We start from the raw sequence: 55,433 nt of genomic DNA, 5'->3' as shown, positions 1-55,433 counted from the left end.
GCGCTCCAGGTTCATGGCCACGGCAAACGCGCCGCCCGGCAGCTCGAGCATTTCGCCCAGCATGGCTTCGCTCAGGCCGTGAACTTTGATGATGCCGTCGCCCACCGAGACGATGGTGCCGACGGTTTGCGCTTCCGCGCCGGCATCGAAGTTTTCGATGCGCTCTTTAATCAGACTGCTGATTTCAGACGGGTTGATCATGGAAGATCTCCTTAGCGACTCATTTGTACGGCAAGATGCTCGAGCTCTCCGCGCATCGATCCGTCGATGACCAGGTCACCGGCGCGGATGATCGCGCCGCCGATGAGGTCCTCGTCGACGGTAGTTTCGAGCTCTACGGTGCGATCGAGTCGCTTGCCGAGCGCTGTTTTGATTTGGTTCGACTGCTCGTCGGTCAGAGGCTTGGCCGAGACGACGGAGGCCACGATGCGGCGCTCCGCTTCGGCACGCAGCTTCTCGAAGGCCGCGGCCACTTCCGGCAGCAGATCGAGGCGGTCGCGTTCGCCGAGCAGGCGCACGAGGTTGAGCGCCTTCTCGTCGACGGCGTCCTCGACCACCTTGATGAAGCCGGCGAGCCGGTCGGCACGGGAGCGTGCCTCGTCGCCCAGAAACGCCACCATGTCGGCGTTCTGCGCAACGGCAGACAGCCCGGCAAGCGCCTCGGACCAGTGCTTGGCCTGTGCCGCATCGGCACAGAGGTCGTGCACTGCCTTCGCGTACGAGATGGCGACTGTGGTGTTCTCAGACATAGGGCCTCCGCTTGTCTTAGATCCGAGCGATCAGATCTGAGATCGCGGATTCGTGGTCCTTGTCCGTCACCTCGCGCTTGAGGATGCGCTCGGCACCGGTGGCCGCCACATCGGCAACCTGGGCACGGAGCTCTTCCTTGGCGCGATTGACCTCGCGGTCGATCTCGGCGTTGGCCTGGGCGACGATGCGCTCGGCCTCGGTCTTGGCGTTGTTGCGCGCCTCTTCCAGGATCTGGTTCGAACGGGAGTTCGCCTGGGCGATGATGTCGTTCGCCTTGTCCTTGGCCTCGCGCAGCAGCTCGGTCGAGCGCTCCTGGGCCAGTTTCAGCTCGTGCTTGCCGCGCTCGGAAGCGGACAGGCCGTCAGCAATCTTCTTGCGACGCGCTTCCATCAGTGCGGAGAGCGGCGCCCACAGATATTTGTTGACCAGCCAGATCATCAGCACGAAGGCGATCAGCTGAGCAACCAGTGTGATCGAAATACTCACAATGTCCCCTCGCGTAAATACGGATTGGGTTTCCGGTCAGCAGGACGCGGCGGATCGAACCGCCGCGTCTGCCGAATCGATGTCACGAAGGACGCGATTTAGAGGGCGCCAATCGCGGAGGTCAGGGCACCGACGAACGGGTTGGCGAACAGGAACCACATCGCGAACGCGAGGATGATGAACGGGAAGGATTCCATCAGACCAGCGAAGATGAACATGTTGGTCATCAGCTGCGGACGCATCTCCGGCTGACGCGCGATGCCCTCGAGGGTCTTGGAACAGATCAGGCCCCAGCCGATGGCCGAGCCGAGGCCGGCGGCAGCGAGGATCACACCAACGCCAACAGCGGTGTAGGCATAGATGGTAGCGAGCATATCGGGGGTCATGGCTTCTTCTCCTAATCAGAAAAACAAAGGGTCAAAGGAAACTCGGGTCGGTGATCAGTGATCGTCTTGGGTATGCGCCATACCGATGTAGACGATGGTGAGCACCATGAAGATGAATGCCTGCAGCGTGATGACCAGGATGTGGAAGGCGATCCACGCCATGTCCAGCACGACCTGCAGCGGGAACCAGATGAGCAGGCTGGCACTGATGGTCGCACCCAGGGTCAGCAGGGCGATCAGCAGGAAGACCAGCTCACCGGCAAACATGTTGCCGAACAGACGCAGCGCGAGGCTGATCGGCTTGGCAAGCTCGTCGATCGCGGTCATCACGATGTTGATCGGGATGAGGAACTTGCCGAAGGGATGGAACAGGAACATCTTGATGTAGCCGCCCAGGCCCTTCACCTTGATGCTGTAGTAGACGGTCAGGATGAACACGAACAGCGCCATGGCAAGCGTGGTGTTCAGGTCGGTGGTCGGCACCACCTTGAGGTATTCGACGCCCAGACCGGAAGCGATGGCCGGCAGCAGGTCGATCGGGATCAGGTCCATGAAGTTCATGAGCCAGACCCACAGCAGGATGGTCAGGGCCAGCGGGGCGATGATCTTCGGCGCGCGGCTGCCGAACGAGTCGCGGATCTGCTCGTCGACGAACTCGAGAATCCCCTCGGCGGCATTCTGCAGGCCGTTGGGGGTCTCCGCGCGCAGGCCGCGGCCGATGCGCATGGCCACGAACACGATCAGCGCACCCAGCAGGACGCTGAAGAAGATCGTGTCGATGTTCAGCTGCCAGAAGCCTTCGCCAACGTGGAGGTTGGTCAGGTGATGCTGGATATATTCAACCGGGCCACCGCCCGCATTCTCCGTAGCCACTGTCTCTAACTCCTCAAGCTTGAAATCAATCTGTTGTCCGGTCGGTCGGACGCCCGGAATCCTGTCCGCGGGCGGCGAGGACGCCGGCGATCATGGCGACCACGAAGGCCCCGACCATGAATCGCGCGTCCAGCTTCAGCAGCCCCAGTCCGACCGCCATCAGGGCGAGCAGCGCGACAAAGCGCACCGCCGCCCCAAGATACATCGTGTTCATGCTCTGCTGCGGCGATTCCACGGCGAGCTCGGTGGCTCGAGCCATGGAGCGTCGCAGCATCCAGGCCAGCAGCATCGCCACCGCGACGCCGCCGGCAGCCGACAGCGCCGCGTGCGGCGAATGCAGCAGGGCCAGTCCGACACCCAGCGCGAGCACGGCCAGCTGGACCGTCACCACGCGCCGCCCGCGGCGGGTGATTGCCTCCGCCATGCGACTCACGGGCGCCCCGAATCCTTGTCTTGCGGCTCGTCACGACCGGTGGCCAGCAGCGCCTTCTTCGCGTTGCGCATGCCGGCGACGAAACCCAGCGCCCCGAGGATCAACATGAAGATCGGGGCCGTATCGAGCCAAGCGTCCAGCAGGTAGCCGAGCAACAGCCCGGCGATGATGCTGGAGGCAAACATGTTCCCCGCACCGACCTGCAGCAGCCCCTTGAAGCGCGCGCTCCAGTAGCCACCCTGACCTTTCTGGCCAGCATCGGCGGGCGTCTTGTCGCGATCGTTCATGTTCGGGGCCCAAAAATTGGCGGTCAGTGTAGCGATTCGCTCATCGATCGACAAGCAAGGATGCCTTGGCAGGCTACGGAATCGGCGCGACGGGCCAGCAACGAGTTCGGCCGGCGCGCGTCGGGCAACGCTGCGCCATCGTCAGCGTCGCGTCAGCCCCCACGCTGGCCTCGGGTCAATCGACCTCGGGGCGCCCGCCCTCGTTGCGGCCGACCAGGCGCTCGATCAGGCCGTCGAGCTGATCGAGGCTGTCGAAACCGAGCACCACGCGCCCCTTGCCGCGGCGATTGGCCTGGATGGTGACGGCCGTGCCGAGCGCCTCGCCCAGCCGCCGCTCCAGCGCACGGGTATCCGGGTCGTCATCGGCCTCGGCGGCAGGCGCCGCTGACTTGAGGTAGCGACTGACCATGGACTCGACCTGGCGCACGGTCAGCGTGCGGGCCACCACCTTCTCGGCGATGCCGGCCTGCTCCTTCTTCGGCAAGGCGGCCAGGCTGCGAGCGTGGCCGGCCTCGATCCGACGCTCGCGCAGGAGCTTCTGCACCGGCGAGGCCAGGTCGAGCAGGCGCAATGCATTGCTCACCGCCGGGCGGGATACGCCCAGCACGTCGGCCACCTGCTGGTGGGTGAGCTCGAATTCCTTGACCAGCCGCTGCATGGCCTGGGCCTGCTCGATGGCATCGAGATCCTCGCGCTGCAGGTTCTCGATCAGGGCCATGGCGGCGGCCTGGTTGTCGTCGATCTCGCGCACGACTGCCGGGATGTGGTCGAGACCCGCCTTCTGCGCGGCCCGCCAGCGGCGCTCCCCGGCGATCAGTTCGTACTCGCCTGAGCGGCGGCGCACCACCACCGGCTGGATCACCCCCTGGGCACGGATCGAGTCGGCCAGCTCGGTCAGGGCGGCCTCGTCGAAGCGGGTGCGCGGCTGGAACGGGTTGGGACGGATAAGGTCGACCGCCAGCTCGCGCAGTTGCGCGCCGGCCTGCTCGGCGGGCCGTTCCGCGGTACCCAGCAGGGCATCCAGACCGCGCCCCAATCCCTTGCGTTTCGTGCTCATGGAAAGGCCTCTGTGTGTCCCGTTCGTCAGTCGCGCCCCGCCGCCCCGCCGCGGCCCTGGCGCAGGGCGGCCGGCTTGCCCAGCTTGCCGCGCTTGCGCGCCCGCTTGACCAGTTCGCGGGCCACGTCGGCATGCGCCTCGGCACCGCTGGAGCTCTTGTCGTAGAACATGGCCGGCAGGCCGTGGCTGGGCGCCTCGGCCAGGCGCACGTTGCGCGGCACCAGCGCGTCGAAGACCCGGTCGCCGAAGTGCTGGCGCAACTGTCCGCTCACGTCCTGGGCGAGTCGGTTGCGCGCATCATACAGGGTGCGCAGCACCCCGGCGATGCCGAGGTCCGGGTTGAGCGCGACCCGCACCTGCTCGATCGTATCCAGCAACGCGGACAGCCCCTCGAGCGCGAAGTATTCGCACTGCACCGGGATCAGCACGTCGTCGGCCGCGGCCAGGCTGTTGATGGTGAGGGTGTTCAATGCCGGCGGGCAGTCGATCAGGACGAAGTCGTAGTCCTCGACCAGCGGGGCCAGCGCCTGGCGCAGCTTGGTCTCGCGACCGATGCGCGTGACCAGCTGGAACTCGGCGCCGGCGAGATCGATGGTGGCGGGCAGCAGGTCGAACCCGCCGGGGTCGGTGGGCAGCAGCGCCTCGGTCACGCCGATCTCCTCGAGCAACACCTGGCCGACGTGACGCTCGACCGAGTGCTTGTCGTAGCCGGCACTGACGGTGGCGTTGCCCTGCGGGTCCATGTCGACCAGGAGCACGCGGCGGCCGAAGGCCTGCAACGCGGCGGCGAGGTTCACCGCGGTGGTGGTCTTGCCGACGCCACCCTTCTGATTGGTGATCGCGATCACCCAGCTCATGCGGTGCCCGCCCGTTCCACGACCAGCAGGTGGCGTTCGGCATCCAGATCGGGGATATCCAGCACGTGCCGGCCAGTGACGACGAACCCGTCGGGCAGGGCATCGAGCTCCTGCGGATCGAGCCGCCCCTTCATGGCGTACAACCGGCCGCCGTCGGCGAGCAGCGGGGCGCCGAGCCGAACGAAGTCGGCCAGGGCGGCAAAGGCGCGCGAGATGATGCAGTCGAACCGATCGCTTGGTTCGAGCTCTTCGACGCGCTCGCGTCGCACGGCGACGTTGTCCAGCCCCAACTCGCGCCGGGCGGCCATCGCGAAACGCGTCATCTTGAGATTGGAGTCGACCAAGGTGACCTCACTGTCGGGGCGACAAACCGCCAAGATCATACCCGGTATGCCGGGACCACTGCCAATATCGAGCAGACGCGGGCAGGCGGGCAGGTGCGGCAGCACGGCGAGCGAATCGAGCAGGTGGCGGGTGACCATCGCCGCCGGGTCGCGCACGGCGGTGAGATTGTAGGGCCGGTTCCAGCGGGCCAGCAGGGCGAGGTAGTCGATCAGTCGGGGGGCGACTTGCGGATCGAGCTCGAGACCGAGGCGCTCGACGCCGTCGGCCAGCTGCCGTTCGAGTCGTTGTCGTTGCTCGTCGGATAGCGCCGCCGACATGCGATCAGGCCGAACGGGCCAGCTGGCCGCGGCGCTTGAGATGCACCAGCAGCAGGGAGACGGCCGCCGGGGTCACGCCGGGGATGCGCGCGGCCTGACCGACCGTGGCCGGGCGCTGCTGGCCCAGCTTGTCGCGCACCTCGTTGGACAGCCCCGGGATCTCGGCGTAGTCGATATCCGCCGGGATCGACTGCTCTTCCTGCTTGACCGAGCGGGCGACCTCGTCGCGCTGCCGGTCGATGTAGCCGGCGTACTTGGCCTCGATCTCGAGCTGCTCGATCACCGCCGGGGCCGGCATGGCCTCGGGCGCCAACTCGTCGACCGCGGCGATCTTGGCGTAATCCAGCTCGGGGCGACGCAGCAGGTCCAGCGCGGTGACGTTGCGCGTGATCGACCCGTCGAGCTTGTCGGCCGCCGGGTGGCCCGGGTGGACCCAGATGTCCTTCAGTCGCCCACGCTCGGTCTCGATCGCCTCCATCTTCTCGTTGAAGGCCCGCCAGCGACGCTCGTCGACCAGGCCGAGTTCGCGACCGATTCCAGTCAGGCGCTGGTCGGCGTTGTCCTCGCGCAGCATCAGGCGGTATTCCGCCCGGCTGGTGAACATGCGATACGGCTCGAGCGTGCCCTGGGTAGTGAGATCGTCCACCAGCACGCCGAGATACGCCTGGTCGCGGCGCAGGGTGAGCGCATCGCGGTCGAGCACGCGCGCCGCGGCGTTCGCACCGGCCATCAGGCCCTGCGCGGCGGCCTCCTCGTAGCCGGTGGTGCCGTTGATCTGGCCGGCGAAGAACAGGCCCTCTATCGCGCGGGTCTCGAGCGTCGGCCTGAGACCGCGCGGATCGAAGAAGTCGTACTCGATCGCGTAGCCCGGGCGCGTGATGTGCGCGTTCTCGAAGCCGCGGATCGAGCGCACCAGCTCGAGCTGCACGTCGAACGGCAGGCTGGTGGAGATGCCGTTGGGGTAGACCTCGTGGGTGTCCAGCCCCTCGGGCTCGACGAAGATCTGGTGCGAGGCCTTGTCGGCGAAACGGTGGATCTTGTCCTCGATCGACGGACAGTAGCGTGGGCCGATGCCCTCGATATTGCCGGTGAACATCGGCGAGCGATCCAGCCCGCCGCGGATGATCTCGTGGGTGCGCTCGTTGGTGTGCGTGATGAAGCACTCGACCTGGCGCGGATGCTCCTCGGGCGAGCCGAGGAAGGAGAACACCGGCGTGGGCGTGTCGCCCGGCTGGGCCTGCATCACGGAGAAATCCAGGCTGCGGCAGTCGAGACGCGGCGGGGTGCCGGTCTTCAGGCGCGCGACCCCGAGGTCGAGCGAGCGCAGCGTGTCGGCGAGCTTCTTGGCCGGCGGGTCACCGGCGCGGCCGCCCTCGGAGCGCTCCAGCCCGACGTGGATCTGCCCGGCCAGGAAGGTGCCGGCGGTCAGCACCACCGACTCCCCGAAAAACTCGATGCCGCCCGAGGTGCGCACGCCCACGACCCGCTCGCCGTCGAGGATCAGATCGTCGACGGCCTGCTGGAACAGGGTCAGGTGCGGCTGGTTTTCCAGCATGTGGCGCACGGCGGCCTTGTAGCGCACGCGATCGGCCTGGGCGCGGGTGGCACGCACCGCCGGGCCCTTGCGGGCATTGAGGATGCGGAACTGGATGCCGCCGAGATCGGCGGCATGCGCCATCGCGCCGCCCAGCGCGTCGATCTCCTTGACCAGGTGACCCTTGCCGATCCCGCCGATCGCGGGGTTGCAGCTCATCTGGCCGAGGGTCTCGATGTTGTGGGTGACCAGCAGGGTCTCCACGCCCATGCGCGCGGACGCCAGGGCCGCCTCGGTGCCAGCATGACCACCGCCGATGACGATCACGGGGAATCGATCTGGATAACGCATGGGAACCTCCTGCCGCCAATGCGGCTAATACCCCCCGGGCATGAAAAGTATGGCAACGAGCGCCGGGGATAGCTGCGCACCCCCGTCGGGGGCGCGGCAGTATAACGGAAACCGCTTTCAGATCCAGCAGTTATCGCCGGAAATCACGCCGCGCCGACCACCGCCGGATCGCCGCGTTCGAAGGCGCGGCGCAGCCGACTCACGCCGCCACGAAACGCATGCGCCTCGTAGCCGGCGCGCTGCATGCGCTCGGCGAGCATCGGTGCGTTGGCGCCGCGCAGGCAGTAGAGCAGGTAACGACGATCGGTCGGCAACGACTCGAACCGGCGCGCCAGCACGTCGGGTGGGTAGTTGACCGCGCCGGGCAGGTGCCAGTCGCGAAACCGCCGTGGCGGCTGGCAGTCGATGATCGTCGCGTCGGCGGGAATCGCGTCGGCCAGCACATCCGGCTCGGCGAGATCCTCGTCCGTCAACGCGGCGAGGTCGATCTCGCGGGCCTCGGCGACCGCCCGGTCGAGCAGGGCGTGGTCGAGTTGCGCCTCCTCGCGGTCGATCCGCCCCCGCCGAGACGAGACCAGCGGCTTGCTGTTCGACAGGGCGCAGAATTCCGGCACGCCCTCGGAGAGCGCATAGGTACCGATCCGCCGGGCCAGCCTCATGATCTCGGTCTTGTCGAAACCGATCAGCGGGCGCAACACCGGCAACCCGCTGGCCGGATCGATGCTGTTGAGATTGGACAGGGTCTGCGAGGAGACCTGCGAGAGCGCCTCGCCGGTGACCAGCGCCTGCGCACCGATGCGTCGGGCCACGCCCTCGCCGGCCCGATACATCAGCCGCTTCAACACCACCTGCCAGACCTCGCCGGCCAATCGCTCGCGCAGGTCGGCGACCACCGGCAGGAAGTCGACCACGAACAGCCGCGGCCGGTCACCCACGGCCCAGTCGCGCGCCAGGCGGTGGGCGATGCGCGTCACCATGTTCTCGTGGGTCGCCCCTCCGAGGTTGCAGAACACGTAGTCGTTGCCCACCCCGCGGCGCATCGTGTACCAGGCGGCCACCGGTGAATCGAAGCCGCCGGACATCAGGGTCACCGCCCGATCCTGCACCCCCAGCGGCACGCCGCCCGGGCCGGGACGGCGCTCGGTGAACAGCCAGGCGCCGTCCTCGACCAGATCGATCTCCACCCGCACCTCGGGCGCGTCGAGATCGACCGTGCCGAAGGGATTGAGGGCGGCGCCGACCTGGCATTCGACCTCGCGGGTCGATAGGCGTGGACCGCCGTGGCGCTTGCAGCGCACCGCGTAACGCCGGCCGTGCACCCTGTCGGCGAAGCGGTCACGGGCGGCCTGGATCAGGGCCTCGAGCGTCGGCTCCACCACGGCCTCGACCGGCGAATACGAAGCCACGCCGAAGACGCGCTCCAGCCGCCCGGCGACCGCGTCGAGCTCGGCGGTCAGCAACAGCAGTCGCCCCTGGTCGACACGCAACTCGTGGGGGACCCCGTCGAGCGCCGCACGCAGGTTGTTCATCAGGGTATTGCGAAAACGCCGGCGCGTCGGCCACGACTTCAGCTGCATTTCCGGGGCGGGCCGGATGATGAGGCGTTCGGACCAGTCGGTTTCGGACATGACGGGCATTACGTGCAAAGGGAATGAAAACGATGCCGGCCCCGCCTGGCGGGCGGGGCAGGTCGATTGGACAGGGCAGGGACGGCGACGTGCCGCGGGCTCAGACCTCGCCGAGCGCCTCCTGCATGAACGGCGGCGTTGCCAACAGGCCGCGATGCAGGGCCGTGCTGTAGTAGCGCGTGACGACCTCGTCGGCCAGCGGGCGCAGCTCGTCGAGTGGGCCGGCCTTGCGCGCCAGCGTGCCGGTGATCGAGCCACCCGGGTAGACCGGCTGCGGGAACAGCAGCGAGCGACGCTCGGCAAAACCGGCCGCCTTCATCGCGCGGTGATAATCGAGCATCAGCGGCAGGTGGTAGAACGGCGATTCGCTCTGACCGACCATGATGCCGTCCTCGCGCAGCACGCGGTGGCAGTCGGCGAGGAAGTCCGGACCGAACAGGCCGGTGCCCGGGCCGATGGGGTCGGTGGAATCGACGATGGTCACGTCGACACTCGCGCTCGGGGCGTTCTTCATCCACGCCACGCCGTCCTCGAACCGGAGCGAGACGCGCGGGTCGTCGTTGTGGGCAGTGAGCTCCGGGAAGAAGCGTTCGGCCGCACGGGTGACCGCCTCGTCGATGTCGATCTGCACCACCGACTCGACCTCCCGGTGCTTGAGCACCTCGGTAAGCGTGCCGCAGTCGCCGCCGCCGATGATCACCACGTTGCGCGGGGCCGGGTGGGTCTGCAGCGCGGGGTGGGCCATCATCTCGTGGTAGAGATAGTTCTCCAGCGAGGAGAGCATCATCACCCCGTCGAGCAGCATCAGGTTGCCCCAGCGCTCGGTACGCCAGACCTCGAGGTGCTGGTAGGGCGTCTGCTCGTCGAGCAGCTTCTCCGTGGCACGGATGCCGAAGCGCGCGCCCATTTCCTCGACCGTCTCGTAGACCCACTCGCCGTGCTTGCCGGACATGACCTCCCTCCCGTGATTCGCCTCGCCCCGACCCGATTCGGGGCGTCAGGCATGAGGCAAATGTGACAGAATACCAGCCGCGAGCCCCCTCGTGACGGATGACATCCGGCCTATATCCCGCCGGAAAGGTTTCACGCCGGGCCGCCATCTCGAATAACGACACACAACCAACACGGAACCTATCCCACCCATGAAAACCTGGCAGGACTCTCGACTTACCGCCTTTATCGTCACCCTCGGACTCGCCGTCATCGGCGCGCTGGCCATCGGCCAGATCTACGACCACCTCGACCAGCGGCTGCTGCAGTTTCTCGCCTCCGCCGCCGTCATCCTGATCATTTCCCTGCTGGCCGGTTGGCTCACCGCCCGCCCCGCCAAGCCCGGCCTGCGACCCAAGGAGGTCGCGGTGGAACACGAGCCCGTGCGCGAGACCGGCAAGGTCAAGTGGTTCAACGTCGACAAGGGCTTCGGCTTCATCATCCGTGACAACGGCGAGGACCTGTTCGTTCACTTCCGCGCCATCAACGATGGCGGCGCCTCGCGCCTCAACGAGGGGCAGAAGGTCGAGTACCAGATCGGCCAGGGGCGCAAGGGCCCGCAGGCCGAAGAGGTCGTCATTCTCGACTGAGCGGCTCGCAGCAGGCCGGCAGGGTTTCCCGGATCGACCGGGCCAGCACCTCGATCGCCTGCGGACGGGAAAAACGCCGGCGGCTGGCCAAGGCGATGTCGCGCGTCGGCGTGTCGCTGGCGAACGGCAGGTAGCGCACCAGCGCCTGCGTGCCCTCGTCCTGCGCCCAGGTCGAGGCGCAGGGCAGCACCGTGATCCCGGCCCCGCTGGCGACCATCATCCGCATCGTCTCCAGCGACCCGCCCTCCAGCGTGCGCTGCAGGCGCCCGAAGGCCCGCCCGTCGTTGCAGCGCGGGCAGACCCCCAGCACCTGGTCACGGAAGCAGTGCCCCTGGCCGAGCAGCAACAGGTCGTGCTCGGCGAGCTGGTTGGGCTCGATCGCCTCCTGGTCGGCCAGGGGGTGACCGACCGGCACCGCCACGGTGAATGGCTCGCGGTAGACCGGCTCGACCGTGACGCCCGGCGCCTCGAACGGCAGGGACAGCACCACCACGTCGATCTCGCCGTGCTCGAGCTGCTCGGCGAGATCGGCGGTCAGCCCCTCGGTGATCTCGATCGGCATGCGTGGCGCCAGTTCGTGCAACCGGCCGATCAGTCGCGGCAGCAGGTAGGGCCCGACCGTGTGGATCAGCCCCACGCGCAGCGGGGCGGCCAGCGGATCGCGGCGGGTATGCGCCAGATCCTCCAGGCGCTCCATCTCGTCGAGCACCCGCTCGGCCTGCTCGATGATCGCGCGGCCCTCGGTGGTGACCTGCACCTCGGAGCGGCTGGCGCGTTCGAAGATCTGCACGCCGAGCGCGGACTCCAGGCGCTTGACCCCGACGCTCAGGGTGGGCTGGCTGACGAAACAGCGCGCGGCGGCGCGCCCGAAATGCCGCTCGCGGGCAACGGCGACCACGTAGCGGAGCTCGGTCAAAGAAGCCATTGGGGGCAGGTTCCTTTTGCGTGATCGAGAAGGCCGGGCCATACTCCGGGTGTTCGGCACGCCCGACCCTGTCGGGCAGCAGAATAGCACCACGAGGTGCGGTCGCTTGAAAAGCGGCGTCAAGGGATGAACAATTGCCCGACAGGCATTAACAGTCACTGATATTTAGGAGTCATGCCGTGAGCGACAACATCGTCTACGTATCCGACGCGGATTTCGAAGCCCAGGTCATCAACAGCGACACGCCCGTCCTGGTCGACTTCTGGGCCGAGTGGTGCGGCCCCTGCAAGATGATCACGCCGATCCTCGACGAGGTGGCCGACGAATACGCCGGCAAGCTCAAGATCGCCAAGGTCAACATCGACGAGAACCCGGAAACCCCGCGCCAGAACGGCATCCGCGGCATTCCGACCCTGATGCTGTTCAAGGGCGGCAAGGTCGAGGGCACCAAGGTCGGCGCCGTCTCCAAGTCGCAACTGACCGACTTCATCGACTCGGCCCTGTAACCCCGGCGCGACACGAACCGACACCACATCCCGCCAAACCACCCCGACCCGTTTGGCAAGTGGTGGGTTCTGTGCCAGAATCCCAGCCAGTCAAGGGATCGCCGAACGCCACCCGTCCCGCTGCACCGGCCCCGAGGTCGCCCCGACCCGTCGGCCGCAAGCCACCCGGACGCGCTCCGCGACTCCCTCAGACGACACACCCCTTCTGTCGTCCGGCCACACCTCGGTGGCCTTCCGATCTCAGCATTTGATTTCGCCCTTCGACATCCCGTTGATTTTCCATCTGTGGCCCGCCGCGGTCCCCACGACGAATCCATCCGAATGAATCTAACCGAACTCAAGAGCAAGCCCGTTCCGGAACTCATGGAGCTGGCCCAGTCGATGGGACTGGACAACATCGCCCGGACACGCAAGCAGGACGTGATCTTCGCCCTGCTCAAGGCGCACGCCAAGACGGGCGAATCGATCCACGGCGACGGCGTACTGGAGATCCTCTCGGACGGGTTCGGTTTTCTGCGCAGCGCCGACGGCTCCTACCTCGCCGGCCCGGCCGACATCTACGTCTCGCCCTCGCAGATACGGCGCTTCAACCTGCAGACCGGCGACACCATCAGCGGCACGATCCGCCCGCCGAAGGACAACGAGCGCTACTTCGCGCTCCTGAAGATCGAGAAGATCAACCTCGAGAAGCCCGAGGCCTCCAAGACCAAGATCCTGTTCGGTGACCTCACCCCGCTGCATGCCGAGAAGCGCATGCGCATGGAGCGCGGCAACGGCTCGACCGAGGACCTGACCGCCCGGATCATCGACATCGTCGCGCCGATCGGCAAGGGCCAGCGCGGCCTGATCGTCGCCCCGCCGAAGGCGGGCAAGACGATGCTCTTGCAGAACATCGCCCAGAGCATCACCCACAACCACCCCGAGTGCGACCTGATCGTGCTGCTGATCGACGAGCGCCCGGAAGAGGTCACCGAGATGCAGCGCACCGTGCGCGGCGAGGTGGTCGCCTCGACCTTCGACGAACCGGCCCCGCGCCACGTGCAGGTCGCCGAGATGGTGATCGAGAAGGCCAAGCGCCTGGTCGAGCACAAGCGCGACGTGGTGATCCTGCTCGACTCGATCACCCGCCTGGCGCGCGCCTACAACACCGTGGTGCCGTCCTCGGGCAAGGTCCTGACCGGTGGTGTCGATGCCAACGCCCTGCACCGGCCGAAGCGCTTCTTCGGTGCGGCGCGCAACGTCGAGGAAGGCGGCAGCCTGACCATCCTCGCCACCGCGCTGGTCGACACCGGATCGAAGATGGACGAGGTGATCTACGAGGAATTCAAGGGCACCGGCAACATGGAGCTCCACCTCGATCGGCGCATCGCGGAAAAGCGCGTCTACCCGGCGATCAACATCAACCGCTCCGGCACCCGCCGAGAGGAGCTGCTCACGGATACCGAGGAGCTGCAGAAGATGTGGATCTTGCGCAAGTTCCTCCACCCGATGGGCGAGCTCGAGGCGGTGGAGTTCCTGCTCGACAAGCTCCAGCAGACCAAGACCAACAACGAGTTCTACGACTCGATGCGTCGCGGCTAACAGACCCATCGCTCGAAACGAGAAACCCCGGCTCAGGCCGGGGTTTTTTATGGCGCGCCTCATGGCTGACCGCCTAAGATGAGGTGGATCCCGCGTCACGATGAACATGGCATGAACCCGTCCCACCACCGCCTGGCCACCGACTCGCTCATGGCACTCGCCGGACTGGCACTGCTCGCGCTACCGACACTCTCAAGCGCGGCCTCGAACCATCCCGATCCCCGCCAAAGCCTCGGCTTTACCTCCGAAGAGCAGGCGATCTTCCTCGAAGACATGCGCCAGATGCTCGGCAGCGTCCAGCAGATCCTGCGGGGCATCGCCGATGACGACCGCGAGATGATCATCGCTGCGGCCCAGCGCTCCGGCAATCGCATGGCGCGCAACACCCCGGAGTCGATCCGCGCCAAGACGCCGTCCGAATTCCGGGCCATCGGCGGACCGATGCACATGGCCTTCGAGGAAATCGCGGTGCGTGCCGAGGTCGACCCGCTCGAGGACATCACGGCAATGACCGCCGAGGCCATGAACCAGTGCATGGCCTGCCACGCGCAGTTCCGTGTGGACTAGCGCCCAGTTAGCGCCTAGTTTCCTCTCAAGGCCTTGAGGTCATCGAGCACGTCCTTCACGTGTTCGTCGGGGTCCACCTTGCGGTAGATCGTCGCGATATTGCCCTCGGGATCGATGATGAAGGTCTGGCGCTTGGCGAACTTCACCACCATGAAGTCGCTCAGCGCGCCGTACCGCTCGACCACCTCGCCGTCCGGGTCGGCGAGCAATGGGAAGGGCAACTCGTACTCGCGGGCGAAATCGGCGTGGCTCGCGACGCTGTCCATGCTCACGCCCAGCACGGCCGCGTCCTGCGCGATCAGGCGGTTGATATTGTCGCGAAAGCTGCAGGCCTCGGTGGTGCAGCCGGGCGTGTCGTCCTTGGGATAGAAGTACAGCACCAGCCACTGGCCACGGTAATCCTCGAGGCGGCGGGTCTCGCCATCCTGGTCGGGCAGGGCGAAGACCGGGGCGGGATCGCCCACGGCGAGATCCGCGGCCTGCGCGGTGCCGGCGATAACGAGGGTGGCGAGCAGGGAAAGGAAACGACGCATGGGGAAGTCACCGTGACAGGTTGGTCGGTCACGGAGTAAAGCAGCTTTTGCGCCGTTCACCAGTCGGTCGGATGCCGCCAACGGCAACCGGCTCCGCCGTGATCAGCCTCGGCCGATCGCCCGCCAGCCGATATCGCGACGGCAGAAGCCGCCCTCGAAGTGCACCTGGTCGACCCCGGCGTAGGCGGCCTGCTGCGCCGCCTCGACCGTTTCGCCCAGCGCGGTGATGCAGAGCACCCGCCCGCCGTTGGTGACGATCTGGCCGTCCGTTTCCGCCGTGCCGGCGTGGAAGGCCTTCACGCCGTCGGGCAACGCATCGAGACCGGTGATCACGTCCCCCTTCGACGAACTCTCCGGGTAGCCAGCCGAGGCCAGCACCACGCCCACGGCCGCCCTGTCGGTCCACTCGGCGGTGGCCTGGTCGAGCGTGCCGTTGACGCCGGCCTCGACCAGGTCGACGAGGTCGCTGTCCAGGCGCATCAGCACCGGCTGGGTCTCCGGGTCGCCGAAGCGGCAGTTGAACTCGAGCACCTGCGGCTCGCCATCCGCGCCGATCATCAGCCCGGCGTAGAGAAAGCCGGTGTAGGGCAGGCCGTCGAGGGCCATGCCCTTCACCGTCGGCTCGATCACCTGCGCCATCACCTGCTCGATCATCGCGTCATCGAGCACTGGCGCAGGCGAGTAGGCGCCCATGCCGCCGGTGTTGGGGCCTTTATCGCCCTCGTCGCGGGCCTTGTGGTCCTGGCTGGAGGCCATCGGCAGGACGTGTTCGCCATCGACCATGACGATGAAGCTCGCCTCCTCGCCCGCAAGGAAGGACTCGACCACCACGCGCGCGCCGGCCGCACCGAACTGACCGGCGAAGATGTCGCGGATGGCGGCCTCGGCCTCGTCGGTACTCTGGGCGACGATCACGCCCTTGCCGGCGGCCAGCCCGTCGGCCTTCACCACCACCGGGGCGCCATGCTCGTGAACGAAGTCGATCGCCGGCGCGGCGGTGTCGAACACCCGGTACTTGGCGGTGGGGATGGCGTGGCGCTCCATGAAGTCCTTGGCGAAGGCCTTGGAACCCTCAAGCTGGGCCGCCTTCTGGGTCGGGCCGAAGATCGCCAGCCCGGCGTCACGGAAGGTGTCGACCACGCCCTCCACCAGCGGCGCCTCGGGACCCACCACGGTCAGATCGATGGCGTTATCGGCCGCGAAGGCGACCAGTTCGGCGACGTTCGCCGCGGAAATCGGCACGTTGCGGCACTTGGCTTCGGCGGCCGTGCCGGGATTGCCGGGCGCGACAAAGACCGTCTCCACCCGCGACGACTGGGCGATCTTCCACGCCAGGGCGTGCTCGCGGCCGCCACCACCGATTACCAGTACCTTCATGCCTTTTCCTCCACGCCGTCACCAGGCAAGTCTGCTGGGGAAACTCTACACGAATGCCATGCCACTCTGGCCTGGCGAGTCGTTCGTGATCAAGGCGCGATGTCGCCGGCGTGCCGGCGGCCACGTCAAGACATCGCAACGCGGAGCACGGGCGACTCGCCAAAACGCGCAGAGCGGTATGGCAGTCGTGCAGAGTTTCCCTAAAGTTCGCGCGCCCGCGCCACGGGAGGTGGAGTCACGGGCGGACGAACGGGATGTGGCTCGCATTCTACATCAGCCCACGGACCCTCCGCCCGCTGGTCCTGCACGGCGAATCGCCGGGCTGGCCTACAATGCCCGGATGCCATCGATCATGCTGTTCGAACCCGAGATCCCGCCCAACACCGGCAACCTGATCCGGCTGTGCGCCAATACCGGCTCGGCGCTGCACCTGATCGAGCCGCTCGGCTTCTCCCTGTCGGAAAAGGCCGTGCGCCGGGCCGGGCTGGACTACCACGCCCTGACCCACGTCCATCGACACGCCAATCTCGAGCAGGCGCGGACGGCGGTTGCCGGGCGGATGCTGGCCTTCTCCACACGCGGCACCACGCGCTACGACCGGATCGAATACCGGCCCGATGACGTGTTGCTGTTTGGCCCCGAGACCCGCGGTCTGCCCGACGAGGTACTGGAGTCCCTGCCCGCATCGCAACGGCTCTACCTGCCGATGGTGCCGGGCTCGCGCAGCCTCAACCTGGCCAACGCCGCCGCCGTGGCCTTCTTCGAGGCCTGGCGTCAACTGAACTTCGAGGGGGCGCAATGATCGACGAGTGGCGCATGCGGCCCATCGGGCTTATCGAGAGCCCCTATCGGGAGGGCTTCGGCATCCCGCGCCAGTCGGGCATCGTGCCGGCGGCCACCGGCATCCTGGTGCCGACCGCCGAATGGCGGGACCCGACCGCGTGGCAAGGCATCGAGGCGTTCTCGCACCTGTGGCTGGTCTGGGTGTTCCACGCCAAGCGCCGCATGCAGGCGGGAGACCGCAAGGCGGTCCGCCCGCCGCGGCTGGGGGGCAACGAACGGGTGGGGGTGTTCGCCAGTCGCGCCCCGATCCGACCGAATCCGATCGGGCTGTCGGTGGTGCGACTGATCGACGTGCAACGCGACGAGGACGGGGTGCGGCTGCACCTGGGTGGACTGGACCTGCTCGACGGCACGCCGATCCTCGACGTCAAGCCGCACGTGCCCTACGCCGACTGCCCGGCCGACAGCCGGGGGGGCTGGGCCAGCGAGCCACCGGCGCGGCTGGCCGTGGTCTGGGGGGCGGCCGAGCCGTGGCTGGAGCGATTGTCCTCCGAACGGGTCGCGCTGATCGAACAGACCCTGGCACAGGACCCGCGCCCGGCCTTCCACGACGACCCGGAGCGGGTCTACGGTATGCGCATCGAGGAGATCGACGTGCGCTTCGTGGTGCGCGAGCATCGCGCGGAGATCCGGGAGATCGTGACCGCCGCCGACTGACGGCCGGGACAGGCGCGCCTCAGTCTTCGGGGCGCGGATCGCGCGACAGCAGCTCGGCGACGGCCTCCCGGGCGGGCAAGCCTTCGTAAAGCACGCGATAGACCGCCTCGGTAATCGGCATCTCCTGACCGTGCGCCTGCGCGAGGCGGTGGCCCTCACGCGCGGCGCTGATGCCCTCGACGGCCTGGCCGATGCCGGCCACCGCCGCCTCGACCGACTCGCCCTTCGCCAGCCGCAGGCCGAACTGGCGGTTGCGCGAGTGATCGTCGGTGCAGGTCAGCACCAGATCGCCCAGCCCCGCCAGTCCGGTGAAGGTCTCCATCCGCGCGCCCATCGCCTCGCCCAGGCGCATGATCTCCGCCAGCCCCCGCGTGATCAGCGCCGCGCGCGTGTTGGCGCCAAAACCGAACCCGTCGGAGACGCCGGCCGCGATCGCCAGCACGTTCTTGAGACCACCGGCGAGCTCGATGCCCACCACGTCGCTACTGGGGTAGCAGCGGATATGGTCGTTGCGCAGGGCATCGGCGACCGTCTCGGCGACGGCCCGGTCGCGGCTGCCGACGGCCAGCGCCGCCGGCCGACCGTGAGCCACCTCGATGGCGAAGGTCGGCCCGGAGACCACCGCGAACGAGACGTCGCCCAGCGCGCCGGCCACCAGCTCGTCGATACGCCGCCCCGTGCCGGGCTCGAAGCCCTTGGAGGCGGTGACGTAGATGGCCGAACGCGGGAGTGTCGCGGCGTGCTCGGCGAGGAACTCGCCCAGAATCTTGGTCGGCAGCACCAGCCAGACCTGGTCGGCGTCCTCCACGGCCCAGGCCAGGTCCGAACCCGCCCGCAATGTCTCGGGCAAGGCGATTCCCGGCAGGTAGCGCGCGTTCTGGTGGTCGCGATCGATCGCCTGCGCCTGCTCGGCATCACGCGCCCACAGGCGGACCTGGGCCCCGTTGGTCGCCAGCAGGGAGGCCAGCGCGGTGCCCCAGGAGCCGGCACCGAGCACCGCGATCCGTGTGCGTGCCGCGTCACTCATCGCGAACGATCAGTTCGGACGGGCGTCGGCTGCGCCTTCGGCCTGCGCCGCGCGCTGCTGCTCGTGCTGGGCGTACAGGGCGTCGAAGTTGATCGGCTGGAGCACCATCTGCGGGAAGCCGCCCTTCATCACCAGGTCACCGACCGTCTCGCGGATGTAGGGGAAGAGCAGCGTCGGGCAGTAGGCACCCAGCAGCTGGCGACGCGTGGCGTCGTCGAAGCCCTTGATGGTGAACACCCCGCCGTACTGCACCTCGGCGAGGTAGATGGTCTTTTCCTCGACGGTGGCCGTGACGGTGATGGTCAGCTCGGTCTCGAAGGCGGCATCGCTCAGGCGCGTGGCGTTGTTGCCTACCTGGACGCTGACCTCGGGCTTCCAGTCGTCGCGGGTGAAGATGTCCGGCGCCTGCGGCGACTCGAAGGACAGGTCCTTCAGGTAGATCTTCTGCACGAAGAACTGCTGGTCGTTGCCTTCCGTTGCCTGGCCATTGCCGGCGGCGGTGTTTTCGCCCTCTGCCATGTCGTATTTCCTGGTCGTCGGTGGATTCGTCGGGAGTCAGCGGATGCCGTGCCCGGCCAGCCACTGCGTCAGTTGCGCGGCCGGCAGGGCACCGGAAAGGCGGTCGATCTCGCGGCCGCCGGAGAAAAGGATCATCGTCGGGATGCTGCGGATGCCGAAGCGCGCCGAGACGGCCGGCGCACGCTCGGTCTCGAGCTTGGCGACCACCAGCCGGCCACGGAAGTCGCGTGCCAGCTGGTCGAAGGTCGGGGCCATCATCTTGCACGGCCCGCACCACTCGGCCCAGAAGTCGACCAGCACCGGCAGCTCGCTGCGGCTGACCTGGCGCTCGAAGCGGGAGTCGTCCAGCACCACGGGCTGGCCGGGAAACAGGGTCTCGCCGCAGCGGCCGCAGTTGCCGCTGCCAAGCCGTTCGACGGGCAGGCGGTTGATTGCCCCGCAGGCCGGGCAGACCACGTGTCTGGAATCACTCATCGCGGCGCGTCCTCTCGCTCGATGCCGACCGTCATGATAGCGCGACCGGGGCGCCGTGGTGCCAGTACGTGGCGCGGCGTCGCGTCAGGCACCCTCGACCGGCGGCTCGCCCGCCGCACGGCGGGCCTCGGCCTCCACCAGCGGCATCAGTCGATCGTTCCGGTCCAGGGCCGCCAGTTCGTCGTAACCGCCCACGTGCGTCTCGCCGATGAAGATCTGCGGGACGGTCAGGCGCTTGGCGCGCTGGATCATCTCGTCCCGTTTCGCCGAGGACAGCTGCACGTTGATCGACTCGAAGGCGAGCCCGCGCTTTTTCAGCAGCCGCTTGGCGAAATGGCAGAAGGGGCAGAGCGGGCTCTGGTAGACGACGATCGCCGGCTGGTTGCCGGGGTCAGCGGTCATGCCGAACGCCTTACTTGCCCTTGGAAACGGGGTAGTTCTGGCCTTCCCAGGCCAGGATGCCGCCGCCGAGATGGCTGACGTTCTCGAACCCGCCCTTGACCAGGATGTTGGCCGCGGTGGCCGAGCGATTGCCCGAGCGGCAGTACAGCACCACCTCGTCGGGGTTCTCGCCCTTGATCTCGCCGAGCTTCTTTTCCAGCTTGCCCAGCGGGATGTGGCGCGCGCCCTTGATGTGCCCGGCCTTCCACTCGTTGTCCTCGCGCACGTCGATCAGCGCCACGCCGTCGCGGCCGGCCTTGCGGGCGACCTCGGCCGGATCGAGCGTCTTGAACTTCTGCAGGCGGCGGGAGAGCTCGTTGCTAACCAGCAGCACGATGAGGACGGCGGCTACGGTCGAGAGCACCCAGTGGCGGGCCAGGAAATCGATAAAGGATTCCATTGCGTCTTCTCTGAAAATCGGGGGAGATAAGGTGGGCCATACAATGGCCGCGGCGCACAAAAAATTCAAGGCACCGGCGGCATGATGCCGATCCGGTGCCTTGTCGGGTCAACGAGCCGGCCGTTTCGCGACCGGCGGCTGGACTCAGGAGGCGCGCCGCACGCCCAGCTTGGCCAGAATCGAATCCAGCGGGCAAAAGCGGGTGATGCCGCTCTGGAACAGATTCAGGCCGATGAACGCGGTCAGCCACAGCCAGGACAACCGGCCGAGATCCGCCTGGCCGGTGACGTGCGCCAGGGCGAGGGTGGCCAGGATCATCAACCCGGCGATGATGCGAACGTAGCGATCGGTCGTCATGTGCATGCCTCCGCAAAAACTCGTTAGGAGGGCGCGCCAGCAAGGAAAGGCACACCCGAATAGAATTATTTTATTCTATCCTAATTAAGCGGGCAAAAAACTTCCTGCATCATGCCGATCAGGCGCAACGTTCGCGCGTCGGAGACCCGGTAGAACACCCGGTTGGCGTCCTTGCGCGAGGCGAGGATGCCCTTGTCGCGCAGGATGGCCAGGTGCTGAGAGATGTTGCTCTGGGTCGTGCCGACGGCCTCGACGATCTGCTGCACGCTGAGCTCGTTGTCGCCCAAGACGCACAGGATCTTGAGCCGCAGCGGGTGCGACATCGCCTTCAACGACCGCGAGGCACGCTCGATGTCCTCTGAGCGGCCCATCAGCCGGGTGGCGGGATATTCCTCGGTTTCCAAATTCATGGTTCGACCCAAGTGCTGGTTGCGGGTGACGGACGGCGACAGCCTCCACGGGACCCGGGACAAGCTCCGGATGCGCGGCGGCCGGGGCCATCGCCCCGCCGCTCACCCCAGATGGCCCGGTTGGCCCGCTCGGCGGCCTCCCCCCAGGGATCTACCGACACGATCGCCCGCGCGTTGTTTAGGCAGGCATTGCCGATTCGTGCAGAGATTCCCCACCTCCGTATACTACCGCTTTTCCACCGAATTGTTGCAGCCGCCGCTCGACCCCGTGGCGGGCCGGTGACCCCAGCCGACCGCCGACCCGGCAACCGTCACCCGGCGCTGCCACATCCTATCGTTCGTCCACGGTCAGGGGCCGCCTTGCCACAGTCACCGCCACAATCACCCATCGCCAGCCCGCCGGCCCGACACCGCCACCGCGCGGCCCGGCGGCCAATCCCGCTCGTCCTGGCCCTGGCCCTGATGGCGGGGGCCGCCACGCCGACGTTCGCCGAGCCGGCCATCGAGCAGCGCATCGAGGCCCAGCGCGAGGAGATCGAGTCCACCGAGCAGGAACGGGCCGCGGCGCGCGAGGCATTGGCCAAGCTGCAAAAGCGCATGGCCTTCCTGGAAGAGAAGTCGGCCGAACTCGACGCCGAGCGCCGCGAACTCGAGGCGCGGCAACGGACCCTCGACCGCCACGAGGCCGAACTGCGCGACGGGCTGGCCCAGCGACGGGCCGAACTCGAGCGTCGCCTGCAGGCCGCCTACCCGCTGACGCGCGGCAGCGTGCTGCAGGCACTGCTCGGCGATGGCGATGCCCTGCAAACCGATCGCGACCTGCACTACCTGCGCGCCCTGATTCGCCCGGTCCAGGAGGCCCGCCGGGCCCTGGAAAGGCAACGCGTCGAGCTGGCCGAGAACCGTACGGCGATCGCCGAGACCGACCGCGAGCTGCGCGACGCGGGCACGCGGCTCGATCGCCATTACGAAGAGGTGGGCAAGAACCTCACCGAACAGCAACGACTGCTCGCCTCGCTGGGCGAGACACTGGACAAGCAGCAGCGGGACCTGAAAGGCCTGCTGGACCGCAAGCGCCGACTCGATCGCGAGGTGGCCGCGGCACGCAAGGCCGCCGAGGAAGCGGCCAAGCGCGCGGACCAGGAACGCCGCGAGGCCGAGCAGCGGGCCGAACGCGAGCGGACCGAGCGGCTGGCCAGACAGGAAAGCGAACCGCCCGGCACGACGCCCCCCGCCCAGGTCCGGGATGACGGCAGCATCCCGATCACCGGGCGCATCGAGCGACGCTTTGGCGAAACCCTGCCGCAAGGCCGCCTGCGCAACGATGGCGTGATCTTCCACGCCGACGGTGCCAGCGCCGTGCGGGCGGTCGACGGCGGGCGGGTGGCCTTCGCCGGCACGCTCAAGGGATGGGGGCAACTGGTGATGCTGCGCCACGATGGCGACTTTCTCTCCCTTTACGCCCATTGCCGCTCGCTGGACGTCGCCAAGGGCGACCGGGTCGAGCGGGGCGATCGCCTCTGCACATCGGGCGTGATCGACGCCGGCCAGGAGGGGTTGTACGTGGAGGTGCGGCGGGGCAATCGGCCGGTCGATCCGGGCCGCTGGCCGGCCTGGCGCCAGGCCGTGGGCGGCTGACCGGACGGCGATGGCACCGGGTCGCCGCGTGTACTATTCAAGGTACGTTCCGATCCACCGATCGGGCTCGCCGCCGGGGGCGCGACCGTGGCATAGTTGGCGGTGCCCATGCCGACCAGGCCCGGGCCTGGTCGGGGGCGACCGGGGGGCGACGAAACGAGCGCCAGGGGCGGACGACCGCGGCCGGGCGATCGCGTTGGACGGGGCATCTTGATTGCCGCCGTCTCGCCCCCACCGTCACGTAACCACACGGCCTGCCGCCTGGGCAGACGCCTGACCGGCCCGACCGGCCGCACGACGCCGACGATACATGTCTAGAGAGAACACCATGACCACTTGGATCCGCAAAACCTCGAGCCTGGGCATCGCCGCCTTCTTCGGTTTTGCCATTGCCATCGCCATCAACGCGATGGCCGAACGCCCGGCCGACGTCAACGGCGACATCCCGCTCGAGCAGCTGCGGACCTACTCCGACGTGCTCGACCGGGTGCGCTCGGACTACGTCGACGACATCAGCGAGGGCGAGCTGATCGAGAATTCCATCCGCGGGATGATCTCGGAGCTCGATCCGCACTCGGGCTACCTCGATGACGAGGAATTCAAGAGCCTGCGCGAGTCCACCAGCGGCGAATTCGGCGGCCTGGGCATCCAGGTCGGCATGAAGGACGGCGTGCTGACGGTCATCGCGCCGATCGACGACACGCCGGCCAAGCGCGCCGGGCTCGAGGCGGGCGACAAGATCATCCGCATCGACGGCGAGCTCACCCAGGACATGGACCTGGAAGAGGCCGTCAAGCGCATGCGCGGCAAGCCGGACACCGACATCGACCTGACCATCGCCCGCGAAGGCGAGAAGAAACCGCTCGAGTTCACCATCACCCGCGCGATCATCAAGACCGAGTCGGTCAAGCACGAGCTGCTCGAGCCGGGCATGGGCTACATCCGCGTCTCGCAGTTCCAGTCGCGCACCGTCGAGCAGATGCACAAGGCCCTCGATGCGCTGGTCGAGAAGAACGAGGACGAGGCGCTCAAGGGGCTGGTGCTCGACCTGCGCAACAACCCGGGCGGCGTGCTCGACGGCTCGGTCGAGATGGTCGACGCCTTCCTAGAGGAAGGCCAGATCGTCTACACCAAGGGCCGGGTTGCCGACGCCAAGATGAGCTTCGAGGCCAGCAACGGCGATCGCCTCGACGGCGCGCCCATCGTGGTGCTGGTCAACGGCGGGTCGGCCTCGGCGTCCGAGATCGTTGCCGGCGCCCTGCAGGACAGCGGCCGGGCACTGGTCATCGGCGAGAAGACCTTCGGCAAGGGCTCGGTCCAGTCGATCATGCCGCTGTCAAACGGCGGCGCCCTGCGCCTGACCACCGCGCGCTACTACACCCCGAGCGGCCGCTCCATCCAGGCCGAGGGCATCACGCCCGACGTCACCGTCCACCAGCTCAAGGTCAGCGACATCGAGGACGTGTTCTCGATCTCCGAGGCCAGCCTGGCCGGCCACCTGACCAACGGCGACTCGGACATGATGGATGCCATCAAGCAGGCGGAGGGCGACGAGGACGACGAGGAGCGCGAACCGCTCGTCATCCGTGACTACCAGCTCTACGAGGCACTCAACATGCTCAAGGGCATGGTGATCGTCAGCAAGAACACCCACCGCTGATCCGGCGGCACACGAGGAGGAAACACGACATGGCAAGCAAGGCTCTGGTCATCCTGGCACCCGGGTTCGAGGACCTGGAGGCCATCACCACCATCGACATCCTGCGTCGTGGCGGGATCCAGGTGGAGATCACCGCCCTGCACGAGGATGAGGTGACCGGTTCGCGCGGCACCACGGTGGTCGCGGATACCAACCTCACGCTGCTCGACGACAGCCGGGTCTTCGATGCCATCGTCCTGCCTGGCGGCCAGCCGGGGGCGAACAACCTCGCCGCCGACAAGCGGGTGCTCAAGCGCCTGCAGGACCAGTCGGTTGCCGGACGCTGGATCGGCGCGATCTGTGCCGCGCCGAAGGTGCTGGCCGCCGCAAACCTGCTCAAGGGCCGGCGCATCACGCATTTCCCCGGCGCGCTCGATGCCAACGAGGCGCAGGGGGCCGAGGTGACCGACGAGGCCGTGGTGGTCGACGGCAACCTGGTCACCGGCCGGGGCCCGGGGGTGGCGATGGACTTTGCGCTCGCGCTGGTCGAACAGCTGGCCGGGCGCGAGACCCGCGACGCGGTGGAAGCCAAGCTCGCCCGTTGAGTCGCCTGATCGACAAGCGCTCCAATTACATACCGCGCCTGCCCACCCGGCAGGCGTTTTCCGTTATGACGTCATGAGCCAGCAACCCTCGTCAACCGGCTACGTCACCCCGGCCACGACGATCGAGCGCGAGCTCGAGGTCAAGAAAAGCCGCTTTATCGCCCGTGCCGGGCCGGTCGCGGACCGCCGGGCCGCCCTGGCCTTCGTCGACTCGATGAAGACTGACTACCCGGACGCCCGCCATCATTGCTGGGCCTACCTGGTCGGCAATCCCGACACCGCCGCCAGCGCGGCGATGAGCGATGACGGCGAGCCGAGCGGCACGGCCGGCAAGCCGATCCTCAACGTGATCCAGCACAAGGGCATCGGCGACGTGATCGTGGTGGTGACGCGCTACTTCGGCGGCGTGAAGCTGGGCGCGGGCGGCCTGGTGCGCGCCTATGCCGGGGCGACACAACAGGCGCTCGCCGACCTCCCCCTGGACGCGCATCGCCCGCAGCAGGGGTTCGACCTGGCGTTCGACTTCGCCGACGAGCAACCGTTGCGGCACTGGGCGGAGCAGCACGGCGCCCAACTGCAATCGATCGACTACGGCAACCGGGTCACCGCACGCCTCGACGTACCCGTGGAACAGGTCGAGGCCTTCCAGGCCTTTCTCGGTTCCCAGGGCATCGAACGGATCAAGCCGCCCGACGATTGAGCGACGCCGGCCTCCATGCCGGCCGACGCACGCAAAAAGGCCCGGGCAGTTGCCCGGGCCTCGTTTTTCCTGACACGTCCCTGTGTCGTCGAACGACTCGATGCGTCCTTACTTGTTGGTGAACTCGGGGTAGGCCTCCATGCCGCACTCGACCGAGTCAACGCCTTCCTGCTCGTCTTCCTCGCTGATGCGCAGGCCCATGACGGCCTTGAGGATCAGCCAGATCACCAGGCTGGCGACGAAGACGAAGCCACCGATCAGGGCCAGACCCGCGAGCTGCCCGCCGAGGGTCGCCTCGTCGTTCGACAGCAGGACCGCCAGCACACCCCAGATACCGGCCACGCCGTGGACCGACAGGGCACCGACCGGGTCGTCGATCTTGATCTTCTCGAAACCGAGGATCGAGAACACCACGATCACGCCGCCGATCGCACCGATCAGGGTCGCCAGCAGGGCCGACGGGGAAGCCGGGTCGGCGGTGATGGCGACGAGACCGGCCAGCGCGCCGTTGAGCACCATGGTCAGGTCGACCTTGCCGAAGGCCAGGCGCGAGGTGATCATCGCCGCGATCACGCCACCGGCGGCCGCCAGATTGGTGTTGGTGAACACCTGGGCGACGGCGTTGGCCGAACCGACGTCGGACACCTTGAGCTCCGAGCCGCCGTTGAAGCCGAACCAGCCCAGCCACAGGATGAACGTACCTAGGGTCGCCAGCGGCAGGTTCGCACCCGGCAGGGCGTTGACCTGGCCGTTCGGACCGAACTTGCCCTTACGCGGACCAAGCAGCAGCACACCCGCCAGCGCGGCGACCGCACCGGTGAAGTGGACGATGCCCGAGCCGGCGTAGTCGGAGTAGCCGAGATCGCTCAGGATGCCGCCACCCCAGCTCCAGTAGCCCTGGATCGGGTAGATCAGGCCGGTGAGGACCACGGTGAAGGCGAGGAAGGCCCACAGCTTCATGCGCTCGGCGACCACGCCGGACACAATCGACATGGCGGTGGCCACGAACACGACCTGGAAGAAGAAGTCGGCCATGTTGGAGTAGTAGATGTCGCCACCACTCGCCACGACGTCCGCCGCCGAGTTGTCGCCGCCGATGAAGAACGACAGGCCCGGGATCAGGCTGGAGATGCCGTCGCTGTACATGATGTTGTAGCCCACCACCATGTACATCACGCAGGCGATCGAGAACAGCGCGATGTTCTTGGTCAGGATCTCGACGGTGCTCTTGGAGCGCACCAGGCCCGCCTCGAGCATGGTGAAGCCCGCCGCCATCCACATGACGAAGGCACCGGCGATCAGGAAGTAGAACGTATCGAGGGCATAGCCCAGTTCGATGACTTGAGTTTCCACGGTGAAATCCTCCGCTTAAAGGGCGTCCGTACCGGTCTCGCCGGTCCGGATGCGAATGGCTTCCTCGATCGGCGAGACGAAGATCTTGCCGTCGCCGATCTTGCCGGTACTCGCCGCGTTGGTGATCACCTCGATCACCTGGTCGGCGAGCGCGTCGTCCACGACCATCTCCAGCTTGACCTTGGGCAGGAAGTCGACCACGTATTCCGCGCCGCGATACAGCTCGGTGTGGCCTTTCTGGCGACCGAAGCCCTTGACCTCGGTCATGGTGATGCCCTTCACGCCGACGCCGCCGAGCGCCTCGCGCACGTCGTCAAGCTTGAAGGGCTTGATGATTGCCGTAATCAGTTTCATGTCTCTCTCCTCGGATGCGGGCCGGCACCGGGCCGACCCATGAGTCCGTTTGGGGCGGGGGCGATCAGAACGACTTCGACCAGCTGATCCAGAGCTTCAGGTCGTCCGAGTTGTCGTCGCCGAAGCCGTGGTTCTCGTCGATGTCGGCCAGTTCGAGATTCAGGCCAAAGGAGCCGAATTCACCGGCATCCTTGGACAGGCCGGCGCTCCAGTGGCCGTAATCGAGCTCGTTGGTCGAGCTGTCGGCATCGAAGGTGTAGTAGCCGTAGTACAGGCTGCCGCTGTAGCCGGACTCGCCGAACGGCACGTCGACACCGGCGTAGTAGTACAGGTCGCCCGTGTCGAAGGCGCTTTCGCCCGTGGCCTGGGAGTTCACCGTGTAGGCCAGGCCCGCGGTGAGATAGCTGTAGGACAGCGAGCCGTAGATCTCGCCGAAGTCGAGATCGTCACCGTCCGGGTAGGCGTAGTAGATGTAGCCCACGTCGTAGCCGAGATCGCCGATGCTGCCGCCGTAACCGGCGTAGAGGTCGAGCTCGTAGCTGGTGCCGTCGCCGAAATCGACGGTGGACGCCCAGGTGCCGGCGTAGAAACCGGAGTCGTGCGCGTAGTCGAGACCACCCTGGACGGCTGCGCCGTCGTCGGTCTGGGTCACGCCACGGAAGAAGTAGTTGGAGACCACGCCGACATTGGCGGACACCTCGGCCGCAGCCACGGAGGGCAGGGTGAGGGCCGACAGGCTGACGGCGGAGGCAATGCTGGTAGCGATAAGGGTCTTTTTCATGTCTGTGCTCCATCAGGTGAACGTTCGGGTTCACCCAGGCCATTGCACCGCCCGTGCCAGTTGCGGTTTTCCTTTACTTATAGACACTTATCGACGACCTCACCGAAACCCTCTTCGGCACCGACCGCCCCGCCTCCCCAATTTGGGGACGGCAATTTTCTCGCCTGCCTCTTTATGGTGCGCACGGCACGCCCGTGATCGACCGGTGTATCGCCCGCGATACACCGATGCTTCGGGGTGCGGATCGGTGTGATCTCCCCGGCTCAGGTTGTCTTGCATCTGCCCGGGGTATCCCCAACAATCCCGAGGTCAGGTCTGCACGAACCACCCGAGGTACCGAGATGTCCATCACCCACACGATCGAAGAGATCTCCCAGCGCATCGAGCAGGCAATGCCCGACAGCCTGCGCGAGGGCAAGCAGGAGTTCGAGAAGGCCGTCCGCCAGGCCGTCAGCAACGGGTTTTCCCGCATGGATCTGGTCACGCGCGAGGAATTCGACGTCCAGACCCAGGTGCTCGCCCGCACCCGTGCCAAGCTCGAGGCGCTCGAGCAGCGCGTCGCCGAGATGGAAAAGCACCACGGCGGCCAGCCCGAGAATGAAGAAGGCGACATGGCCAACTGAACCCAGGACCCGCGAAGCGGTTTCCGGACCGGTTCGCCAGAACGACCACGGCCGACGGGCATGGATGCCCGGCCGCCAGCTGCCTCAGCTCACCCCTCCTCGGCGCCGAGTTTCCCGCAATAGGCGCCGACCGATAACCCGACAAACGAGGCATACGGACATGCCCATCGCCAAGATCCACAGCCGGGCGCTGCTCGGCATTCATGCCCCGCAAGTCACCGTGGAGGCCCACGTCGCCCCGGGACTACCGGCATTCACCCTGGTCGGGCTTCCCGAGACCGCCGTGCGCGAGTCGCGGGACCGCGTACGCGCGGCGATCCTGTCCTCGGGCTTTGAGTTCCCGCCACGACGGCTGACCGTCAATCTGGCCCCGGCCGACCTGCCCAAGGAAAGCGCGCGCTTCGATCTCGCCATCGCCCTGGCCATCCTGGCCGCCACCGGCCAGCTGCCGGCACCCGCACGCGAACGCCTGTCACAGATCGAATGCCTGGGCGAGCTGTCCCTGGACGGCGGCCTGCGCTCGGTGCGCGGCAATCTGTCGGCGGCTCGAGCGGCGCGCGATGCCGGGCGGGAGTTGCTCCTGCCGGTCGACGGGCAGGCCGAGGCGGAACTGATCCCGGGGGTGGCCGGGCGAGGACTGCATCACCTGCGCGACCTGGTCGCCTACCTCGCCGGCGAGGCCGATCCCGTGCGACTGGAACACCGCCCACCCCCGCCGGTCGACCCGGCCATCAACGGGGATCTGGCCGACGTCCGCGGTCAGCCGCGCGCCAAGCGCGCGCTCGCCATCGCGGCGGCGGGCAAACACAACCTCTTGCTGATCGGTCCACCGGGTGCCGGCAAGAGCATGCTGGCCCAGCGGCTGGCCGGCATCCTGCCCCCGATGACCGAGGAGGAGGCGCTGGCCGCCGCCGAGGTCGCCACGGTCACGCCCGGTGGGTTCGACCCGACTCGCTTCGGCGAACGCCCGTTTCGCGCCCCGCACCATTCGGCCTCGGCCGTCGCGCTGATCGGTGGCGGCTCTCACCCGGCGCCGGGGGAGATTTCGCTCGCCCACCACGGCACGCTCTTTCTCGACGAGCTGCCGGAATTCGATCGCCGCGTGCTCGAGGCCCTGCGCGAGCCGCTCGAGGCGGGTTCGGTGATGATCTCCCGGGCCGCACGCCACGCCCGCTTCCCGGCCGACTTTCAGCTGGTCGCGGCGATGAACCCCTCACCGCAGGGCACGGAGATCCACTCGCGCGCGGCCCAGCGCTACCGCGCCAAGGTTTCCGGGCCCTTGCTCGACCGGATCGACATTCACCTCGAGGTACCGCGCGTGCCGGCCACCGATCTGGATCAGGCCCAGCCGGACGGTGAGGACAGCCAAGCCGTCCGCGAGCGGGTCATTGCCGCGCGAGAGCGCATGCGGGCTCGACAAGGAGTGGTCAACGCGCGGCTGGACGCCGCCGGGGTGGCCGAACACATCGTGCTGGCCAACGCCGAGCGCGACATGCTCAACCGGGCGATCGAGCAGTTGAATCTTTCGGGGCGGGCACGCGAACGGATCCTCAAGCTCGCCCGCAGCATCGCCGACTACGAGGATCGCGAGGCGATCGATTCGGCCGCCCTGGCCGAGGCGATCGGCTACCGGAACCTCGATCGGCTTTTCGCTGGGAGCTGACGGTCAATGGCTCAGTACGCGTGGCGGGCTATGATGATTACCGGCCCTAGACAGATACTCGTACAGGGCGGGATTGATGGCGTGCAGGTGTCCAGGTCAATTTCTCCGCTACGCTCTCGATCGACCCACAGCCCATCGAGCCATTCAATCCGTATTATTCGATGCGCCATGCCCCAACCACTACGACGCCAGGACCCTCCGATCGACTGGAGTACAGAAGCCGTTGCCAACCACCCTGTGCTTAGCTCCGGTGTGGGCGCCTGTATCACCTCATTTGCAAGCTTGGAAGCAACTCTAGGGGTCATGCTTGCCATGATTCGCTGGGAAGAGGCCCCGACCGCAGTGGAAAGATGGCGAAAGATGACCTCGACAAAGAGAAAGGTTGAGGTGATTTTGACTGAAACCGCTTTGACCAATGAAGGCTTTGCGCAGTGGCTTTCGATAGAGCTTGATAAGTACGAGCAACTCGCCACGCGTCGAGCCAAGCTGGCGCATGGATTCTTCGGAATCATCACCGACAGGCATAACGAATTCGCGTGGAGGACAGGCGGTTCGGCTGCACAACGGATGGCTAAAGGTTTGAGCATGCCAACCTTTAAACCAGAACCAATACCAAAGACATGGAAGTACACGCCGCAGGACTTCCGGGACTTGGCGCAAGAATGTGCGGATGCAGCCGAACTTATCGGCGAGCTCATCAAAATGTTGCCCATGTACCACGCCTTTTCTAAGCCGCTCTGAACGGCATTTCATCCTCCCTAACTCGAGCCCGACCAGCTTCCCGCTATATCGAGGGGAGTATTGGCCGCAGCTACCGTTTACCCCAACCTTGGCCGGCTGTTCGCCGGCAACTAGTAGAGGGAGCGTGCCGGGCCTCAGCCCGGGCAGCGGGCCGTGATGATCGCGCGCCGGGGCGCAGGCAGCCCTTCGCGGGTACGGACAGGATCGTCGGGATCGAGGAAGTCGACCAGCGACTGCCGGTCGCCGAACCACTCGGTGCGGTGCTGCTCCTCGGTCGTGGTCACCGACACGTCGACCAGCTCGGGATCGACGAAACCCATGCGCTTGAGCCAGCCGATGACGGCGGCCGGGCTGGGCAGGAACCAGACGTTGCGCATGCCGGCGTAGCGATCGGCCGGCGTGAGAATGGTGGTGGCATCGCCCTCGACCACCAGGGTCTCGAGCACCAGCTCGCCGCCCGGACGCAGGCAGGCCTTGAGTTCGCCGAGGTGCGTGAACGGGTCGCGGCGGTGGTAGAGCACGCCCATCGAGAAGACGGTGTCGAAGCGCGGGCGCTGCGGAAAACCCTCCAGCGTGGTGGGCACGATGCCGGCACGCGTCTCGCCGAGCAGGTGGGCGACGGCATGAAACTGCGCCACGAACACCCAGGTGGGATCGACGCCGAGCGCGAAATCCGCCCCGGCACCGAGCATGCGCCAGAGGTGATAGCCGTTGCCGCTGCCGATATCGAGCACCCGCCGCCCGGCGAGCGGCTGGATATGGTCGACCAGTCGGTCCCACTTGAGGTCCGAGCGCCACTCGGTGTCGATCGTTACGCCGAAGAGCTCGTACGGGCCCTTGCGCCACGGGATCAGGTCGCGGAGGGCGTCCTCGAGCCCGGGCAGGGGCGCCTCGGCCCGGGCAGTGATGGCAGGGCAATCAAGGTGGTTGACGGCATCGACCGGTCGTTCAGGCAGCCGGCCGATCGCGGCGAGCCAGCGTGGCCAGTCGCCGTGGTTGACCGCCGCCCAGTCGAACGTACGCCATCCCTCCATCGGCATGCGCCGGGGGAGATGACCGAGCGCGGCACGCGTCTGCCGAGCGATGCGTTCGATGCCGAGCGCGATCGCCCCCTCGGTGGCGGCATCCCTCATCGACGAATCAGAACCGGTAACCCAGCCCGACGGCGAACAGGCCGGTTTCCTGGTCATAGAACCGGATGTCGGAATCGCGTTCGGACCACACGCCGTAGGCATTGACCGACCAGTTCGACCAGCCGAATGGCTCGGCGTAGCGCACACCGGCGACCACGCCCATTTCCCGGCCATCGCGGTACTCGTCGTAGATCGGTTGACGGGCGTCGTAGCGATCCACCCCGTAGTAGCCGGTCATCGAGAGCGACCAGCGATCGATGTCGTAGCTCGCGGTCAGCTGCGGTCGAACCAGCCAGCCGCGATTCGCGGCACCATCGGCATCCAGGCGGCGATACTGCACGCCCGGGGTGAGACTCAGGTTGTCGGTCACGGCGAGGCGATAGTTGAGGTCGAACCGATGCTCGGTGCCCTCGCGGTCTAGCAGTCGGCGATCGGCGGCCGACAGCCCCAATGCCTGGCCGGAGCGCTCCTGGTCGATGTCGCGACGATAGAGACGGTAGTCGATCGACAGGCCGGTGCCGGCGATGCCGGCGAGACCCAGACGCAGACCCCGCCGGTCGACGTCGCTGGCATCCCGGCGGGTCCCCGTGACGAATGGATCCGACCACACCTCGCTATCGTTGACCGTGACCGGGATCACCCCGGCGGTCAGCAGGCCGACCCGGTCGACCAGGTAGCGCGCGCCCAGCTCGAGGGCGAGCTCGCCGTCGGCCAGTGCCGACCGCGGGGTGCCGGCGTAGAGCGCGAGCTCGCGCGGCACCACGGTGTAGTCGATGCGGCCCAGCACGCCCCCCACGGCGCGCATCTCGCGCGAGGAGAGGCTGTAGAGGGAATCGATGCGTTTCTGGTCGCTGGAGACGGCCAGGTTGGAGCGACTCGAGATCACCCCGACCAGCGGCTGGACTTCGCCGGACAGGCCGGTCTCGTCGGCGATCGGGGCCGACTGGACGCCCGTCGCGACCAGGAGGCCGAGCGACAGCATCGTCAAGGCGAGTCCCCGGCCCAGGGTTCCGGCGAGGGTTTGACCAATGGCTCGAGCAACGGGTTGTTCGGAGGATGTCATCGGCTATGTTCCTGTTGTTCACCGGCCACGAATCGCGCGTCCGATCGGCACGGGCCGCACAGCATAAGAGTTATGTCTCCTCGCGCCATGAGCGGTTCCCTGGAGTCACCGATCCGTCGGCATCTCGCGTTGTTTTTTTGCATCGTCGCGCCAACCACAGGCAGAAACCGTAATGGCGCGAGAGCATCACCACCTCGGCAAATCCGGCGCGGCGCAGCCGCTGTTCATGCGCCGTGACCGTCTCGCTGCGCAGCACGTTTTCCAGGGCCTGACGCTTGCCGGCAATCTCGAGCTCGGAGTAGCCGTTGGCCCGCTTGAAGTCGTGGTGCAACTCGGTCATCAGGGCTTGCGCCCCGGGATCGGGTTCGTGGACCTTTTCGGCCAGCACCAGCACGCCGCCCGGCAGCAGGCCGTCGTGGATCGACTCGATCACGGCATCCCGGCTGTCCGGGTCGACGAACTGCAACGTGTAGCCGAGCACCACCATCGAGGCGCGTTCGGGCACCACCTCGGCCAGATCGGCACAGACGAGATCGGTGGGATAGGGCGAATGGAAGGCGGCGAGCTGGGCGCGGGCGCGTTCGAGCATGGCCGGCGAGTTGTCCACGCCAATCAGCTCGACTCGATCCGGCGGCGCGTCCATCCCGGCGAGGGCCGAGCGGATCGAGAGGGTCATGGCGCCCAGCGAACAGCCCAGGTCGTAGACCCTCGAATCGGACCGAACGTGCCGACGGGCAATCGCGGCCACCAGCTCGAGGTTGAAGCGATAGCCCGGCACGGAGCGCGAGATCATGTCCGGAAAGACCGCCGCCACCGAGGCGTCGAAACGGAACGCCGCCGGCGCCGTCGGGCCGGAAAAGAGATCGTCGCGACCGCTGGTGGCGGTTGGTGGCTTTGATTCGGACATGAGTTACGCGGTCTTCCCAGGGGCGGGAAAGTCTACCGCGACGGGTGGATCACGAACAGGGCGACCCTTGCGGTCGCAACCCCCGCGAAACCAGCTCCTCGGCCACCGCCTCCGGCGGGCCGCTGAAGACGATCCGGTCGCGCTTTCCGGCCAGCTGGTAGTCGTACATCGGGTCGTAGTACTCGACCAGCATGACGCGGATCAGGTCACGCAGACCCTGGACGTCGTCGCGTTCGTACCAGGCATCCAGTGCCTCGGCGGCCATGCCGCGCACCCTGGCGTGGCGCACCCCGCCCAGGCGCTTGGCCACCCGGTCGATCGCCCCGAGGATATGCGCTCGGACCCGCTCACTCGCCCCGGCGGCATCGGTGGCCAGCACCCGACGGTAACCGGCCTCGAGGTCGATGATGTAGTCCTTGAGACTCTGTTCGACGCGCTCGTCCAGGGGCCGTTCGATCACCACCAGCGGCGAGGTGCGCATGCGCTCGAACAGCGTCGGCGGCACCTGGCGCGCGCCGACCATCTTGCCCTCGTCCTCCACCAGGATCGGCTCGTCGGGCGCGCGGTGGCGCAGGCGCAGCAGGTCGATGGCGACCTGGTTCTCGAAATCGATCGGCGTGGGCTGGGGCTCGGGCTCGCGGCCGAAGGCCGAGCCCTTGTGACGAGCCCGTCCCTCGAGGTCGAGAAACCGCTCGAATCGAGTCAGGAAGGGCGTCTTGCCGACCCCGGTACGCCCGCCGAGCATGATCAGCGGCGCGTCGACGGCCTGGGTCTCGAGCGCATCGAGCAGGAAACGCCGCATCGCCTTGTAGCCGCCGGCGACGCGCGGGTAGGCGATACCGGTCGCCTCGAACAGCATCTGCTGGGTCAGCCGCGAGCGCAGCCCGCCACGAAAGCAGTACAAGAGGCCTTGCGGATGCGCCTCGACGAACGCCCGCCATTCGGCCACGCGCCGGGCCTTCTCCTCGGCATCCACCAACGCGTAACCCAGCGCGATCGCTGCGTCCTGGCCCGCTTCCTTGTAGCGAATCCCGACCTGGTGACGTTCCTCGTCGGTGAGCAGGGGACGATTCTCGGCGCCGGGAAAGGCGCCCTGCTCGAATTCCACCGGCGCGCGAACGTCCAGCATCGGCCGCTCGTCGAGGAAGATCGAGGCGATGTCGGTGACCAGCGGCAGATCGGCTCGCCCGCTCACGCTCGGTCGTCCTCGTGGAAGACCACGCGCGGGCCGTCATCCGGTTCGTGCAGGCGACCGATGGGCGTGGCGTGCAGGCCCGCCTCTTTCAGCAACGCGGCGACCGAGTCCACTGCCTCGGGGCGCACCGAGACCAGCAGCCCCCCCGAGGTCTGCGGGTCGCAGACGATGGCGCGCGCGAACTCGCTCATGGCGCCGAGCTCCTGCCCATAGCTCGCAAAATTGCGGCCGGTGCCGCCCGGCATCTGGCCGGCGGCGATGTAATCGGCGACCGCCTCGATCAGCGGCAGGGATGCCACGTCGATCTCGGCGCGCAAGCGGCTGCCCCGCACCAGCTCGAGCAGGTGGCCACCCAGCCCGAAACCGGTGACGTCGGTCATCGCGGTGACCGCCTCGATCGATGCCAGCTCCCGGCCGATGCGGTTCAGGCGCGTCATGCTGTCCGGGGCGAAATCGGCATGCGCGGCATCGAGCACGCCGTTCTTCTGCGCCGTGGTCAGCACGCCCACGCCAAGCGGCTTGGTCAGGAACAACTGGTCGCCGGCACGCGCGGTGTCGTTGCGCTTGAGGCGGTCGAGCTCGACGCGGCCGGTGACGGCCAGGCCGAAGATGGGCTCGGGCGCGTCGATCGAGTGGCCGCCGGCCAACGTGATGCCCGCATCAAGGCAGGCGCTGCGCCCACCGTCGATGACCGCCGCGGCCACCTCGGGCCCAAGCTTGTCGATCGGCCAGCCAAGGATGGCGATGGCGAGCAGGGGTTGGCCACCCATGGCGTAGACGTCGCTGATGGCATTGGTCGCCGCGATCCGGCCGAAGGTGAACGGGTCGTCGACGATCGGCATGAAGAAGTCGGTGGTCGAGATGATCGCGCTGCCATCGCCCAGGTCGAAGACCGCCGCGTCATCGCGCGAATCGTTGCCCACGAGCAGGCGGGCATCGGGCTGGATCGGGGCCAGGCTGGAGGCCAGCATGTCGTCGAGCAGCGCCGGGGCGATCTTGCAGCCGCAGCCGGCACCGTGGCTGTACTGGGTCAAACGGATGGTGGGGGCGTTTTCTCTGGGCATGGAATCGTCGGTGGCAAGTGATCGAGCACGGGTGGGGGCGAGAGGCGCGTGGTCGACGGGCGGCACAGCCGGCCGCGCAAACTGTCGTCCCGTCGGGTCCGGCAGGGGCTGCCCCTGCCGAACCGGGCCGTCTTCAACGTCTTCAGGGCATCTCGGGAATCGGCAGGGTCTCGAAACCGGGCTTGGCGAACCAGTAGCCCTGGAATCGGTTCAGTCCGAGCGACCGCAGCGTCTCGTATTCCTCGCGCGTCTCGACGCCCTCGGCGATCAACTCGATACCCATCTCCTCGCACATCATCGCCGTCGAACGGATCACGGCCTGCTTGCTTTGATGGTCATCGACGCCGCGCACCAGGTTGAGATCGATCTTGACCAGGTCCGGTTCGAGCTCGATCAGGTGGTTCAGTCCGGCAAAGCCCTCGCCGTAATCGTCGATCGCGCGCAGCAGCCCGCGCTCGCGGTACTCGTCGAAAATCGACCGCAGGTGGCCGCGATCGGTGATGCGCTCGGCCTCGGTGACCTCGAAGATCAACCGCCTCGGGTCGAAGCCGTAGATGCTCGCCGCCTCCATGGTCGCGCGGATGCAGGCCTGCGGCTTGTAGACCGCGTTGGGCATGAAATTGATGCTCAGATTGGCCTCGATGCCGAGCTCCGCGGCCAGGCGAATCGCGGTCACGCGCGCGGCCTGGTCGAAGTAGTAGCGATTCTGGTCATTGACCTGGGTGAGCACGCTGCCCGCCGATTCGCCGTTGGGGCCGCGCACCAGGGCCTCGTAGGCATAGACCTCGCCGCGATCGATATCGACGATCGGCTGGAAGGCCATGGAGAACGCGAACCCCAGTCGATCCGAGGCCTCGGCGAGGCAGTCGCGGCAGGTCACCTGGCGCACCCCGTCGGGAAACACCTGCAAATCGTTGAGTTCGGTTACTTGCGGCATCGACAACCTCCAGGGCACCTGCAATCCATGGCCCGTGAAGACACGCGGGGACCAGTGGATCAGTCTAGCAAAAGCCCGAGGATTCCCGTGCGGCTCATGAGGTAATCGTCCATCACGTAGCCGCCCCCGATGGGCTGGCAGTCGGTGCCGGTGATCACGAAGCCGGCCCGCTCGTAGGCACGGATCGCCGGCCGGTTGTGTCGATTGACCCGCAGACAGGCCCGGTCGGCCCCGTCGCGGGCCATCTCACGGCAGGTGGCATCGATCAACCATCGCCCCAATCCCGTGCCGTGAAACCCCGGATGCAGGTACAACTTGTCGAGGAAACCGCCCCCGCCCGCCGGACGCCAGGCGGAAAAGCCGATCGACCGGCCGGCCAGCCGCAACAGGGAAAACCGCGTGCCGTTTCGCTGCGAGTCACGCAGCGCCGGCAAGGCATAGCCCCGGCCGAGCATGTAGTGCACCTGGCCGCTGCCGATGATGGGCGGGTAGCAACGCCACCAGATGATCTCCGCCAGGCGGGCGACCTCGGGCAGGTCGGCGGTGGCGGCCGGATCGAGCGACAGGCCAGGGCGGGTCGTGGGAACCGGTGTCGGCAAGGCCATCGACTCAGCCTCGTGAGGAGAGCACCATCTGCTGCAGGTTGGCGTAGCCGTGGCGGCGCACGAAGCGGTTCATCACCTCGACGGCCGGGGCAAAACGGCGCTGGTCGTCGTGGCCACTGCGCTGCTCGGCGGCGCGCATGTCGGCAAACAGCCGCTCCCACTCCGGTACCACGTCCGCGCGCGGCAGGAATCGGGCGGAGGTGTATCCCTGCGTCTGGCCCTCACGCACGATCGGTGCGACGCGGGTGAGCACCCAGTAGTGATCGCCATTCTTGCAGCGATTCTTGACGATGCCGAAGAACTCGTCATCCGCCTGGATCGTCTGCCACATCAGGTAGTAAACGGTATCCGGCATGTCCGGGTGGCGCAGGATGTTATGCGGCTGGCCGATCAGCTCGTCGACCGCGAACCCGGAGATCTCGGCCAGCGACCGGCTTGCCTGGGTGATGATGCCCCGGCAGTCGGTCTTCGACTGCAGGGCACGGTGGCTACCCAAGCCCACCACGTGCCCGGTGACCTGACGGATGTCGATCGGCGGTTGGTACTCCATCGACAGCATGGCGACACTCCTCTACCCGCGGGACGCCGGCGGCAAACCGGATCCCAAGAAAATTCGATCGGGTATTAAATCGTGCGGCGCGCGGCCCTTCAACCAAGCGTGGCGCTCGGTTGGATCGGCGCGAATCCGGTGCGGATCACTTGCCGATACAGAAGCTGCCGAAGATCTCGCCGAGCAGGTCGTCGGCGGTGAAGCGACCGGTGATCGCCTCCATCGCGGTCTGCGCTCGACGCAGGGACTCGGCGGCGAGCTCGCCTGCGCCCAGGGCCAGCGAGTCACCCGCCTCGGCGAGATTGTCCCGGGCACGTTCCAGTGCCTCGAGGTGGCGACGCCGCGCGATAAAGGGGTCCTCGGTCCGGTCCGACACGCCGGCCAGGTGACGCAACTCGCGACGTAACGCGTCCACCCCCGCCCCGGTCCGGGCACTCAGACGCAGCGTGCCGTCCTCGACGGCCTGGGAGGGCGACTGGTCGGTCAGGTCCACCTTGTTGATTACGGTCAGCAGCGGCTTGTCGGGCAGGCGGGCGAGGGTTTCCTCGTCCTCGGCCGAGCGCCCGCGCGCGCCATCGATCAGGTGCAGGATCAGGTCGGCTCGCTCGACCTCTTCCCAGGCACGCCGAATGCCTTCCTGCTCGATCGGGTCATCGCTCTCGCGCAGCCCGGCGGTGTCGATCACGTGGATCGGCAGGCCGTCGAGCATGATCTCGGCGCGCAGCACGTCGCGGGTAGTGCCGGCAATCTCGGTGACGATCGCGCGCGACTCCCCGGCGAGCTGATTGAGCAGGCTGGACTTGCCGGCATTGGGCTGACCGACGATCACCAGCTGCAATCCCTCGCGCAGCCGCACGCCCTCGCCGGTGCGGCCCAGCAGGTCGGCGAGTTCGCGGCGCAGGTCGGCCAGCTGGTCGCGCAGGCGCGTGTCGGAGAGGAAGTCGATCTCTTCTTCCGGGAAATCGAGTGCCGCCTCGATGTACATGCGCAGATGGATCAGGTGCTCGACGAAGGCATCCACGCGTCGCGAGAACGCTCCGGTCAGGGACCGGCGCGCGGCGGTGGCCGCCTGCGTGGAACCGGCCTCGATCAGGTCGGCAACCGCCTCGGCCTGCGCGAGATCCATCCGGCCGTTGAGAAAGGCGCGTTCGGTGAACTCCCCCGGACGCGCCGTGCGGGCGCCGCAGCCGACCATTTCCTCGACCGCGGCGTCCAGCAGCACCGGGTTGCCGTGACCCTGCCACTCGACCACGTCCTCGCCGGTGTAGGAGTGCGGCCCCGGAAAGTAGAGGACGATACCGTCGTCGAGCACCGACTCGTCGGCTCGACGCTTCAAGGTGACGTAATGCGCGTGACGCGGCCGGGGGGAGGTGCCGGTCAACCGCGTGATGATCGCGCGGGCTTCCGGGCCCGACAGGCGCACCACGCCCACGCCGGCCCGACCGGCGGCCGTGGCCACCGCGCAGATCGTGTCGACCGGTGCCGCACTCACGACGGCAACCGACGAGCGCCGGGGCGATGTTTCACGGGAAACATCTCGGGGCAACCATCGCCGCGGATCAGCTCGATCCCTTCTGGGCCGCCATCTGCTTTTCCACCCGGCGGGTGATGATCGCCTGCTGGACGATCGAGAGCAGGTTGTTGACGAACCAGTACAGCACCAGGCCGGCCGGGAAGAAGGCGAAGAAGACCGTGAACACCACCGGCAGCCACTGGAAGATCTTCTTCTGCATCGGATCGACCGGTGCGGGGTTGAGCTTCTGCTGCAGGAACATCGAGGCGCCCATCAGCAGCGGCAGGATGAAGTACGGGTCCTTCTGGGTGAGGTCCTCGATCCACAGGATCCACGGCGCCTGGCGCAGTTCGACCGACTCGACCAGCACCCAGTAGAGCGCGATGAACACCGGGATCTGGATCAGGATCGGCAGGCAGCCGCCCAGCGGATTGATCTTCTCCTTCTGGTAGAGCTTCATCATCTCCTGCGAGAGACGCTGCTTGTCATCGCCGAAGCGCTCCTTGAGCGCCTGCATCTTGGGCGTGACCGCCCGCATGCGGGCCATGGAGCGGTAGCTCACCGCCGATGGCCACAGGAACAGGAGCTTGATCACCACGGTGACCAGCACGATCGCCCAGCCCCAGTTGCCGACCCAGTCATGGAACAGGTCGAGCAGCCAGAAGATCGGCTCGGAGATGAAGGTGAGGATGCCGAAGTCGACGGCCAGGTGCAGGCCGGTGGCCAGCGGCTCGAGGTTCGACTGGATCTTGGGCCCGACGTAAAGGATCGACTCAAGCGTCTCGCTCGATTGCGGCGCGACGGCGGTGACCGGCGACATCAGCCCGAGGCTGTAGACGGTAAAGCCGTCCTTCTGGCTCTTGAGCGTGTAGTACTGGTTCACCTGCTCGGGGTTCGACGGCACCCAGGCGCTCATGAAGTAGTGCTGGATGATCGCCGCCCAGCCGTCCTGCAGGTCCTTCTGCAGCTTGATCTTGCCCATCTCGTCGAATTCGATCTTCTCGTAGTTGAGTCGATCGCCACCGCCGGCCGGCGTGCCCGCATAGACGCCGCCGGTATAGGTGTACATCAGCTGCATGCCGGGGGTGGAACCCGAGCGGGTCAGCTGACGGTATTGCTGGCCGCGCCATTCGGCGTCGGTGGTGTTCTCCACCGTGTAGCGCAGATCGACGGCGTAGGAGCCGCGCTTGAACAGGTAGGTCTTGGTGACGCGGATGCCGTCCTGCTCCCAGGTCATCGGCACCTCGAGCACGGACTCGCCCTCGGCAAGCCGGTATTCGGGCTGCTCGACCTGGAAACGGGCGTGGTGATCCGGCGCCGGCGCGTTCTTGGAACCGATCAGGCCGGACTGGGCGATGTAGGTGAAGCCGCTGGTGTCCTGTAGCAGGCGCACCGGGTCGTCGGGGCGGTCGAGCTCAACCGGGTATTCCAGCAGGTCGGCCTGGCGAATTACGCCACCCCGCGGGTCGATCTCGAGCGAGAGGACGTCGGTCTCGACGCGAACCCGGTCCCCGGCGACCGAGGCACTGCCGTTCGAGTCACCACCCGCTGCGGCCGGCACGTCCCCGCCCGTGGACGGCCCGCCCGAGGTGGGCAGGTCGTCGGCCGGCGCCTTGTCGGCGGCCGCCTGCTCGGTCGTCTGGGTGACATTGCTGCGCTCGGCCGGTGACTGATTGTCCTCCAGCCAGGCCTGCCAGAGCAGGATCAGGACGAAGCCCAGGGCGATGATCAGGATCAGGCGGCGTTGTTCCATGGGAATCTTTCAGTCTCGCGATTGAACGGCATGGGGCCCGTGGTGGGCATCGGCTCGGGAAGCGGAGGACTCGGCATCATGCGGGCAGCCGCCGGGTTCCGAGGAGGTGCCGGGCACCGGATCGATGCCCCCGGCACAGAAGGGATGGCAGCGCCCCAGGCGGCGCAGCGTCAGCCAGCCCCCCTTGAGCGCACCGTGTCGGGACAGGGCCTCGACGGCGTACTCGGAACAGGTCGGATAAAAACGACAGGAGGGCGGCAGCATCGGGCTGATCAGCAGGCGATAGCCCTTGACCAGGCCGATCAGGACGCGGCGCATTTCCGGCTCGCCTTGTTCAGTGCCTGGCGCATCTGGCGATGCAGCTCGGGCATCGACAACCCGTCCACTCCCGACTTGGCCAGGACCACGACGTCCATGCCGGGTAACTCGGCCCGGCTCAGGCGGAACTGTTCGCGGGCGACGCGCTTGACCCGATTGCGCTCGTGGGCAAGCCGTACCCGCTTGCGGCTGACAGCCAATCCCAGGCGCGGCTCGCCGCCGGGATTGGCGTGCAAGGCCAGCATCAGGTTGGCGGTATGCACCCGGTTACCTCCGCGCATCACGCGTTGGTAGTCCGACCCGGAAAGCAGGCGCGCCGAACGCGGAAACCGGCCGCCACGAATGACGGCCGGTTCCTTGCTGTCGGCCCCGGAGGTCGGGGCCTCGGGCGCGGCCGGGGTCATCGGCCTCAGGCAGAGAGCCGCTTGCGGCCCTTGGCGCGACGGGCGTTGATGATGGCGCGACCACCGCGGGTCTTCATGCGGGCACGGAAACCGTGGGTGCGCTTGCGGCGCAAGTTGCTCGGCTGAAAGGTTCTTTTCATGACGACGTCCCAGTAGTGATTCAGGTGTTACTGCACGGATCGGCCGATCTCGATCGGCCCGTCTCGGCCAACTCAGGCGACCATATCCGCTTGAAAAAGGGGCCGAATACTCTGACAGACCGGGGGCTGCTGTCAAGGGCGACGTCACACCACCCGGTCGAACCGGGCCTCGTGACACCGATCGACGGACGTGAGGACCGTCAATTACCGCCCCCATCGGGGTCCCCGACGCGTCGGTCGAGGCCAGCTGGCATCTTGTGGATAAGATGTCGACCACCCGTGGCTGGATGTTATCATCCGCCCCTTGTCTAGCCGACCCCGAACCGGTGGAGAACGACCGTCGTCATGCAGCATTTCCCGATGTGGCAACAATGCATCGATCGCCTGGCCCAGGAGCTGCCGAACGATCAGCTGACCATGTGGATATTCCCGTTGCAGGCCGAACAGGTCAGCGACGACCAGTGGCTGCTGTGGGCGCCCAACCGCTTCGCCTTCGACTGGGTCAACCAGAAACTGCTCGAGCAGATCCGCGTGCATGCCCGCGAGATTTCCGGCCGTCCGGAGCTTGACGTGTCGTTGCGCATCGGCGAGGCCGGCCGCGCTCGGCCCAAGCCGACGACCACAACCAGCAAGGCCCCGGCCGACACCCCGTCCCGTCCCGCTTCTCGACCGGCGGCCCCGCGACCGATCGACCCCGAGCCGGTCGAACCCGGGGACACCACGGACGAGGGCTTTTCCCACAACCTCAACCGCGGCTTTACCTTCGAGACCTTCGTCCAGGGCAAGTCCAACCAGCTCGCCTGCGCGGCATCCCAGCAGGTAGCGGCCAACGCCGGCGCCAGCTACAACCCGCTGCTGATCTATGGCGGCGTGGGTCTGGGCAAGACCCACCTGATGCACGCGGTCGGCAACCAGATCATCGACCAGCAGGGCGACAAGCGCGTCATCTACCTGCACAGCGAACGCTACGTGCAGGAAATGATCACCGCCATCCGCAATAACAACACCGAGCAGTTCAAGAACTTCTACCGCGGCATCGACGCGCTGCTGATCGACGACATCCAGTTCTTCGCCACCAAGCCGCGCAGCCAGGAGGAGTTCTTCCACACCTTCAATGCGCTGATCGAGCAGGGCAAGCAGATCGTGATGACCTGCGATCGCTACCCCAAGGAGATCGAGGGCCTCGAGGAACGCCTGAAGTCGCGCTTTGGCTGGGGGCTGACCGTGGCGGTCGAGCCGCCGGACATGGAAACCCGTGTGGCGATCCTGCACAGCAAGGCCGAGCAGTCGGGGATCGATCTGGATTCCGACGTCGCCTTCTTCATCGCCCGGCGCATCCAGGCCAACATCCGCGAACTCGAGGGCGCCCTGCGACGGGTGATCGTCACCACGCAGTTCTCCAAGCGACCGATCACCATCGAGTCGACCAAGGACGCGCTCAAGGACATGATCTCGGCACACGCCAAGATGATCACCCTGGACAACATCCAGCGCACGGTCGCCAAGTACTACAACGTCAAGATCCAGGACCTGACCGGGGCCCGCCGCACGCGCTCGATCGCACGACCCCGTCAGCTGGCCATGGCGCTGGCCAAGGAATTGACCAGCCATTCGCTGCCCGAGATCGGCGAGTCGTTCGGCGGGCGGGATCACACCACCGTGCTGCACGCGGTACGCAAGATCGAGGAACTGCGCGAGAGCGACAGCAAGATAAACGACGACTACAACCTCCTGCGACACACCCTGAATGTGTGAAGCCGCCCGAGTTGGGGACAAGCCGGGCACAGTGGCAGGACGGATGCTGGGAAACCTGTGGACGAATCGGCGAATCGAGAGTTTTCCACAATTGGTCCCAATTCATACACAGGCCGTCCCACGGCATTGAGCCAATCTGTCAAGTGCGAGAAGCTACTGATCCCGTTCGTCTTTTCGCACTTATCCCAAGGAAAGTGGCTACATCACATTCATCATCATCAACAGAACAAAAACATCTGTTACTGATTCAGAGGAACCGCCAGCCATGCAACTGACCGTCAGCCGACCGGACCTGCTCGACGCCATCAACCGCGTAATCGGTGGCGTGGAAAAACGCCAGACCATGCCGATCCTGGGCAACCTGTTGCTCGAGGCCGATGGCGATCGACTCAAGCTCACCGGGACCGACCTCGAGATCCAGCTGGAAAGCGAATGCCCCGCCGACATCGGTCAACCGGGTCGCACGACGGTCAACGCCCGCAAGCTGCACGACATCATTCGCGCCATCCCGGCCGAATCGCAGATCGGCATTCGCCAGGAAGACGGGTTCGTCATCGTCCAGGCGGGTCACAGCGTGTTCCGGCTCGGTTGCCTGCCGGCCGACGAATACCCGCGCATGGAGACAACCACCGAGGAATACCGGCTGGTGCTCGGGCAGGATCGATTGCGCGCCATGCTGGAGAAGACCCAGTTCTCGATGGCCCAGCAGGACGTGCGTTACTTCCTCAACGGGCTGCTGTTCGAGGTCAGCCCGGAACGGATTCGCTGCGTGGCCACCGACGGGCATCGCCTGGCACTGGCCGAAACCGACAGCCAGCAAGCGATCGCGGAGACGCTGCGCATCATCGTGCCGCGCAAGATGGTGATGGAGCTGATGCGGGCACTCGATCGCGACGACGATTCGCCGGTCGAGCTCTTGGTCAGCACGCAGCAGATCGAGCTCAAGCTCGCCCAGCAACGCATGGTCAGCAAGCTGATCGACGGGCGCTTCCCCGACTACGAGCGCGTCATCCCGAAGACCAACAGCAAACAGGTCCACGTCGACCGAGAAACCCTCAAGCAGGTGCTGCAGCGCGCCTCGGTGCTCAACACCGACCGGTTCGCCGGCGCCCACTATCACCTGCAATCCGACCGGCTGGCCATCGAGGCAATCAACAGCGACCAGGAATCCTCCCGCGAGGAAATCCCGGTTCACTACCAGGGTGACGACCTGAAGATTGCCTTCAATATCAGCTACATGCTGGCCATCCTCTCGCACGTTGACGACATGCAGGTGCGCATGGATTTCGAGACCCCGGAATCCAGCGCCCTGATCCTGCCGACCGACGAAGACGCCATCCGGACCCGCTACGTCCTCATGCCGATGAAGATCTAAGCGGTTTCCCGTGACGCGACTGGCGACACTGCACGTCGAGCGATTCCGCAACCTCGAACCCGTCGATCTCGAACCGGCCGCCGGCATCAACCTGATCCACGGGGTCAACGGCGCCGGCAAGACCAGCCTGCTCGAGGCCATCCATACCTTGAGCCTGGGACGGTCGTTCCGTGGCAACAACGCCAATGAGCTGATCCGGCACGGTGCCGACGACCTCCTGCTGCGAGCCGAGGTCGAGGCCCGCTCGGGCCGCGGTGTACACCGCCTTGCGATGCAGCGCGACCGGCGCAGCATGGTGCTCCGCGTCGACCAGGAGAACGTGCCGCGGTTGAGCGAGCTGGCGCGATTGCTGCCCGTGCTTGCCCTGCACCCGCAATCCGACGATCTCGTGCTTGGCTCGCCCGATCATCGCCGGCGCTTTCTCGACCGGGTGGGCTTCTACGCCCGAACGGATTTCCACGAGATCCATCGCAACTTTCAACGCGCACTCAAGCAGCGCAACGCCCTGTTGCGCCGGGGACAACACGAACCGGCCTGGGAGCGGCTCTACCTGGAAACCGCCGGGCGACTCGAGGCCGCCAGGCGCGACGTGCTCGCCGATCTCGAGCAACGCATGACCGACTTGCTCGACCGCATGCTGCCCGGCCACCGGCTCACGCTGCGCTACCTCCCCGGTTACCGGCAGGACCTGGCACTCGACGAGGCCATCCGGCAGGGCGGCGAGCGCGAACGGGACCAGCAGGCCAGTCTGTTCGGCCCGCACCGGGCGGATCTCAAGATCGCCCTCGGCGACCACGAGGCGCGCCAGGTTGCCTCCCGTGGGCAGATCAAGATGCTGGTGGTGTTGTTGCACCTCGCCGTGCTCGACCTCTGGGCCGAGGTACGCGGTGAGCCGGCCGTGGTGCTGTTCGACGATCTGGCCTCGGAACTGGACGCGGACAACCGACGGCGCGTGCTGGACTACCTCGGCCAGAGTGGTCACCAGGCCTTCGTCAGCGTGATCGCCGCCGATGCCATCGACGGCGAGGGGGATATCCAGGCCCGCTTTGCCGTGGAGGACGGGCAGGTGCGGAAAATGGTATGATCACAAGGTTGTGAAACACCGTCGGAACGATCGGGATGGACTGGCCAGTCGGCCGGTCTCCCGATGGACCGGTCCGGGTTGGCAAGCGCCGCCGACAGGACCGCTGCGACAGGAAGGGACAAGAGCTACATGAGCGCCGAAAACACGTACGACTCCAGCAGTATCAAGGTCCTCAAGGGACTGGACGCGGTGCGCAAGCGCCCCGGGATGTACATCGGCGATACCGACGACGGTACCGGCCTGCACCACATGGTGTTCGAGGTGGTGGACAACGCGGTCGACGAATCGCTCGCCGGTCACTGCTCCAAGATCGACGTGGTCATCCACGCCGATGGTTCGGTCTCGGTCACCGACGACGGTCGCGGCATTCCCACCGACCTTCACGAGGAAGAGGGGCGGTCGGCCGCCGAGGTCATCATGACCGTCCTGCACGCCGGCGGTAAGTTCGACCAGAACAGCTACAAGGTCTCCGGCGGCCTGCACGGGGTGGGTGTCTCGGTGGTCAACGCCCTGTCCGACCGGCTGGATCTCACCATCTGGCGCAATGGGCGTCGTTGGGTGCAGGAATACCACCTCGGCGAGCCGCAGTACCCGCTCAAGGATGCCGGCCCGACCGAGCGTTCCGGCACGCAGATCCGTTTCCTGCCCAGCCAGACGATCTTCACCGACGTCACCTTCCACTACGACATCCTGGCCAAGCGCCTGCGCGAGCTGTCGTTCCTCAACTCCGGGGTGCACATCTCGCTCTCCGAAGAGCAGAGCGGCCGCGCGGACACGTTCTACTACGAAGGTGGCATCCGCGCGTTCGTCGAGCACCTGAACAAGGACAAGACGCCGATCCACAAGAACGTGATCTACCTCTCGGGCGATCGCGACGAGGTCGGCATCGAGCTCGCGCTGCAGTGGAACGACGCCTACCAGGAAAACCTGTTCTGCTACACGAACAACATCCCGCAGCGCGACGGCGGCACCCACCTGACCGGTTTTCGTACCGCGCTGACGCGCACGCTCAACGACTACATGGATCGCAACGGGATCCTCAAGAAGGCCAAGGTCAACACCACGGGTGAGGACTGGCGCGAGGGCCTGGTGGCGGTGATCTCGGTCAAGGTGCCCGACCCGAAGTTCTCCTCGCAGACCAAGGAAAAGCTGGTCTCCTCCGAGGTCAAGACCGCGGTCGAATCGATGACCGCCGAGCACCTGGCCGACTTCCTCGAGGAAAACCCGGCCGATGCCGAGGCGATTACCTCCAAGATCATCGAGGCGGCGCGGGCCCGCGAGGCCGCCCGTCGGGCCCGCGAGATGACCCGCCGCAAGGGCGCGCTCGACATCGCCGGCCTGCCGGGCAAGCTCGCCGACTGCCAGGAGAAGGACCCGGCGCTGTCGGAGCTGTACCTGGTGGAGGGCGACTCCGCGGGCGGTTCGGCCAAGCAGGGCCGCGACCGGCGCACCCAGGCGATCCTGCCGCTCAAGGGCAAGATCCTCAACGTCGAGAAGGCGCGCTTCGACAAGATGCTGTCGTCCGCCGAGGTGGGTACCCTGATCACGGCGCTGGGTTGCGGCATTGGTCGCGAGGACTTCAATCCGGACAAGCTGCGCTACCACCGCATCATCATCATGACCGACGCGGACGTCGACGGCAGTCACATCCGCACCCTGCTGCTGACGTTCTTCTACCGCCAGATGCGCGAGCTGGTCGAGCGCGGCCACGTCTACATCGCGCAGCCGCCGCTCTACAAGGTCAAGAAGGGCAAGCAGGAGCAGTACCTCAAGGACGATCTGGCCCTGAACCAGTACCTGCTGCAGCAGGCGGTCGACGGGGCGCGCCTGGAACTCGGCGAGAACACCCCGCCGATCTCCGGGCCGGGGCTCGAGTCGCTGGCGCGGGAATACCTTTCCGCGCAGGCGATGATCGAGCGCATGGCCAACCGTTTTGACATCAATGCCCTGAAGGCACTGATGCAGATCGGTCGCCTCGATCCGGCCATGATGGACGACGAGTCTCGCCTGGCCGGTTGGCTGGGTCACTTCAACGGCATGCTCAATGCCATCGCCGATGCCGGTGTGGAGTACGGCGTCTCGATGGAGGAAGGCGAGCATGGCCACGTGTTCCGTATCGAGCGCAGCCAGCACGGTGTTTCACATGAAACCACCATCCCGGCGGCGTTCTTCAGCGGCAACGAGTACCGCCTGCTCGGCGACCTCGGCGAACGACTCGACGGCCTGATCAGCGAGGGTGCCGAGGTCGTGCGCGGCGAACGCCGCCAGGCGATCGAGCGTTTCGAACAGGCGATCGACTGGCTGATGGCCGAGGGGCGCCGTGGACTGGCGGTTCAGCGCTACAAGGGCCTGGGCGAGATGAACCCCGACCAATTGTGGGAAACCACCATGAACCCGGATACCCGTCGCCTGTTGCAGGTGCGTATCGAAGACGCCGTGGCCGCCGATTCGGTGTTCACGGTGCTGATGGGCGACCTGGTCGAGCCGCGCCGCGACTTCATCGAGAAATTCGCGCTCTCGGCGTCCAATATCGACGTGTAACCAAGACGACGAGAGTCAACCCGCCTCGCCGCGGCGGGGCAGCCAAGGAGGCGTTCGAACCATGGGCATCGCGCTGTCGATCATCGTGTTCCTGCTGGTGCTGATCCTGATCTGGGGAATCATCATCTACAACGGCCTGGTGCGGCTGAAGCACAACGTCTCGCAGTCGTGGTCGAACATCGACGTGTTGCTGCGCCAGCGCCACGACGAGTTGCCCAAGCTGGTCGAGACCGCCCGGCAGTACATGCACTACGAGCGCGACACGCTCGAGCGGGTGATGGAGGCGCGTGCGGCGGTCAACGACGCGCAGCAGCGCGGTGACGTCGGCGCACTGGGTGGTGCCGAGCAGAGCCTGCGCCTCGGCCTGGGTAACCTGTTCGCGGTGGCCGAGGCCTATCCCGAGCTCAAGGCCAACGAGACCTTCCAGCACCTGCAGCAGCGCATCAGCGGGCTGGAAAACGAGATCGCCGACCGGCGCGAGTTCTACAACGCCGCGGTCAACACCAACAACATCCGCATCGAACAGTTTCCCGACGTCCTGGTTGCCCAGCTGTTCGGCTTCCGCGCCTTCCGCCTGCTCGAGTTCGATCGCAAGTCCACCGAGGATGTCGACGTGAAGGCCCTGTTCGGCTGATCCCGGCGAGTCGATGATCCCCGGCATGTCGGTTATCGAGGGGTTCGGCGACTGGCTGCTCGACCTCGATCCCGGCTTCTACCTCGTCCTCTGGACGGGGGTGGTGATCCTGCTCCTCGTCTGCCTGTTTCTCGGCTTTCGTACCCTCGCTCGGGCGCGGATCATCGCGCACACCCCCACCGCCCGGCTGCGCTCTGCCGCCCAGGGCTTCAACGAGATCGAAGGCACGGGCCGGGCGATCGACGATCACCCGCTCTATTCGCCGCTGACCTTTACCCCCTGTCTCTGGTTCGAGATGAAGATCGAGCGGCTCGAGTCCAGCGGCAAGAACCGCAATTGGGTCACCGTTGAGCGCCGCCGCAGCGATGCCCTGTTCCGCGTCGACGATGGTAGCGGCGAGGCGTTCGTCGACCCCGACCATGCACGGGTGATCCCGCACAGCAGTCGACGCTGGCGTGAACGTGCCTCGAACCATGATTGGTCGGGCGGCTCGGCACTGGGATTCGGTGGCAAGCCGTATCGCTACACCGAGCGTCTGCTGCTGCCCGAGCGGCCGCTCTACGTGCTTGGCTGGCTCGAGACCCGTGGGCATCGAAACGATGGATCGTCGGCCCACGCGGCAATCGAGCAGCGTCGCCGCGAGCTCCTGCAGGAATGGAAGCACGACGACGAGGCGCTTTCGCGCTTCGATCTGGATGGTGACGGCGAGATCTCGATGCGCGAGTGGGAATGGGCCATGCGGCTTGCGCGCGCGCAGGCAAAGCGCGAGGTCGGCGAGGCGGAACGTGAACGTGCCACCGGCAGCAATACCGTCCACCTGCTACACCGGCCGGAAAACGGCGATCCGTTCATCATCTCCGGCGTGCCGCAGGAGACGTTGATCCGTCGCAAGACGTTCAAGGCGGGCGCATTCGTCGCCGCCGGCCTGATCCTGTTCGTGCTCGCGCTGGTCGCGCTCGATATCCGGACCCCGTTCTAGGGTGTCCCCTCGTGTTTCCCGGCGGCGGATCGCCCCGGGAACCGGCCGATTCTGCGAGAATGGCCCGAGTCTTTCGCTCGAGGCAGATCCCATGAACATCGCTAGTTGGAACGTCAATTCACTCAAGGTGCGTCAGCCGCAAGTCCTCCAGTGGCTGGCCGACCAACCCGCCACCCTGCTCGGCATGCAGGAGCTCAAGCAACTCGATGAGGCGATCGATCGGGACGCGATCGAGGCGGCCGGTTATCGCGTGATCGCCAACGGGCAGAAGACCTACAACGGCGTGGCCTGGATGTATCCGGCCCATTGGCCGGAGCCGACCGACATCGTCACCGACATCCCCGGATTCGAGGATCCGCAGCGGCGCGTGATCGCCGCGACCTTCGGCGACCTGCGGGTGATCAACCTGTACGTGGTCAACGGCGAGGCCGTCGGGTCGGAGAAATACGCCTACAAGCTGTCCTGGCTGGAGGCGCTGACGCGCTGGCTGGCCGAGGAGGCCGGGCGCTACCGCAACCGCGTGGTGGTGGGGGACTTCAACATCGCGCCGACGGATGCCGACGTGCACGACCCCGAGGCGTGGAAGGAGCGGATCCTCTGCTCGACCCCGGAACGCGACGCGCTCGACCGCATCCTCGAGACGGGCTTGATCGACGCCTTCCGCCTGTTCGACCAGCCGGAGAACGTGTTTTCCTGGTGGGATTACCGGCAGGCGAATTTCCGCCGCAATCGCGGGCTGCGCATCGACCTGATCCTCGTCAGCGAGTCACTGCGCGATCAGGTCACGGCCTGCCACATCGACATCGAGCCGCGTCGGTGGGAGCGTCCCTCGGATCACGCGCCGGTGGTCGTGGCCCTCGACTACGGGGCACCGGGTAGCTGACGCCCGACGCCGATCGCCGCCGGCCTACTCGGGCCGTTCGGCCTCCGCGCCCGGTGGCAGGCAGCCGATCAGCGCCTGCCATTGATCGATCACCACCTGCCGTTCGGCCTCGACGCTGTGGGCATCCACCACGGAGCGACTGCCCATCAACGCCTGATGGTGGCCGGCGTCGCGCAGGGTCCGGTAGGCCTGGATGATGGCCTCGCTCGCCTCGGCGTCGATCAGTCCAGCCTCGCGCAACGAGTCGAGCTGGCGAATGTTGTCGGTGAACTCGAGTATTTCGGGATGTTCGGCGGCATGTCGCAGCAGCAGGTACTGCACCAGGAACTCGATGTCGGTGATGCCGCCGACGTCGCGCTTGAGGTGGAACAGGCCGGCCGGGGTCTCGGTCTGGTTCGTCCGCATCTTCTCGCGCATGCCCACCACCGCGTCACGCAGCTCGTCGGGGTCGCGCGGCTGGGTCAGCGTCTGGCGCCGGATCTCGGCGAAGGTCTCGCCCACCGAGGCGGTACCGGCGACGAAGCGCGCCCGGCACATGGCCTGCACCTCCCAGACCCAGGCGTGTTCGGCCTGGTACTGGGCAAAGGCATTGACGGACGAGACCAGCAGGCCGCCGACCCCGTCCGGGCGCAGGCGCGTGTCCACTTCGTAAAGCACGCCGGCCGGCGTACGGATGCTGAGCGTATGGATGATCTTCTGCGCCAGACGCGCGAAGTAGAGGCTGTTGTCGATCGATTTCGGCCCGTCGGTCACCGCCTCGCGATCCGTGGAGTCGTGCAGGAAGACCAGGTCCAGGTCCGAGCCGTAACCCAGCTCGATCCCGCCGAGCTTGCCGTAACCGATGATGGCGAGTCCCGGGGTAAACACCTCGCCCGCCTCGTTGATCGCCTTCGGCTTGCCGTGGCGGGCCTCGATCTGCGCCTGCGCGCGCTCGTGTACCGCCTCCAGGATTACCTCGGCAATCCAGGTCAGCTGGTCGGAGACCCGCATCACCGGCAGCGCGCCCACCACGTCGGCGGCAGCCACCCGCAGGGTCGCCAGCTGCTTGAAGCGGCGCAATTCGTCGAGGCTGCGTTCCTCGTCGTTCGGGCACTTGCCCAACAGCTCGCCCAGCTCCTGCGCCAGCTCGGTCTTGTTGGGCGGGGCGTACAGGGTCTCGGGGTCGATCAGCTCGTCGAGCAGGATCGGGTGCTGGGTCAGCAACGAGGCGATCCACGGGCTGCCGTGCACCAGCCGGACCAGCTGCCGGCGCGCCTGTGGCTGTTCGATCAGCAGGGCCACGTAGACCGAGCGGCGCAGGATGGCCGCAAGCAGGTCGAGCATCCGGTCGAGGATCGCGACCTGGCCCTGATAGGCGCTGATGTCGCGCAGCAGGTCGGGCATCAGTTCGTCGAGACGTTGGGCGACCGTGCCGTTGATCGCCGGCCCCTGGGTGTCCCGCCACGCGGACAGATGCCGTTCCAGCACGGCGGCCTGCTCGAAGCCGTGCCGTTCGAGGATGGCGACGCGGTCGGCGACATCGCCTAGCCCGTTCCATACCTGTTCGAGCGGGTCCTCGTTCTCGTCGCCGTCGCTGGGCAGGCGCAGCACCTCCGAGAAATGGCCGTGGATGCGATCACGGTGCTGATCGAGGGCGTACAGGAACGCGCCCCAGTCCTCGAAACCCATCGAGATCGCGAGGCGCAACTGGTCGAACTTGTTGTCCGGTAGCGTCTGCGTCTGATGGTCGTAGAGCATCTGCAACCGGTTCTCGGCCCGGCGGAGAAAGTCGTAGCCCACCGTGAGATCGCCGACGGTGGTCGGATCGAGCTCGCCCATCTCCTCGAGGATCGTGAGCACCGGCAGCAGCCGCCGGTCCTGTAGCGCCGGCTCGCGTCCGCCGCGCAGCAACTGGAACAACTGGCCGATGAACTCGATCTCGCGGATGCCGCCGGGGCCGAGCTTGATGTTGTTGTGCATGGCCGCGTCGGTCATCTCGCGCTCGATCATGCGCTTCATCTCGCGCAACTGGCTGAACGCGCCGAAGTCGAGATAGCGGCGGAAGACGAACGGTCTGAGCATGTCCATCAACTCGCGTCCCGCCGCCTGGTCGCCGGCAATCACGCGTGCCTTGATCCAGGCGTAGCGTTCCCATTCGCGTCCGCGGGTGGCGTAGTAGAGTTCCAGCCCGTCGAAGCTCATCGCCAGCGGGCCCTCGTCGCCGTTGGGGCGAAGACGCATGTCGACCCGGAAGACGAAGCCGTGACCGGTCTTCTCGTCGAGCGAGCGGATCAGCCGCTGGCCGAGCCGGATGAAGTACTCGGCGTTGCTGATCGTCTTGCTGCCGTCGGTCTCCCCCTCTTCGGCGTAGGCGAAGATCAGGTCGATGTCCGAGGAATAGTTGAGCTCGTCGCCCCCGAGCTTGCCCATGCCGATGACCACCATGCCGACGGACTCGCCGTTCGGCCCGCGCGGCTGCCCGAACCGGGCCTGCAGGTGATGTTCGTGGTAGGCCAGCGCCTCGGCGACGCAGAAATCGGCGAGCTTGGATAGCGACCGGAGGGTCGCGTCGGTGTCGTCGATGCCGTTGAGATCGCGCCAGGCGATCAGGATTATCTCGCGCCGACGCAATCGACGCAGCTCCCGGCCGAAGGCCGCCGGCTCCAGTGCCAGGCGCTCGTCCCGCGTGCCGCTGAGCCCGTCGAGGCGCGTGGCCAGCCCGTCGCCGAGAAACGCGTCACCGCAGCCGGCCATCACGTAATCGAGGATGGCCGGCTCGGCGGCGAGGCTTTGCTGGATGAAGGGGCTGCAGCGCAGGACGTGTTCGAGCTGCCGACGTTGGTCGTCGTTGAGTGCCGAGGCATCGCTCAGCTGGTCGATCAGGGTCTGGTCTGGGGTGATTTCGTCGAGGTCGGACACGAGGATCGGCCTGTCGGTTGATGGGGGATGCCTCGATGATACGCCTTGCAGCCGGATGGGTGCAGGCTTGCGGCGCCGCGGCCGGGCCCCGGTTCGATCGGGCA

At 66.8% G+C, this 55,433-nt stretch carries 60 protein-coding genes (1 of these 60 running past the window's edge); 20 read left to right on the top strand and 40 right to left on the bottom strand.

Going from position 1 to position 55,433, the window contains the following annotated elements:
• The 13 genes from atpA to speE form a co-directional block, all read right to left on the bottom strand.
• Positions 1-201 carry the start of a F0F1 ATP synthase subunit alpha gene (gene atpA / locus LV475_RS02880; RefSeq protein ID WP_156575233.1) on the bottom strand. 1,338 nt of this gene lie to the left of the window's left edge, so 201 of the gene's 1,539 nt are visible here — the first part of the coding sequence; its start codon is at positions 199-201; its stop codon lies beyond the left edge, outside the window.
• Between the two features lie 11 nt (positions 202-212).
• Entirely contained in the window at positions 213-749 is a 537-nt protein-coding gene (locus tag LV475_RS02875; RefSeq protein WP_136867428.1) for a F0F1 ATP synthase subunit delta, read from the bottom strand.
• Positions 750-765: 16 nt separating this feature from the next.
• Positions 766-1,236, bottom strand: a complete 471-nt coding sequence (locus LV475_RS02870) for a F0F1 ATP synthase subunit B (protein WP_136867427.1) — start codon at positions 1,234-1,236, stop codon at positions 766-768.
• Between the two features lie 98 nt (positions 1,237-1,334).
• Entirely contained in the window at positions 1,335-1,622 is a 288-nt protein-coding gene (atpE, locus tag LV475_RS02865) for a F0F1 ATP synthase subunit C (RefSeq protein ID WP_058574883.1), read from the bottom strand.
• Between the two features lie 54 nt (positions 1,623-1,676).
• Positions 1,677-2,495 (bottom strand): F0F1 ATP synthase subunit A, encoded by an 819-nt coding sequence (gene atpB / locus LV475_RS02860; RefSeq protein WP_136867426.1) that lies wholly within the window; start codon positions 2,493-2,495, stop codon positions 1,677-1,679.
• A gap of 25 nt (positions 2,496-2,520) precedes the next feature.
• On the bottom strand, positions 2,521-2,919 hold the full coding sequence (locus LV475_RS02855) for an ATP synthase subunit I (protein ID WP_247709526.1): 399 nt from the start codon (positions 2,917-2,919) through the stop codon (positions 2,521-2,523).
• Positions 2,920-2,924: 5 nt separating this feature from the next.
• A complete protein-coding gene (locus LV475_RS02850; RefSeq protein ID WP_197039158.1) occupies positions 2,925-3,215 on the bottom strand; it encodes an AtpZ/AtpI family protein in 291 nt (96 codons plus the stop codon).
• A 175-nt stretch (positions 3,216-3,390) separates the two neighbouring features.
• On the bottom strand, positions 3,391-4,272 hold the full coding sequence (locus tag LV475_RS02845; protein ID WP_136867424.1) for a ParB/RepB/Spo0J family partition protein: 882 nt from the start codon (positions 4,270-4,272) through the stop codon (positions 3,391-3,393).
• 26 nt (positions 4,273-4,298) lie between these two features.
• Positions 4,299-5,129: a ParA family protein gene (locus tag LV475_RS02840; protein ID WP_136867423.1), complete on the bottom strand. Its 831-nt coding sequence runs from the start codon at positions 5,127-5,129 to the stop codon at positions 4,299-4,301.
• The gene (gene rsmG / locus LV475_RS02835) at positions 5,126-5,791 is read right to left on the bottom strand and encodes a 16S rRNA (guanine(527)-N(7))-methyltransferase RsmG (RefSeq protein ID WP_136867422.1); all 666 of its coding nucleotides are present in this window, start codon (positions 5,789-5,791) and stop codon (positions 5,126-5,128) included. Before rsmG ends, LV475_RS02840 begins: the two co-directional genes overlap by 4 nt.
• A 4-nt stretch (positions 5,792-5,795) precedes the next feature.
• A complete protein-coding gene (mnmG, locus tag LV475_RS02830) occupies positions 5,796-7,676 on the bottom strand; it encodes a tRNA uridine-5-carboxymethylaminomethyl(34) synthesis enzyme MnmG (protein ID WP_136867421.1) in 1,881 nt (626 codons plus the stop codon).
• Between the two features lie 143 nt (positions 7,677-7,819).
• Positions 7,820-9,304 (bottom strand): tRNA sulfurtransferase, encoded by a 1,485-nt coding sequence (locus LV475_RS02825; protein ID WP_136867420.1) that lies wholly within the window; start codon positions 9,302-9,304, stop codon positions 7,820-7,822.
• A 100-nt stretch (positions 9,305-9,404) separates the two neighbouring features.
• Positions 9,405-10,256, bottom strand: coding sequence for a polyamine aminopropyltransferase (gene speE, locus LV475_RS02820; protein WP_136867419.1), 852 nt, complete (start codon positions 10,254-10,256; stop codon positions 9,405-9,407).
• Between the two features lie 421 nt (positions 10,257-10,677).
• On the opposite strand from speE, the gene LV475_RS02815 reads away from it, so the two are divergent.
• Positions 10,678-10,884 carry a cold-shock protein gene (locus LV475_RS02815; protein ID WP_231505854.1) on the top strand — a complete coding sequence of 69 codons (207 nt, stop codon included), beginning with the start codon at positions 10,678-10,680 and terminating at the stop codon, positions 10,882-10,884.
• On the opposite strand, the gene LV475_RS02810 is transcribed toward LV475_RS02815, so the two are convergent.
• Entirely contained in the window at positions 10,871-11,809 is a 939-nt protein-coding gene (locus tag LV475_RS02810; RefSeq protein ID WP_136867417.1) for a hydrogen peroxide-inducible genes activator, read from the bottom strand. The two genes, LV475_RS02815 and LV475_RS02810, sit on opposite strands and share 14 nt — an antisense overlap.
• 179 nt (positions 11,810-11,988) lie before the next feature.
• On the opposite strand from LV475_RS02810, the gene trxA reads away from it, so the two are divergent.
• From trxA to LV475_RS02795, 3 genes are all read left to right on the top strand, one after another.
• Complete coding sequence (gene trxA / locus LV475_RS02805) at positions 11,989-12,315, top strand: thioredoxin TrxA (RefSeq protein WP_136867416.1); 327 nt, start codon at positions 11,989-11,991, stop codon at positions 12,313-12,315.
• A gap of 321 nt (positions 12,316-12,636) precedes the next feature.
• Complete coding sequence (rho, locus tag LV475_RS02800; RefSeq protein ID WP_136867415.1) at positions 12,637-13,896, top strand: transcription termination factor Rho; 1,260 nt, start codon at positions 12,637-12,639, stop codon at positions 13,894-13,896.
• Between the two features lie 111 nt (positions 13,897-14,007).
• Positions 14,008-14,463, top strand: a complete 456-nt coding sequence (locus LV475_RS02795; RefSeq protein ID WP_136867414.1) for a hypothetical protein — start codon at positions 14,008-14,010, stop codon at positions 14,461-14,463.
• A gap of 14 nt (positions 14,464-14,477) precedes the next feature.
• On the opposite strand, the gene LV475_RS02790 is transcribed toward LV475_RS02795, so the two are convergent.
• A complete protein-coding gene (locus tag LV475_RS02790; RefSeq protein ID WP_136867413.1) occupies positions 14,478-14,996 on the bottom strand; it encodes a peroxiredoxin in 519 nt (172 codons plus the stop codon).
• 102 nt (positions 14,997-15,098) lie between these two features.
• A complete protein-coding gene (purD, locus tag LV475_RS02785; RefSeq protein WP_136867412.1) occupies positions 15,099-16,373 on the bottom strand; it encodes a phosphoribosylamine--glycine ligase in 1,275 nt (424 codons plus the stop codon).
• Positions 16,374-16,713: 340 nt separating this feature from the next.
• Here purD and LV475_RS02780 point away from each other — a divergent pair, with 340 nt between their 5' ends.
• Together LV475_RS02780 and tsaA are read left to right on the top strand one after the other, a co-directional pair.
• Positions 16,714-17,175: a tRNA (cytidine(34)-2'-O)-methyltransferase gene (locus LV475_RS02780; protein WP_136867411.1), complete on the top strand. Its 462-nt coding sequence runs from the start codon at positions 16,714-16,716 to the stop codon at positions 17,173-17,175.
• Positions 17,172-17,873: a tRNA (N6-threonylcarbamoyladenosine(37)-N6)-methyltransferase TrmO gene (gene tsaA / locus LV475_RS02775; protein ID WP_231505778.1), complete on the top strand. Its 702-nt coding sequence runs from the start codon at positions 17,172-17,174 to the stop codon at positions 17,871-17,873. Before LV475_RS02780 ends, tsaA begins: the two co-directional genes overlap by 4 nt.
• Before the next feature lie 19 nt (positions 17,874-17,892).
• Here the strand turns inward: tsaA and LV475_RS02770 are convergent, their stop codons facing one another.
• The 7 genes from LV475_RS02770 to LV475_RS02740 all read right to left on the bottom strand — a co-directional run bounded on the left by LV475_RS02770 (position 17,893) and on the right by LV475_RS02740 (position 21,501).
• The gene (locus LV475_RS02770) at positions 17,893-18,900 is read right to left on the bottom strand and encodes an NAD(P)H-dependent glycerol-3-phosphate dehydrogenase (RefSeq protein ID WP_136867410.1); all 1,008 of its coding nucleotides are present in this window, start codon (positions 18,898-18,900) and stop codon (positions 17,893-17,895) included.
• A 9-nt stretch (positions 18,901-18,909) separates the two neighbouring features.
• Positions 18,910-19,419 carry a protein-export chaperone SecB gene (secB, locus tag LV475_RS02765; RefSeq protein ID WP_136867409.1) on the bottom strand — a complete coding sequence of 170 codons (510 nt, stop codon included), beginning with the start codon at positions 19,417-19,419 and terminating at the stop codon, positions 18,910-18,912.
• Between the two features lie 36 nt (positions 19,420-19,455).
• Entirely contained in the window at positions 19,456-19,893 is a 438-nt protein-coding gene (gene trxC, locus LV475_RS02760) for a thioredoxin TrxC (RefSeq protein WP_136867408.1), read from the bottom strand.
• An 84-nt stretch (positions 19,894-19,977) separates the two neighbouring features.
• Complete coding sequence (gene grxC, locus LV475_RS02755) at positions 19,978-20,295, bottom strand: glutaredoxin 3 (protein WP_136867407.1); 318 nt, start codon at positions 20,293-20,295, stop codon at positions 19,978-19,980.
• 10 nt (positions 20,296-20,305) lie between these two features.
• On the bottom strand, positions 20,306-20,734 hold the full coding sequence (locus LV475_RS02750) for a rhodanese-like domain-containing protein (RefSeq protein ID WP_136867406.1): 429 nt from the start codon (positions 20,732-20,734) through the stop codon (positions 20,306-20,308).
• Positions 20,735-20,878: 144 nt separating this feature from the next.
• Entirely contained in the window at positions 20,879-21,091 is a 213-nt protein-coding gene (locus LV475_RS02745; RefSeq protein ID WP_136867405.1) for a YgaP family membrane protein, read from the bottom strand.
• 80 nt (positions 21,092-21,171) lie between these two features.
• A complete protein-coding gene (locus LV475_RS02740) occupies positions 21,172-21,501 on the bottom strand; it encodes an ArsR/SmtB family transcription factor (RefSeq protein WP_058574906.1) in 330 nt (109 codons plus the stop codon).
• Between the two features lie 462 nt (positions 21,502-21,963).
• Between LV475_RS02740 and LV475_RS02735 the strand changes: the two genes are divergently transcribed.
• The 4 genes from LV475_RS02735 (at position 21,964) to LV475_RS02720 (ending at position 26,083) form a co-directional block, all read left to right on the top strand.
• A complete protein-coding gene (locus LV475_RS02735) occupies positions 21,964-23,139 on the top strand; it encodes a murein hydrolase activator EnvC family protein (RefSeq protein WP_250105723.1) in 1,176 nt (391 codons plus the stop codon).
• Between the two features lie 328 nt (positions 23,140-23,467).
• On the top strand, positions 23,468-24,799 hold the full coding sequence (locus LV475_RS02730; protein ID WP_136867403.1) for a S41 family peptidase: 1,332 nt from the start codon (positions 23,468-23,470) through the stop codon (positions 24,797-24,799).
• Positions 24,800-24,828: 29 nt separating this feature from the next.
• Positions 24,829-25,383 (top strand): DJ-1 family glyoxalase III, encoded by a 555-nt coding sequence (locus LV475_RS02725; RefSeq protein WP_136867402.1) that lies wholly within the window; start codon positions 24,829-24,831, stop codon positions 25,381-25,383.
• Between the two features lie 73 nt (positions 25,384-25,456).
• Complete coding sequence (locus LV475_RS02720) at positions 25,457-26,083, top strand: YigZ family protein (RefSeq protein WP_136867401.1); 627 nt, start codon at positions 25,457-25,459, stop codon at positions 26,081-26,083.
• A 108-nt stretch (positions 26,084-26,191) separates the two neighbouring features.
• Here the strand turns inward: LV475_RS02720 and LV475_RS02715 are convergent, their stop codons facing one another.
• The 3 genes from LV475_RS02715 to LV475_RS02705 all read right to left on the bottom strand — a co-directional run bounded on the left by LV475_RS02715 (position 26,192) and on the right by LV475_RS02705 (position 28,571).
• Positions 26,192-27,436, bottom strand: coding sequence for an ammonium transporter (locus LV475_RS02715; protein ID WP_136867400.1), 1,245 nt, complete (start codon positions 27,434-27,436; stop codon positions 26,192-26,194).
• Between the two features lie 15 nt (positions 27,437-27,451).
• The gene (locus LV475_RS02710; RefSeq protein WP_136867399.1) at positions 27,452-27,790 is read right to left on the bottom strand and encodes a P-II family nitrogen regulator; all 339 of its coding nucleotides are present in this window, start codon (positions 27,788-27,790) and stop codon (positions 27,452-27,454) included.
• Between the two features lie 64 nt (positions 27,791-27,854).
• Positions 27,855-28,571 (bottom strand): TorF family putative porin, encoded by a 717-nt coding sequence (locus tag LV475_RS02705; protein WP_136867398.1) that lies wholly within the window; start codon positions 28,569-28,571, stop codon positions 27,855-27,857.
• 341 nt (positions 28,572-28,912) lie between these two features.
• Here LV475_RS02705 and ubiK point away from each other — a divergent pair, with 341 nt between their 5' ends.
• The 3 genes from ubiK to LV475_RS02690 all read left to right on the top strand — a co-directional run bounded on the left by ubiK (position 28,913) and on the right by LV475_RS02690 (position 31,598).
• Positions 28,913-29,194: a ubiquinone biosynthesis accessory factor UbiK gene (gene ubiK / locus LV475_RS02700; protein WP_136867397.1), complete on the top strand. Its 282-nt coding sequence runs from the start codon at positions 28,913-28,915 to the stop codon at positions 29,192-29,194.
• Between the two features lie 160 nt (positions 29,195-29,354).
• Positions 29,355-30,857, top strand: coding sequence for a YifB family Mg chelatase-like AAA ATPase (locus tag LV475_RS02695; protein ID WP_136867396.1), 1,503 nt, complete (start codon positions 29,355-29,357; stop codon positions 30,855-30,857).
• A gap of 312 nt (positions 30,858-31,169) precedes the next feature.
• The gene (locus LV475_RS02690; RefSeq protein WP_136867395.1) at positions 31,170-31,598 is read left to right on the top strand and encodes a hypothetical protein; all 429 of its coding nucleotides are present in this window, start codon (positions 31,170-31,172) and stop codon (positions 31,596-31,598) included.
• Positions 31,599-31,732: 134 nt separating this feature from the next.
• Here LV475_RS02690 and cmoB read toward each other — a convergent pair whose 3' ends face one another.
• The 13 genes from cmoB to rpmH form a co-directional block, all read right to left on the bottom strand.
• Positions 31,733-32,731, bottom strand: coding sequence for a tRNA 5-methoxyuridine(34)/uridine 5-oxyacetic acid(34) synthase CmoB (gene cmoB / locus LV475_RS02685; RefSeq protein ID WP_211238821.1), 999 nt, complete (start codon positions 32,729-32,731; stop codon positions 31,733-31,735).
• Between the two features lie 7 nt (positions 32,732-32,738).
• Positions 32,739-33,713: a DUF2860 family protein gene (locus LV475_RS02680; RefSeq protein ID WP_169303644.1), complete on the bottom strand. Its 975-nt coding sequence runs from the start codon at positions 33,711-33,713 to the stop codon at positions 32,739-32,741.
• 151 nt (positions 33,714-33,864) lie between these two features.
• Positions 33,865-34,701 (bottom strand): carboxy-S-adenosyl-L-methionine synthase CmoA, encoded by an 837-nt coding sequence (cmoA, locus tag LV475_RS02675; RefSeq protein ID WP_136867393.1) that lies wholly within the window; start codon positions 34,699-34,701, stop codon positions 33,865-33,867.
• A gap of 49 nt (positions 34,702-34,750) precedes the next feature.
• Positions 34,751-35,896 carry a tRNA 2-selenouridine(34) synthase MnmH gene (gene mnmH, locus LV475_RS02670; RefSeq protein ID WP_197039160.1) on the bottom strand — a complete coding sequence of 382 codons (1,146 nt, stop codon included), beginning with the start codon at positions 35,894-35,896 and terminating at the stop codon, positions 34,751-34,753.
• A complete protein-coding gene (gene selD / locus LV475_RS02665) occupies positions 35,893-36,960 on the bottom strand; it encodes a selenide, water dikinase SelD (RefSeq protein WP_136867392.1) in 1,068 nt (355 codons plus the stop codon). The genes mnmH and selD overlap by 4 nt, the downstream gene beginning before the upstream one ends.
• 142 nt (positions 36,961-37,102) lie before the next feature.
• Positions 37,103-37,897, bottom strand: a complete 795-nt coding sequence (locus tag LV475_RS02660; RefSeq protein WP_136867391.1) for an EAL domain-containing protein — start codon at positions 37,895-37,897, stop codon at positions 37,103-37,105.
• Positions 37,898-37,956: 59 nt separating this feature from the next.
• Positions 37,957-38,502 carry a GNAT family N-acetyltransferase gene (locus LV475_RS02655; protein ID WP_250105722.1) on the bottom strand — a complete coding sequence of 182 codons (546 nt, stop codon included), beginning with the start codon at positions 38,500-38,502 and terminating at the stop codon, positions 37,957-37,959.
• 4 nt (positions 38,503-38,506) lie between these two features.
• Positions 38,507-39,061 carry a PAS domain-containing protein gene (locus LV475_RS02650; RefSeq protein WP_156575272.1) on the bottom strand — a complete coding sequence of 185 codons (555 nt, stop codon included), beginning with the start codon at positions 39,059-39,061 and terminating at the stop codon, positions 38,507-38,509.
• A gap of 136 nt (positions 39,062-39,197) precedes the next feature.
• The gene (gene mnmE / locus LV475_RS02645) at positions 39,198-40,544 is read right to left on the bottom strand and encodes a tRNA uridine-5-carboxymethylaminomethyl(34) synthesis GTPase MnmE (RefSeq protein WP_250105721.1); all 1,347 of its coding nucleotides are present in this window, start codon (positions 40,542-40,544) and stop codon (positions 39,198-39,200) included.
• A 67-nt stretch (positions 40,545-40,611) separates the two neighbouring features.
• On the bottom strand, positions 40,612-42,318 hold the full coding sequence (yidC, locus tag LV475_RS02640) for a membrane protein insertase YidC (protein ID WP_136867387.1): 1,707 nt from the start codon (positions 42,316-42,318) through the stop codon (positions 40,612-40,614).
• 9 nt (positions 42,319-42,327) lie between these two features.
• On the bottom strand, positions 42,328-42,636 hold the full coding sequence (yidD, locus tag LV475_RS02635) for a membrane protein insertion efficiency factor YidD (RefSeq protein ID WP_136867386.1): 309 nt from the start codon (positions 42,634-42,636) through the stop codon (positions 42,328-42,330).
• The gene (gene rnpA, locus LV475_RS02630) at positions 42,621-43,040 is read right to left on the bottom strand and encodes a ribonuclease P protein component (protein ID WP_136867385.1); all 420 of its coding nucleotides are present in this window, start codon (positions 43,038-43,040) and stop codon (positions 42,621-42,623) included. The genes yidD and rnpA overlap by 16 nt, the downstream gene beginning before the upstream one ends.
• 5 nt (positions 43,041-43,045) lie before the next feature.
• Positions 43,046-43,180, bottom strand: a complete 135-nt coding sequence (gene rpmH / locus LV475_RS02625) for a 50S ribosomal protein L34 (protein WP_058574926.1) — start codon at positions 43,178-43,180, stop codon at positions 43,046-43,048.
• 345 nt (positions 43,181-43,525) lie between these two features.
• Here rpmH and dnaA point away from each other — a divergent pair, with 345 nt between their 5' ends.
• From dnaA to xth, 7 genes are all read left to right on the top strand, one after another.
• A complete protein-coding gene (gene dnaA / locus LV475_RS02620; protein ID WP_136867912.1) occupies positions 43,526-44,935 on the top strand; it encodes a chromosomal replication initiator protein DnaA in 1,410 nt (469 codons plus the stop codon).
• Between the two features lie 265 nt (positions 44,936-45,200).
• Positions 45,201-46,310, top strand: coding sequence for a DNA polymerase III subunit beta (gene dnaN / locus LV475_RS02615; RefSeq protein WP_136867913.1), 1,110 nt, complete (start codon positions 45,201-45,203; stop codon positions 46,308-46,310).
• Positions 46,311-46,320: 10 nt separating this feature from the next.
• Positions 46,321-47,394, top strand: a complete 1,074-nt coding sequence (gene recF / locus LV475_RS02610) for a DNA replication/repair protein RecF (RefSeq protein ID WP_136867914.1) — start codon at positions 46,321-46,323, stop codon at positions 47,392-47,394.
• 129 nt (positions 47,395-47,523) lie between these two features.
• Positions 47,524-49,935 (top strand): DNA topoisomerase (ATP-hydrolyzing) subunit B, encoded by a 2,412-nt coding sequence (gene gyrB / locus LV475_RS02605; protein ID WP_136867915.1) that lies wholly within the window; start codon positions 47,524-47,526, stop codon positions 49,933-49,935.
• A 61-nt stretch (positions 49,936-49,996) separates the two neighbouring features.
• The gene (locus tag LV475_RS02600) at positions 49,997-50,569 is read left to right on the top strand and encodes a LemA family protein (protein ID WP_250105720.1); all 573 of its coding nucleotides are present in this window, start codon (positions 49,997-49,999) and stop codon (positions 50,567-50,569) included.
• A 25-nt stretch (positions 50,570-50,594) separates the two neighbouring features.
• Positions 50,595-51,548, top strand: a complete 954-nt coding sequence (locus LV475_RS02595; protein ID WP_169303680.1) for a GIDE domain-containing protein — start codon at positions 50,595-50,597, stop codon at positions 51,546-51,548.
• A 91-nt stretch (positions 51,549-51,639) separates the two neighbouring features.
• Complete coding sequence (gene xth, locus LV475_RS02590) at positions 51,640-52,431, top strand: exodeoxyribonuclease III (protein ID WP_136867918.1); 792 nt, start codon at positions 51,640-51,642, stop codon at positions 52,429-52,431.
• A 24-nt stretch (positions 52,432-52,455) separates the two neighbouring features.
• Here the strand turns inward: xth and glnE are convergent, their stop codons facing one another.
• On the bottom strand, positions 52,456-55,329 hold the full coding sequence (glnE, locus tag LV475_RS02585) for a bifunctional [glutamate--ammonia ligase]-adenylyl-L-tyrosine phosphorylase/[glutamate--ammonia-ligase] adenylyltransferase (protein ID WP_250105719.1): 2,874 nt from the start codon (positions 55,327-55,329) through the stop codon (positions 52,456-52,458).
• Positions 55,330-55,433: the final 104 nt, after the last annotated feature.

This window comes from Guyparkeria hydrothermalis, from assembly GCF_023555375.1.
Classification (GTDB): Bacteria; Pseudomonadota; Gammaproteobacteria; order Halothiobacillales; family Halothiobacillaceae; genus Guyparkeria; species Guyparkeria hydrothermalis.
The sequence above is the reverse complement of the archived record's forward strand: the minus strand, read 5'-3'. Positions and strand labels throughout refer to the sequence as shown.

Coding starts and splice junctions, on each gene's coding strand:
- LV475_RS02875 (WP_136867428.1), bottom strand. CDS start 749: ATGTCTGAGAACACCACAGTCGCCATCTCGTACGCGAAGGCAGTGCAC.
- atpE (WP_058574883.1), bottom strand. CDS start 1,622: ATGACCCCCGATATGCTCGCTACCATCTATGCCTACACCGCTGTTGGC.
- LV475_RS02855 (WP_247709526.1), bottom strand. CDS start 2,919: ATGGCGGAGGCAATCACCCGCCGCGGGCGGCGCGTGGTGACGGTCCAG.
- LV475_RS02850 (WP_197039158.1), bottom strand. CDS start 3,215: ATGAACGATCGCGACAAGACGCCCGCCGATGCTGGCCAGAAAGGTCAG.
- LV475_RS02845 (WP_136867424.1), bottom strand. CDS start 4,272: ATGAGCACGAAACGCAAGGGATTGGGGCGCGGTCTGGATGCCCTGCTG.
- LV475_RS02840 (WP_136867423.1), bottom strand. CDS start 5,129: ATGAGCTGGGTGATCGCGATCACCAATCAGAAGGGTGGCGTCGGCAAG.
- rsmG (WP_136867422.1), bottom strand. CDS start 5,791: ATGTCGGCGGCGCTATCCGACGAGCAACGACAACGACTCGAACGGCAG.
- mnmG (WP_136867421.1), bottom strand. CDS start 7,676: ATGCGTTATCCAGATCGATTCCCCGTGATCGTCATCGGCGGTGGTCAT.
- LV475_RS02825 (WP_136867420.1), bottom strand. CDS start 9,304: ATGTCCGAAACCGACTGGTCCGAACGCCTCATCATCCGGCCCGCCCCG.
- speE (WP_136867419.1), bottom strand. CDS start 10,256: ATGTCCGGCAAGCACGGCGAGTGGGTCTACGAGACGGTCGAGGAAATG.
- LV475_RS02810 (WP_136867417.1), bottom strand. CDS start 11,809: ATGGCTTCTTTGACCGAGCTCCGCTACGTGGTCGCCGTTGCCCGCGAG.
- rho (WP_136867415.1), top strand. CDS start 12,637: ATGAATCTAACCGAACTCAAGAGCAAGCCCGTTCCGGAACTCATGGAG.
- LV475_RS02795 (WP_136867414.1), top strand. CDS start 14,008: ATGAACCCGTCCCACCACCGCCTGGCCACCGACTCGCTCATGGCACTC.
- LV475_RS02790 (WP_136867413.1), bottom strand. CDS start 14,996: ATGCGTCGTTTCCTTTCCCTGCTCGCCACCCTCGTTATCGCCGGCACC.
- purD (WP_136867412.1), bottom strand. CDS start 16,373: ATGAAGGTACTGGTAATCGGTGGTGGCGGCCGCGAGCACGCCCTGGCG.
- LV475_RS02780 (WP_136867411.1), top strand. CDS start 16,714: ATGCCATCGATCATGCTGTTCGAACCCGAGATCCCGCCCAACACCGGC.
- tsaA (WP_231505778.1), top strand. CDS start 17,172: ATGATCGACGAGTGGCGCATGCGGCCCATCGGGCTTATCGAGAGCCCC.
- LV475_RS02770 (WP_136867410.1), bottom strand. CDS start 18,900: ATGAGTGACGCGGCACGCACACGGATCGCGGTGCTCGGTGCCGGCTCC.
- secB (WP_136867409.1), bottom strand. CDS start 19,419: ATGGCAGAGGGCGAAAACACCGCCGCCGGCAATGGCCAGGCAACGGAA.
- trxC (WP_136867408.1), bottom strand. CDS start 19,893: ATGAGTGATTCCAGACACGTGGTCTGCCCGGCCTGCGGGGCAATCAAC.
- grxC (WP_136867407.1), bottom strand. CDS start 20,295: ATGACCGCTGACCCCGGCAACCAGCCGGCGATCGTCGTCTACCAGAGC.
- LV475_RS02750 (WP_136867406.1), bottom strand. CDS start 20,734: ATGGAATCCTTTATCGATTTCCTGGCCCGCCACTGGGTGCTCTCGACC.
- LV475_RS02745 (WP_136867405.1), bottom strand. CDS start 21,091: ATGACGACCGATCGCTACGTTCGCATCATCGCCGGGTTGATGATCCTG.
- LV475_RS02740 (WP_058574906.1), bottom strand. CDS start 21,501: ATGAATTTGGAAACCGAGGAATATCCCGCCACCCGGCTGATGGGCCGC.
- LV475_RS02735 (WP_250105723.1), top strand. CDS start 21,964: ATGGCGGGGGCCGCCACGCCGACGTTCGCCGAGCCGGCCATCGAGCAG.
- LV475_RS02730 (WP_136867403.1), top strand. CDS start 23,468: ATGACCACTTGGATCCGCAAAACCTCGAGCCTGGGCATCGCCGCCTTC.
- LV475_RS02725 (WP_136867402.1), top strand. CDS start 24,829: ATGGCAAGCAAGGCTCTGGTCATCCTGGCACCCGGGTTCGAGGACCTG.
- LV475_RS02720 (WP_136867401.1), top strand. CDS start 25,457: ATGAGCCAGCAACCCTCGTCAACCGGCTACGTCACCCCGGCCACGACG.
- LV475_RS02710 (WP_136867399.1), bottom strand. CDS start 27,790: ATGAAACTGATTACGGCAATCATCAAGCCCTTCAAGCTTGACGACGTG.
- LV475_RS02705 (WP_136867398.1), bottom strand. CDS start 28,571: ATGAAAAAGACCCTTATCGCTACCAGCATTGCCTCCGCCGTCAGCCTG.
- ubiK (WP_136867397.1), top strand. CDS start 28,913: ATGTCCATCACCCACACGATCGAAGAGATCTCCCAGCGCATCGAGCAG.
- LV475_RS02695 (WP_136867396.1), top strand. CDS start 29,355: ATGCCCATCGCCAAGATCCACAGCCGGGCGCTGCTCGGCATTCATGCC.
- LV475_RS02690 (WP_136867395.1), top strand. CDS start 31,170: ATGATTCGCTGGGAAGAGGCCCCGACCGCAGTGGAAAGATGGCGAAAG.
- cmoB (WP_211238821.1), bottom strand. CDS start 32,731: ATGAGGGATGCCGCCACCGAGGGGGCGATCGCGCTCGGCATCGAACGC.
- LV475_RS02680 (WP_169303644.1), bottom strand. CDS start 33,713: ATGCTGTCGCTCGGCCTCCTGGTCGCGACGGGCGTCCAGTCGGCCCCG.
- cmoA (WP_136867393.1), bottom strand. CDS start 34,701: ATGTCCGAATCAAAGCCACCAACCGCCACCAGCGGTCGCGACGATCTC.
- selD (WP_136867392.1), bottom strand. CDS start 36,960: ATGCCCAGAGAAAACGCCCCCACCATCCGTTTGACCCAGTACAGCCAC.
- LV475_RS02660 (WP_136867391.1), bottom strand. CDS start 37,897: ATGCCGCAAGTAACCGAACTCAACGATTTGCAGGTGTTTCCCGACGGG.
- LV475_RS02655 (WP_250105722.1), bottom strand. CDS start 38,502: ATGGCCTTGCCGACACCGGTTCCCACGACCCGCCCTGGCCTGTCGCTC.
- LV475_RS02650 (WP_156575272.1), bottom strand. CDS start 39,061: ATGCTGTCGATGGAGTACCAACCGCCGATCGACATCCGTCAGGTCACC.
- yidC (WP_136867387.1), bottom strand. CDS start 42,318: ATGGAACAACGCCGCCTGATCCTGATCATCGCCCTGGGCTTCGTCCTG.
- yidD (WP_136867386.1), bottom strand. CDS start 42,636: ATGCGCCGCGTCCTGATCGGCCTGGTCAAGGGCTATCGCCTGCTGATC.
- rnpA (WP_136867385.1), bottom strand. CDS start 43,040: ATGACCCCGGCCGCGCCCGAGGCCCCGACCTCCGGGGCCGACAGCAAG.
- rpmH (WP_058574926.1), bottom strand. CDS start 43,180: ATGAAAAGAACCTTTCAGCCGAGCAACTTGCGCCGCAAGCGCACCCAC.
- dnaA (WP_136867912.1), top strand. CDS start 43,526: ATGCAGCATTTCCCGATGTGGCAACAATGCATCGATCGCCTGGCCCAG.
- dnaN (WP_136867913.1), top strand. CDS start 45,201: ATGCAACTGACCGTCAGCCGACCGGACCTGCTCGACGCCATCAACCGC.
- gyrB (WP_136867915.1), top strand. CDS start 47,524: ATGAGCGCCGAAAACACGTACGACTCCAGCAGTATCAAGGTCCTCAAG.
- LV475_RS02600 (WP_250105720.1), top strand. CDS start 49,997: ATGGGCATCGCGCTGTCGATCATCGTGTTCCTGCTGGTGCTGATCCTG.
- LV475_RS02595 (WP_169303680.1), top strand. CDS start 50,595: ATGTCGGTTATCGAGGGGTTCGGCGACTGGCTGCTCGACCTCGATCCC.
- xth (WP_136867918.1), top strand. CDS start 51,640: ATGAACATCGCTAGTTGGAACGTCAATTCACTCAAGGTGCGTCAGCCG.